The organism is Shewanella sp. 10N.261.52.F9 (assembly GCF_041471165.1).
GTDB lineage: Bacteria > Pseudomonadota > Gammaproteobacteria > Enterobacterales > Shewanellaceae > Shewanella > Shewanella marinintestina.
Genome location: NZ_JBFRNX010000013.1, coordinates 433430 through 478143 on the forward strand (window position 1 = coordinate 433430; position 44714 = coordinate 478143).

Genomic DNA, 44714 nt, shown 5'->3' on the forward strand with positions numbered 1-44714 from the left:
CCAAGGCCAATTTGGCGAACTCATTCTTGACGGAAAAACGGGGCAGTGGCACTACAGTCTCAACAATGCCTTAAACTCAACAAACTCGTTATCTGCAGGAGAGCAACAGACTGAACAGTTTGTTGTTACCGCGACAGATACTGAAGGCCACCAAGTTAACAGTGTTATTGCTGTTGCTATCGAAGGAAGTAATGATCTGCCCGCTATTTCAGGTATTCATCATGCGTCGTTAAATGAAATGGGCAGCATCGATAGCGCTTCTGGTCAGTTACTTGCTACCGATCCTGATCACAATGACACAGCAGCTTGGAGTGTAACCCAGAGCCAAGGCCAATTTGGCCAACTCGTTATCGACGCACAAACAGGCCAATGGAATTATCAACTTGATAATCAATCAGCTAATACCCAAGCACTAAATGAAGGTGATAAAGCCTCAGAGCAATTTATTGTCAAGGTTACCGACAGCTCAGGGCAAAGCGTGAGTCAGCTTGTCACTATCGATATTACAGGCAGTAACCAAACTGCACAGCTCCAAGGCGTTAACAGCTCAACTGTCACTGAGGACAAGAACTTAGATAATTTGGGTTCATTGCATGCTAGCGGGCAGCTAAGCATCACCGATCCTGATGCAGGCCAAGCCCAGTTCAATGCGGAGTCATTGCAAGGCCTGTTCGGCACGTTATCAATCAACAATCTTGGTCACTGGACTTATACTGCCAATAACTCGCAGGGCAGTATTCAAGGGCTAAAAACGGGTGAGTCACTCACTGATACAGTATTGGTGCACTCCGTCGATGGTACTGAGCAAAAGATTACCGTAACCATCAATGGCACTGATGATAAAGCAGTGATCGCAGGGACCTCGACGGCAAATATTACCGAAGATAAAGACGTTCATTCAGGGCAACTTCGTGTTGATGGCGCACTCAGCGTCACCGATTTAGACAATGGCCAAGCGCAGTTCAGTGCGGAATCATTGCAAGGCCAGTTCGGCACGCTATCAATCAACAATCTTGGTCACTGGACTTATACTGCCGATAACTCGCAGGCTAGTATTCAAGGGCTAAAAACGGGTGAGTCACTCACTGATACCCTACTGGTACACTCTATCGATGGTAGCGAACAGAAGATTAGTGTAACCATTAACGGCACTGACGATAAGGCTGTGATTTCTGGCACCAGTACTGCAACCCTCACCGAAGATAAAGATGTTCATTCAGGACAACTTCGTGTCGATGGCGCACTCAACGTCATCGATGCCGATAACGGCCAAGCGCAATTCACTGCGGAGTCACTGCAAGGTCAATTCGGCACGCTATCAATCAACAATCTTGGTCACTGGACTTATACTGCCGATAACTCACAGGCTAGTATTCAAGGCCTTAAAACGGGTGAGTCACTCACTGATACAGTATTGGTGCAATCCGTCGATGGTACTGAGCAAAAGATTACCGTAACCATCAATGGCACTGATGATAAAGCACATATCTCGTCCACAAGCAGTGCAGGCACATCAACCGCCTCTCTGACAGAAGATAAAGATGTTCATTCAGGGCAACTTCGTGTTGATGGCGCACTCAGCGTCACCGATTTAGACAATGGCCAAGCCCAGTTCAGTGCTGAGTCATTGCAAGGCCAGTTCGGCACGTTATCAATCAACAATCTTGGTCACTGGACTTATACAGCAGATAACTCGCAGGCCAGTATTCAAGGGCTAAAAACGGGTGAGTCACTCACTGACACCCTGCTGGTTCACTCAGTTGACGGTACCGAGCAGAAAATCACGGTGAACATTAACGGCAGTGACGACAAGGCTGTGATTTCTGGCACCAGTACTGCAACCCTCACCGAAGATAAAGATGTTCATTCAGGGCAACTTCGTGTCGATGGCGCACTCAGCGCCACTGATTTAGACAATGGCCAAGCGCAGTTCAGTGCGGAATCATTGCAAGGCCAGTTCGGCACGCTATCAATCAACAATCTTGGTCACTGGACTTATACTGCAGATAACTCACAGGCCATCATTCAAGGGCTAAAAACGAGTGAGTCACTCACTGATACAGTATTGGTGCACTCAGTCGATGGTACTGAGCAAAAGATTACCGTAACCATCAATGGCACTGATGACAAAGCACATATCTCGTCCACAAGCAGTGCAGGCACATCAACCGCCTCTCTGACAGAAGATAAAGGTGTTCATTCAGGACAACTTCGTGTCGATGGCGCACTCAACGTCATCGATGCCGATAACGGCCAAGCGCAATTCACAGCTGAGTCACTGCTAGGTCAATTCGGCACGCTATCAATCAACAATCTTGGTCACTGGACTTATACTGCAGATAACTCACAGGCCAACATTCAAGGCCTTAAAACGGGTGAGTCACTCACTGATACAGTATTGGTGCATTCTATTGATGGTACCGAGCAGAAGATTAGCGTTACTATCAATGGCACTGATGATAAAGCAGTGATCGCGGGGACCTCGACGACAAATCTAACCGAAGATAAAGACGTTCATAGCGGACAACTGCGAGTCGGTGGAGCGCTTACTGTTACCGATCTCGATAACGGTCAGGCGCAGTTCCAAGCGACAAGTTTACAAGGCCAGTTCGGTACTCTGTCTATCAACAATCTTGGTCACTGGATCTATACCGCAGATAATTCCCAAGCAGTTATTCAAGGCTTGAAAACCGGAGAGCAACTCACTGAAACCTTATTGGTTCACTCCGTTGATGGCACCGAGCAGAAGATTAGCGTTACTATCAATGGCACTGATGATAAAGCAGTGATCGCGGGGACCTCGACGGCAAATCTAACCGAAGATAAAGATGTTCATTCAGGGCAACTTCGTGTTGATGGCGCACTTAACCTCCTTGATACCGATAACGGCCAAGCTCAGTTCCAAGCCGAGTCACTGCAAGGACTATTTGGTACGCTATCAATCAACAATCTTGGCCACTGGACTTACACCGCCGAGAACTCACAGGCCAGTATTCAAGGGCTTAAAGCGGGTGAATCACTCACCGATACAGTATTGGTGCATTCCGTTGATGGCACCGAACAGAAGATTAATGTGACCATTAACGGCACTGACGATAAGGCGGTGATTAGCGACGCTCAAGCAAACCTTGACGCTAGAGGTGTCACCGAAGATCGTGGTTATATCGATACCCACTATAATCTGCACTATGACGGCAAGTTAAATATTCAAGATCCTGATAAAGGTGAAGGCTCGTTTGATCCCAATATCGGGTCGCAAACATACCAAGGCATAGGTTACGACACCAAGCTAGGTGGGCATATACTGCTAATGCGAGATGGCCACTACACTTACACCTTAGATAATCGCAATATTCAGAATCTCGCCGCAGGAGAGACCACTCACGATTCGGCGGTTATTCGCTCTGCCGATGGTACAACCCACACCATAGAGCTCACGGTACACGGAACCAATGATAAGCCAACGATTGCAGCACAATCGCATACAGTTGTTGAAGGCGGCACTCTATTACAGGGCCAGATGGTCGGCCAAGATATTGATACTGGTGCGCAACTTCATTACTCAGCCCCAAAAATCGATGGGCTTATATTTAACTCTGATGGAAGCTATAGCTTTGACCCTAGCCATGCAAGTTATCAATCACTGGCCTCAGGGGCGACAAAAACACTCACTATTCCAGTCACCGTGACAGATGAGCATAATGCCAGCGCGACTCAACCCCTGTCGTTCACCATAACAGGGGTAAACAACGCTGCAATAATAAGTGGCGTTGATACAGGTAATGTCGATGAAGGTCACGGCAGCTATGGTGATATGTCACCAGATTACGCACAACCTGGCATGGCGAAACTAGGGCAATCTGCATTAACTGCTGATGGTAAATTGGATATTGTTGACCCAGATACTGGTGAATCTCAATTTGACTCTAAAGGTGGTGCTTGGAATAACTCTTATCATGGTCAATATGGTCACTTACTATTAAACCCAGATGGTACTTGGCATTACCATGTCACCGTTGGGAGTGTTGATTGGGTTGGTAATCGTAAAACAACTATCGGTACTACCATTGATGAGTTAGGTGACAATCAAACCCTAACCGACACCATTACCGTATACTCTAAAGATGGTACTGCTCACGACATAGTCATTACCATTCATGGCGATAATGATAGACCTTATATCAGCTCTGAAGTAACACTTGCCACAAGCACAGAAGATACAACGCTGACTTTCAGCAAAGCCGATTTACTTGCCAATACTATCGACGTTGATGCTAATGACGCGGGCAAGCTTTCCATTGCAAATCTGTTAGTCGATCACGGCTCTGTTGTTGATAATAAGGACGGCACATACACCTTTACCCCAACCAAAGACTATAACGGCAAAGTTCATTTTAGCTATGACGTGACAGATGCTCATGGTGGTATTACGCATACTGGCGCTTCCACCACACTCACAGCCACACCTGACGGCGCCATCATTTCAGAAGTAACAACTGGGCATGTCATTGAAGATGGGCCACATAGCAGACACAATGCAGGCGTTACAACTGAACTCGCAAATGGGCAACTACAAGTTATTGATCCAGACAGCGGAGAGGATAAATTCCAATACAGCCAGTTTGGTGAATCCGCTATACACGATCCGTTCGGCGGCATGCTACGAATAGACAGTGCCGGCAATTGGGGTTATAGCGTTAATAATGCAGCTCTGCAGCATCTTGCCCAAGGACAAACGGAAACTGTTGTCTACCGTGTTCATAGCTATGATGGAACGGCATACGAGTTACACATTGACGTTGTAGGTAGCAACGATAGGCCAACAGTTACTCAAGTTGTGCTCAGTAACGGTACTGAAGACACGCATTACCAAATGCAAGCTAGTCAGTTTGGATTCACAGATATCGATACTGGCGACACGTTACATTCCATAGCAATCACAGACCTACCACCTTCATCACAAGGTAAGTTTGCCTTAGATGGCCACGATATTACCGCAGGCCAAAGTATTACCACTGCAGATATAAGTAAACTGCAGTTTGTTCCGGCCAAAGACTTTAATGGTAATGTGCAATTTAAATACACAGTAAATGATGGCCATGCCGATTCAGCCAAAGCGACTAATACTCTGCATATAACTCCTGTCAATGATGCAGCTACCATTGATGGACAGACAAAGTCCAGTGGCAGTGCTTCAATTACTGAAGATTCAGCCACCAGCAAAATATCGGGTCAATTAACCTTAATCGATCCCGATACTGGCGAAGACAAGTTCGCAGCCAATACTCAAATACTAGGCCAATACGGTCAACTCACATTAGATGATAACGGTAGTTGGCATTATGCACTCAATAACGCTGCCACAGCGGTCAATGCCTTAAATGCAGGGGAGCAACTCACCGACACAATAGTCGTAACCTCACCCGATGGCACAGCTAGCAAGACCATTGCGATTACCATCCATGGCCATACCGACACCCCGACTCTACAACTACAAGAAGCGGGCACAACCCAAGGATTAGATCTTTATGCTGGCATTCAAGGTAATCAAGTTAGCCAGCTACAATACTCTACTGACGGGATCAATTTTAGTAGTCAGGTCCCGGCAGGGTTTAGTTTGGCAGCCGATGGACATACGTTAGAGGTCGATCCGGCTCACTCTGCCTACGATCACTTAGCTAATGGTGTTCAACACAAGATCTGGATCAACTACCAACTACAAGAGGGCAGCGGCAGTAACTCTCACCAATCGAGCCAACAAGCACAAGTCGTTATCAACGGGACAAGTGACCAGCCTATTATTCATAGTTTCAAAGCAAATTCAGATCAATATAGTGGCCCAGTAACCGGGAACTTACTGCAAGGTGCAACCGATATAGACGATGGTGCACAACTCATTTTACAAGATCTGCAATTTCAAGATCCGACAACCCATCATTACGTCAGTGTACATTCTGGGCAGGACGTGTCGATTGCAGGTGTTGGCCAAATACACATTGCTACAAACGGTGACTATCGCTTCACTCCAGAAGCAGGCTTTAGTGGTGATGTACCTGGATTTATTTATCGTGTGGTAGATACACATGGTGACTATAAAGATGACAGTCAAAATACGCTAAATATCCATATAACCCCCAATCATCAACCCACAGTGCAAACCATTAGCGCCAGTACAGCGGAAGACACTGATTATAACTTTAGTGCTGCAAGTTTTGGTTACCAGGACAGCGACAATGATGCTTTAGCAGGGCTAACAATCACTCAACTACCCGATCCTACTAACGGTCATTTATTTGTTAATGGCCATGCTATAAGCCAAGGGCAAACCATTAATGCCAATAATATTGATCATCTGCTGTTTAGGCCTGCTGCTAATTTTAATGGTGACGCTCACTTTAGCTATGTCGCCAATGACGGCCATCAAGATTCAGCCGCCCATACCGCAGTACTCACCGTTAGCGCCGTTAATGATTTGCCTGTGTTAACCATTAACCAGACCAGTCACACCCAAGGAAACTTAGTCGCAACCGATGTTGATATCGGCGATACCCATACATTTTCAGCACCAATTCTGACTGGCAGCTTTGGCAATTTATCTGTTGACCCTGATAGCGGCGCTTATATCTATACCCAAAATAATTCTGTGGCGCATATGAGCTATAACCCAGCCACAGCAACCTATAGCGGTGTCGATGTTTTTGAGGTGAAGGTCAGTGATAATCACGGCGGCACAGCAAGTCAATTTATCAGCTTTAATGCTCAAGCAACTATCAGCAGCACGACTGGCACAATAGTGATAACAAGCAGTGTACCAACTCAACCTGTGGTAACTGACAGCTTGCCAAGCGGCCATATTGTTGCAACATCACCCACCAATCATGTGAGTATCGATCTCAGTACAACGAGTGACACAGGCCAAAGTCATAGCGATAATTTAACCTCAGACACCACACCTAACATTATTGGTCACACTGATATTCCCTTTTCTAGGGTCATAATTTACGACGGTAATAACCCTGTTGCTCATGCACTGTCTGATGCAAATGGTAATTACACTGCAACCTTATCAAGCTTAACTGATGGGCTTCATAACCTTTCAGCCAAAGCGCTAGCACCATCATCCATAATGCCAGCCGTATCCTCGGTACTCGATGTTGAGATTGATGCCCATGCCAGCGCAACTATCCAGCTTGATCCGATTACCGCCGACAATGTTATCAATGCACAAGAGAGCCATACTGCAGTGAATGTAACCGGACAAGTCGGTGGTGATGCCCAGCAAGGAGACGTAGTCACGTTAACCCTTAATCAACAGCAACACACAGGTACGGTTGATAGCCATGGTCAGTTTAGTATTGTTGTTACAGGCAGCGAATTAGCGTCGCAGTCATCAATATCAGCCAGTGTGACGAGTACTGATAATGCAGGCAACTCAACTCAAGCGAGCCAGACTCTGCAGTATGAAACCGATCTTCAAGTTGGCCAACCTAGCATCACCTTTGAAAATCCCGGCAGTGATAACTTATACAGTAAAGCAGAAATCGCCCATGGTAATGCTGGTACGATTACAGCCACAGTGCATGCTGCAACCGATGCCAAGGTAGGAGAACACCTAAACATTAATGGCATTGACCACATTCTCGACGCAAATAGCTTAGCCCACGGAATTCAACTCGAAGTCGCTCCAAGTAGCATAATCAAAGCCATCATGACTGATGAGCGCGGCAACGTGAACTCCGCCTTAAACATGGCAGCAGGCGCTAAACCTGAACCCATAGTTGTCACTGCACCACCTGGCAGTCACCATATTGGCGCCTCACTAGGCGTACCAACAATTATACCCGGCCAAACTCCGGTACCTATCGCTGAACAAGGCTGGAAAATTTTAGTCAACGGCCATTATCAAACCTCCTATACCAGTCAATGGGGCACCCTATCTATTAATCCAAAAACTGGCCAGCTAAGCTATCAAGAACATGGAAATACCCATACAGGACCTCATGGTAGTGCTCAGAATGTTGGCGTGCATGAAGACAGATTTGAAGTCGCCTTGCAGGGCTCACATCACGACGATGTGGTCATGCATGTTCAGGTCAGCATCTTGAGCCATGGTCCTGGTCACAGTGGCAAGCTCACTTTAGGCTCTGAAGTGCTTGATATGACGGTCACTCCCGTCATTGGTCATCAAGCACCTCCTCCTCCACCGGCCCCAGTCATGCATGATGAACCAATAGACTCTGCGCTAACAGTCAGTGTCGATGATTTGATTGTTGTAGATGATACAGCTTCATATCGAGAGGATACGCCTGATAGCTCCAGCCAGCTTGATCAAGAAAATACTCTGCAAGACAATGAGCTCAATACAACCCCACAAGCAGACAGCAGCGCATACACCGAGGCGCATAATGATACAGACCAACAGAGTCTTGACGAGTTACTGCCTATAGCCAGTAATCAAGCATGCGCGCCAATAGACCACTATCTCAATATGGTGGGCGTTGCTCACCAAGATATCGAGCCCTTTATTGACAAACCTGCAACCGAAGAGCTTGCGCTCGAAGTGCTAAACAGCAGTGATATCAATGTAGATATGTTAGATGTGACTCAGGCAGATGCTTTTGAAAACCCACTTCTCGATGACGAACATAAACACCAAACGCTCGACTTAACAACACTCGATGACAACATAGATAATACTCACCACGATCAGGTTAGTGATGATGACTTGTTGCATCAGGCACTAAACGATATGCATAACCAACTTTAAAAAAGCAGGGAAATGATAGCTAGATCATTGTAAAGTATAAAGTTTGCTCTATTTATACTTTACAATCTACTAGCAAAATAGATCTCGTAAAATTCAGTTATTACGAATATTAGACCAATTGACCACTTAAAATAAAAGCGGGAGCCAACTTGTCTCAACTCGGTTGGACTATTGCCGTCTTAACAGCATTTTGCTCCCAATTTTCGGCATTAATACTGGCATCATTCTTGCGATGGTTAAAGCGTTCTTTTCCCACGGCAAGCTATATGAGATGTAAGACCAATAAATTTGATAGTGTTAACCAGTATTCAGGAGAGTTTAGCGGCGCTTTTGCCGATCTAGGTACCTTTCTTCCCCTCGCGCTAGGCTTAATCGCCCTTAACCATTTCTCCCCACAAGGGATTTTTATGGGCTTTGGTCTATTCGCCCTATTTACCGCATTCTATTATCGTCGCCCTATTCCTGTGCAACCGATGAAGGTGATCACCGCTTTAGTGATTGCGCAAGGGTTAACCCCAGGCATGTTACAAGCCAGTGGCATGTTAATGGGGCTAATTTTACTTGTGCTGGCCTACAGCGGCGCCATTACTTGGATGGCCAAGCAGTTATCCCCCGCCATCAGCATCGGTATTCAATTAGCCATTGGTTTGCAGCTTATTTGGATGGGCGGTCAGATGATGAGTCAAACTTGGCTTGTGGGTCTTATTGCTTTCATTGCGTTATTTGCCAGTAAGTTCTTGCCGATGCGTTATTTAGCGATGCCATTAGTCATTGCGTTGGGTATAGTTTGGCAACTTAATAGCGGCACAGCACCTAGCTTTGATCTATCAGTATCAACCCCTTGGCAATTTATTTGGCCAAGCCTTGATGAATGGACCTCAGCGGCAGGCTTATTAGTGCTACCGCAACTCGCGCTAACACTAACCAATGCCGTTATTGCCACCTCAGCCATGGCAAAACAGAAGTTCCCAGAAGATGGTGATGCGGCCTTTGCCCCTAAGCGCTTTGCCACCAGCTCAGGCTGGGCTAATTTATTGCTAGCACCTTTTGGCGCTACCGCTATGTGTCATGGTGCAGGCGGCCTTGCGGTGCAACATCACTTTGGCGCGCGAACTTGGCTAGCGCCAACGATTTTCGGTAGCAGTTGCTTACTGATAGCTGCGTTCTGGGGGCAAGGTATCGCAGGCGTGCTATCACTTATTCCGCTGGCCGTTTTAGGTAGTTTACTGGCCATTGCGGGTACGCAATTAGCATGGTCACAGCGATTTATCGATGGTAAACCTTTCTGTATTTTTGTGATTTTATCAACGGCAGCGATTTGCTTACTGGTTAATACCGCTGCTGGTTTAGCAACAGGCATAGTGCTTGAAATGGGCCGACGCCAATGGCTAACTTACTCTGATCTTAAGTCATAACAGCTAGTTAAAATGATAATGGTGTAAGACTAGTACATACGTAATTTATTGACGTTTATACTAGTCTTACCTACTCACTTCCCGTCATACCTTTAACACCAAATTCGCCACTAACCCGGTGCAGCAATAGATTAAGCTTTAAATTTCTAAACTAATATTTATCGCCTGTTATCTACTGACGAATAAAACTAATCTAGATAGTTGGAGTAATCCGTGTATCCCGCAGCCCCACCACCAAAAAGTGGCCCTTTATCAAATTCAGCCAACGGTAGCTGTTGTTGCAATCGACTAGGCAAATCTGGATTCGCAATAAATGCGCGCCCAAAGGCAACTAAATCAGCATATCCATTAGCCATCACTTCTTCTGCCCGGATAACATCATAACGCCCAGCGACAATAATCGTACCGCTATAAGCTTTACGTAAGGCTATACGAAACGACTCGGGAATTTGCGGTGCATCGTCCCAATCAGCTTCTGAAAGGTGAATATAGCCGACACCGAGCTTTTCTAGCTCCTGAGATGCTAGTAAAATAGTTTCTACAATTTCAGGACAAGCCATATCTTTAAAAGTAACAAAAGGCGCTAAACGCACTCCGACTCTATCTGCGCCTATTTTGGCACTTACTGCCCGGACTATTTCGATTAAAAATCGCACTCTTTTAGCGGGAGCTCCCCCATAAGCATCAACTCTGTGGTTTGAATTTGTTCGTAAAAACTGATCGATTAAATAGCCATTTCCACCATGGATCTCAACCCCGTCAAAACCAGCATCTACTGAATTTTTTGCGGCATTAGCAAAATCATTAACAACTCTGTCGATATCTGCTTGAGTCATTTCCCTAGGTATAGAGCATTCAACCATTTGTCCGTCGGGATGCTGCTCATCCACCAACCAAACTCGCGTATCTGTAGGCTTAATCGCTGACGGTGCCATAGGTGCTTGCCCTTGTTGAAATACCGGATGTGATACTCGGCCTACATGCCAAAGCTGATTAAAGATTGTTCCACCAGCCTGATGCACTGCATCAGTCACTAATCGCCAGCCAGCCTGTTGCTCCGATGTATAAACACCAGGAGTAAAAGAGTAGCCTTGGCTATCGTCAGAAATCTGTGTTGCCTCAGTGATGATTAGTCCTGCTGACGCTCTTTGAGCGTAATATGTTGCCATCATAGCATTTGGGATATTACCCGGTTGCGTAGTTCGAGAACGGGTCATTGGTGCCATTACCATACGATTTTTTAGGTGTAAGGCGTGTTTTTGATACGGGGAAAAAAGGCTCATACTAACTCCTGTAGCTGACTAAAAATGGGAAAGGCGTATTGTTGGGATTGATCTATTGTTTGCAGCTCCAACACCCATCCCCCCATACGCAAGAAAACTTGCACAACATCGCTATCCGGGACTTGGTGAATTCTATATGGCAGCAACTTTTGCTGCAGTTTATCGGTTAACTCTTTCAAGTTCATATCAACACCAAAGGCGATGTGGCCTATGGCTTCCGCTTCGATATCGTTTTCTTCAATAACATGGATAAGCGCTTGCTCGCTCTGATAGAGCCAGTGCCCATTAAAAGGGAAATTAGGACGTTCGCCGACATTAAGCCCTAAAACATCAATGAATAATGACGTACATTGGTTACCTGCTGGTGCCAATATATTGAGATGATTAAACGTAATAGCCATCGCCTCTATTGCTCCAATTGAAAACATAAACCTAGCTTACGCCTATTAACAAGTTTTGATAATTAGGCTAATATTAAAATCATTTTCAAAAAATATTTGATATGTATCATCTCAACGACCTACAGCTAGCTATTCGTATCGCTGACCTAAAAAGCGTTTCAGCCGCAGGACGCGAACAAGGCATGACTCCCGCTGCTGCCAGCGCAGCATTGCAAAGGCTAGAAAAGAAAATAGATTGCTTGTTATTTGCGAGATCAACGCGGCAAATGACTCTAACTGAAGAGGGGCAACTATTTATAGATTCAGGTCGCCAAGCATTAACTCTGCTAAACAATGCCAGCAATGCACTTGCGGATAATCGCGGCGAACTACAAGGAGAACTAAGAATAGCGCTGCCGTCAGATCTTGGGCGTAATATCATACGCCCTTGGCTAGATGAATTTTCACTGCGTGCACCGGAGTTAAACATCAGCCTCTATTTCGGCGACCAGATCACAGATTTGATTAGCCAAAACGTCCATTTGGCTGTGAGATATGGTCAACTAGAAGACTCAGGCCTTATGCGCAGGCAATTAGCGATGATGCCAAGAGTCGCCGTTGCTGCGCCTAGCTATATTCAGCAGTATGGACAACCACAGCAGCCCAAAGAGCTGGTTAACCATAAGACTTTAATCTTAAATAGAGGCGGCCAACCTTGGAGTAAATGGCCGTTTTCGAGCCAAGATACAGATTATCATGTCGAGCTTATTGGATGTAAAAGCAGTAATGATGGCGCTGTCATAAAAGATTGGGCGCTAGCAGGGAAAGGAATTGCTTTTAAAAGTTGGTTTGATGTGGCTAAAGAGATACATCAAGGCAAACTCAAACGACTCTTTACTGAGCAAGCCTCAACTAAAATACCTTTACAAATATTGTACTTACAAACAGATTACCCAAGCCATAAAGTCAGGGCTGTGATCGATTTTCTTAAGGAAAAATGTCAGCAATTTACCCAGCAATATCCACCAATCTAGTAACTTGTACAAATGCGCTAGGCTGTTACCAACCGATAGAGCAAGGTTGTTTAGCGCAAGCCGTTATCCAGCTAGACGTTGCTTTCGCTTAAGCATGTCTTGATCAGCTCTATCTAGTAAATTGGTTATGTCGATATTGCTATCAACAATCGTGGCACCGATTGAAACAGAAAAATCCGGTAAAGATAACGCCTCACGCTGAACCGAAAAAGCAGCGCTAAGCTCCTGTTTTACCAACAGCAATGCTTGCTCATCTTCAATTGCGATCAAAGCGACGAACTCATCACCACCTAAACGCCCAATGACATCGGCCTCGCGAGTATGGTCTGTTAATACTTTAGCAACCGTCTTTAACACTGCATCACCAATGCCATGTCCATATTGATCATTTATATGTTTAAACTGATCAACATCCAAATAAAGCATCCCTAATAAGCTTGATGTGCGAGTCGCAAACTCAATTCTTTGCTGCGCTAATACATCAAAACCCCGACGGTTATAGACCTCACATAAAGGATCAGTTATTGCCAATTGCTGCAATTGAACATAACTACCAAGCAAAGCTAAATCAGATTCTAGCAAGTCCTTTAACTGAGTAATTAATTCAAGATAAGTGGCTTCATAATTCGTAGCCTGGTAATCCATCACGCAAAACGTGCCGAAAGGGGTACCACATGGCCAAAAAACAGGAACCCCAAGATACGAGCGAAAACCATCATTATGCACTTCAGGGTTAGTATCCCAGCAAGGATCTAAAGGGGCATTTCCAACATAAAGGGGCTTACCTGTATCGACTATTTTGCGGCAAAAAATATTAACTTCAGGCTCAATGATTACCCCCGCCGGATAAGGATTCGAGACTTGCTGACTTGCAAGGGTCACCTGGAACCCTGCCGTAGTGTACTGCACAAGAAAACCTGCTGGCGCATTAAAAATCTTAGCCAATAGGTTTACTGTTTTCTGCCACTTATCAACCGAAATAAGATCATTAGGGTTATCGAGCAAAAAAGAGTCGGTAGCAAATACAGTTTTATTTTCCATAGTCAAACGGCCATCCCAATATTGGTGCCAATGTACACAGTATAACTTTAGTTCATTAGGTTTCAGCAGCCAAACACTGTTTAAGCCTATACTCTCCTTAAAAAGCTACACTATATTTTCTGCGACATTAGATTCATCTTAACTTACTAGACACTCGGTTCTCGATGATCAGCAGTAGGCTTTTTCAATAATTTACGTTGTAAAGTACGTCTGTGCATTCCTAGCTGCCTTGCGGTAGCAGACACATTGCCGTTATTAGCGGTAAGAACTTGTTGTATATGCTCCCATTCTAACCGCTTAGGCGATAACGGTTCCTCTGTTAATGTTTCTATCTCATAGTCAAACTGCGTCACTGACAACGCACTGAGCAAGGTCTGGGTATCAACAGGTTTAGCCAAGTAATTATCAGCTCCAAGACGAATAGCTTCTACTGCAGTGGCAATGCTCGCATACCCAGTTAACAGCACCATTGTGACATCGGGCAATAACTGCCTTAGCGGCGAGATTAATTTCAAACCATTCTCTTGCTCTAATTTCATATCAAGCAGCACATGCGTCGGCCTAAACTGCCTAGCGATTAATAAACCTTGAGTCGCATCATGGCACTGCTGGCATTCAAAGCCTTGCTTGGTCATCCGCCGAGTCAAAACGCTCGCTAAAGCGATATCATCTTCGATGATTAATAACTTCTTTGCTGTGGTAGTCGTCATTATGCAGCTCCAACTTGGGAGGCTGATATAGACTCACAGACCGGGAAACAGACTTTAGCAATCGTCCCACCTTCGTTAGCACTGCTCAGTAATAACTGGCCACCTAAACGTTCGAAGCTGGCATTACTTAACAGGAGTGCCATCCCCATGCCACGCTCACTTTCAATCAATTTATGACCTAACTGCAACTGCATCTCTTTTGGGATCCCTGCGCCAAAATCTTTTACCGAAATACACAAGCGGTGACTGCCAGCATCAACCTTTACCGACACCAATACTCGCGACTCGCCACTGTGAGCCAAACTGGCACTGCCGGCATTTTCAATTAAGGCTAATAAGGCAGGCAATAAACTTGCATCGGTTTGGATCATTCGTTCATTTTCAGACTCATCAATCTCATGGGCTAAACTCAACTCTAAATTGATTTCAGGCATGAGCAGCAACACTTGCTGCTTAATCGTCGCCGCGAGTTGTTCGGCACTCATTAAGGCTTTTCTTTGTTGGCGAATAGATTCCGTTGCCATGCGCAAAGAGTTAAGCGTTTGCTCACAGCGCACCAATGCAGTATCCATCTCTTGCAGCACTTGCGGCTCACTTACCGCATCCTCAACGGCTTCATCGACCAATAAACGCAAGCTAGCTAATGGTGTTGCGAGTTGATGTGCCATTTGCGCCGATGCAGTTCCTAGCGCAATTAACCGCTCTTGGCGTAATTGTGCCTCTCGCATATAACCCAGCTCGACTTCTTGCTTGCGCATACGCTGCGCGATATAGGCCACACTGGTAGTCAATACTAATGACGAGATTAAGAAGTTAAACCACATGCCTAGATAGTGAGAACTCATGTCCATGCCATGGTGTTTCATCTGGCTTTCAGGAACGGAGAAAATCATCAGGCTATAAGCTAATGTCGATATCAATGCTAAGACCCAAGGCGCCCATGTTGGCAAAACAACCGCGGCGATTGCCGTTGGCAACAACAACAGCGAGATAAAAGCGTTCGTTGCCCCGCCGGTGAAATATAGCCAAGAGATCCAAAATAGGGTGTCGAGCAAGAGTACGATAAATAAACCTGAGCCTAACCGTGCGATAGCGCTACGATGCCAAAAGGTAAAACCTAAATACAAGGCTTCTAAGCTCATGCCCCAATACAACACAGGGCTCGTTAATGACAAACCAAAGGTGTCTGCCGCAAAAAATGTCAGACCAATTTTTAATAACAGCCCAGCAAATCTTAATAGGGCCAACTGATCGACCGCACCAAGATTGCGGATGAGTAAATTTTTAACGCGCAGGTTTAGCATGAGAAGGTTTTCTTAATCTATTGTTATTGATTTTAAACATTAATATTTAGCATTAACCTTGGCGTTCATCGATTTACTTTAGCCATTGTTGAACAACGACCGACTGCTGTAATGCTTTGGTTATGCCGCTTGCAAAAGGTAGCGTGCTTTTAATCCCTAAACTCATAAGTCGCTCACAGCTTAAGGTGCAGTCTTTAGGGCGTTTAGCGCTATCTGTGGGGGAAGTCACAGGCTGTAGGTGCTCAGTCGATACATTCAGCACTTTAGCCATCTGCAATAACATCTGGTATTTAGTCATGGTTTGCGCTGCACTAAAGTGGTAATACCCTGTAATCGGCTCGTCAGCCAGTTGCAGATTGAGTAATTTCTCTATCGCTAATGCAATGTCTTCAGTCGAAGTCGGGCTTCTTACTGCCCAGTCATCCACAGGTAAAGTCGCTGGTTTGACGACGTTCGACTTGAAGCCATCCTGCAGACTTCGCAGCAATACCGTTACAGCAGACTCATCTAGGGTTTGCACCTCACCGTAAAGAATAGGTAAGCGGAGTACTGCAAATTGCGCAGCGACTTCGCCAATGATCTTTTCACCCAGTAACTTAGATTCACCGTAAAAATTAACCGGATTAGTGGCTGCTTTCTCAGTGTATTTAGGCTGCGTGCCGTCAAACACATAGTCGGTAGAGATATACAGTAACCAAGCGCCATTATCGCGCGCGGCTTGGGCTAAAGTACGAGTGGCATCCGCGTTAAGCGCCAATGCAGCTTGTGGATCTTGCTCTGAAATATCAGGTCTGCGTTCGGCAGCGCAATGCACAATCACTTCAGGTTGATGCAGAGCAATAAAATCTGTTACTTGCTGATTCTGGGTTAAATCAAGTTGAAACTCCCCCTCGCCAACACGACTATAACCACACGCAATAACTTGGTGTACATTAACTTGTTGCAATTGCTTTACCAGCGCACGCCCTAATAAGCCTGTCGCGCCAGTAACCATGATTTTCGCCATAACAGCTGCTCCCTTGTGCAAAACTTTGCCATCTAGCTTAAGGGCTTTTCATCTTCTAAGCACTGGTTTACTCTTGATAAAGATAACTTTTTGCTAAAGAACTGATTTATGCCAGCAGCTAAACCTATTCCACGCATCATTGCAGGGCCCGCTTTACGTCATTGCGATGAGCAACACTTTACCCTGTGGTTTGTTTGTCGCGAGCGCTTATCTTGTTTACGTTTGGCGATATTAGGTGCTGATTTTGACCGAGAGTTAAATGCTAGCGAAATCCATTGTATCCCCCTTGGCCTGCATGCATATCAGTATTTAATTCGCGTCTCAGAAGCGGCGCTGTTAACTAAAGATATCCCACTCACTTATGAGCTGTTCGAGTCCAATTCTGAGCGTTCGCTGTTCGCCGATGTAGATGAACTCAGTTATCCACAACGGTCTTCAGGCGAATTTATCGTCAAACCGCACATCGACAAGTTATTACATGGCTCATGCCGTAACGCCCACCATCACAGTAGCGATGCCTTAGTGGCTGCCGATACACAGCTAGCAAGCTGTACCGATATAAACCAACGTCCAGCATTACTAATGATGAGTGGCGACCAAGTTTATGTCGATGATATTGCGGGGCCTATGCTGTATGCCATTGGCGAAGTGATTAAGTTACTTGGTCTACAGCAAGAGCAGTTTGTGGATGCGCCAATTACAGATTCAACTCAGATAAATTATCAACCTGAGGCCATGTATAAGCGCCACCTCCATCTGCTGCCAAAGACCCAATATAAAGCTAAGACAGCGATTACGCGTTGGTATATCAACCATCCTATTTTTACCTCGTCATTGGCTGAGAATCATTTAATTAGCCTCAATGAATTAATGGCGCTATATCTGCTTTATTGGTCACCAGAGCTATGGGAGTTAATCGACATACCTAAAGAGGTCCCCGGGCTTAGCGCGGCGCATAACCAAAGGTGGCAACGCGAATGGACCCATCTGTTAGCATTTAAAGCAGGGCTCAAGCAAGTACGCCGCTTAATGGCGCATGTACCGACTTATATGATTTTTGATGATCATGACGTCACCGATGATTGGAATCTCACCGCAAGGTGGGAGTTAGCAGCGTATCAGCATGCGTTTTCAAAACGCATCATAGGTAATGCTTTAATTGCCTATACGGTATTTCAAGGTTTGGGCAACGCCCCTGCTCGCTTTGATAGCGAAATTACCCCAGATTTGGATGCATTCTTTGCAACCCCAAACCCAGCAGCGCAAGATGCCTTGATAGAAAAATTATTGGCGTTTGAACATTGGCATTACAGCTTGCAAACCACGCCAAAACTGCTGGTGCTAGATACTCGTACCCGTCGCTGGCGTAGCGAGTCTAACTTAGGTAAGCCGTCTGGATTAATGGACTGGGAAGCGCTGATGGAGTTTCAGGCAGAGCTCGTTAACCAACCCAATGTGATTATTGTGTCTGCAGCGCCAATGTATGGCGTCAAACTGATTGAAACCGTACAACGAATGGCAACCTTATGCGGCGGCTCGTTATTAGTGGACGCCGAGAACTGGATGGCACACCCTGGCACGGCAAATACGCTACTGAGTATTTTCCAGCATAGAAAAACACCTGAGCAATTTATTATTTTGTCCGGCGATGTGCACTATTCATTTAGCTACGATGTCAGTATTCGTTTTCGTCATGGCGGGCCGCAGATCTATCAAATTACTTGTAGTGGCTTTAAAAACCAGTTCCCAGAAAAGCTATTACCAGTTTTTGATAAGCTAAACGGTTGGCTTTACGGCCATTTTTCACCGCTTAACTTCTTCACCAAGCGTAAACGCATGTCGATCAGAGGTCGCCGCCCTAATGGCGAACGCAGTAAACGCCTAGTCAATAAAAGCGGAATTGGCATTGTAGAAATTGCCCCAAGCGGCGCGCCGACTAAAGTTGCGGTACTGCATGGTGATATGACTGAAACTGAGTTTTTACCGCCAAGACATTAGATCATAAACCTAGGCCTAGGAAAAGCAGGTTTGAGCTCCTAGGACCTAGCAAGAATAAAGCTATCAAAGAGTCAGTAATAATATTTATAGGTTTTTTACTTCATCTTGTAGGTTAAAGCCATCACAGCTCACATTGATTTGCTTACGACTTATGGGGTCGATAAAGCATAGACGTCTTGCCATTAGTTTTAACGGCTTATCAAAATCATCATCAGCTTTATCGAGTAACTCTGGGTACAGCCTGTCGTTAACAATCGACATCCCCAGACTCATCATATGTACTCGCAATTGATGAGTTCTGCCTGTTACAGGCTCTAGTTCAAATAACCCATATCCATCGAATACTTCAATCAAACGAATTTCTGAATGGCTGTTTGCCTCGCCCTCAGCGACACACATTCTAAAACTAGGAATGGTTTTGGCTATGCGGTTTTTCACTGTCCATTGCAACGGCAATTCAGTTTGCTCTAGCAGTTGCTTTACTTCGGCCGATAAAGACGCAATGGCTTGATAAGTCTTACTAATATTTCCAGACTTAAAAAGCTCATGATACTCATGACGTGTTTGCGCATTAACACTAAGCAACATAACACCGGCTGTAGCTCGGTCTAGACGGTGAGCAGCAACTATTTGCTGATTATTGGTTTTTAGACGTAAACGATTCACTAAGCACTCATTGACGAAGTTGCCACTAGGATTGACCGCTAGAAAGTGTGGCTTAAACACCAACATAAATTCATCAGTTTGTTGCAGTAATTGCTCTTTAAAAGGAATGAGGCTTTCTTGGGCGACTTCTCGGTAATAGTAAACACGTTCGCGAGGAATAAATTGCGACTCTAGAGTAACCAAGCTACCGTCACGCCAATGTACTTTGCCATCAACAATACGCTGTTGCCAAACAGCAGCTGTAATGGCTGGAAATTGGCTCACTAAAAAGCTCAACACTGTCGGTTTATCAGTGACGGTTTCAGATAGTACAACGTAAGAAGCCTGGGCGGCGCGTACAGAAGAGCTCATAGGACTCGATTATCAGATAAGGTCAAAACAAAAGTGGCGCTACTGTAGCAAACACCTGTCTATTGTCAAAATAGGCTTATCATAAATTGCCAGGATCGAGAAAACGGCCTAATTAGGTAGTCTCAAGAGTATTGATTATCTCTAGCGTGCGATTTAATCAGTTCAAGCACAAAGTTCATGGTTTTATGGCAGTTAGGCTGGTTCATCAAGCGCAGCTTATCTTGGTTATAAAGCGGTAACACTTCAAGCCAACGCTGACTAACCCACGATGCATCTTCAAGATGAACATCATTTTCATATAGGCCGAATAGGTCTGGGTTAACCTCATAAAACTGCTCTAACGCAGCGCTAATTAACTCAAACTCACCATAGATAGGTTCTTGCTGCCAATTATGACTGCGAAGTACTCGGCTGATCCACACTCCATCACGGCGCTGCGCCGCTGAAAGCACCCTTACTCGCTGCTTACCTTCGAGTACTATACCTAATGACTCATCATCAAGTTGATTAAAGTCGATGATTTCACATTGAGTTGCCATCTCATAGCAAGGTAGCTCACTGTTAGCCTTGCTCATACCAAATACCAACGAGTAATGCCCTTTAAGGATCTCTGCAATCATGCTTAAGTAACGCGGATCGATCACCCGGATCTCTACCCGACCTTCAGGTAACAACAAGGTGTCGTGTGTTAATAACGCCATTTCTTGTGTTTGCATAATCACCTCCCCCCTTAACTAGGTAGGCTGTATCATTTTGGCTATGCTCAAGTAGTAACTTAAGTAAAGCTAAAGTGTAGCAGCTGAACCAATTTCAGCCAGCAAGCCAAACACCTGAGCAGTTCAATTATTAGACAGGGTTTAAGGGGGATTTATTACAATAGTAAGCAGTTAAATTATAAATGTTCCAACCTATCAAGCAGACTCCCCTTTGCAATAACATTGGCAAAATCATCAGCTAACACTTGGCTCATCACTGCTGATTGGCGCCAATATTTAATTCGGCTATCACTATCTAATTGGGTAAAATCTTCTCTATCTGGCAATTTGTTATAAGGCAAACTCTGCAGGTAAGCATCGGTCGGCGCTAAGATAAGTGCATTGTCATAATTGTGCTTAGCAAAGCGCCACGACAAAGATTTATCAAACCAGCCCGGTGACATTCTAGGGTAAAAATGTGGGTACAAGGTCAGCCCTTTACTGTGAGCAAGTGGCAAATCAAAGTGGTAATCGGTAATACCGCCATCATAATAATGCCCTTTCGGTGCGCCGTTAATCTCAGTAACAGGCGCCAGTACTAAAGGGATTGAACCGGTAGCTAATAACACTTGATGAATGTTTGCTTGCGTTAAAGAGTAATACTGACTCGGCAGATCGGTAAGCTTTGCAAAAGGCGATAGTTGCTGCTCAACACCAAATACACAGCGCGTAAAATGCAAAGATAAACTCTTGCGATTAACAAGGTTGGTCATCGCAGCCGCAGTGAGCCCCACACCGAGACCAGCGCGGGTGCCCATGCGATTAAAGTGGCGCCCCTTACATGCAATGTAATGGCTATTTATGTGTTGGTGCCCAATCACCTCTTCGGCTCCAGTGCTACCTAATAGCCCAGTGATAATACCGCTGACCTGAGCAGAGATTTGCACACTCGTTGGCTTAGTATCATAGCGTTGACCTATATACAGCTCTTCTAATCGGTCATAAGCCGCATTTGGATTACTTTGCGCTAAACAAGCTAAGCGCCATGCACCTGACGAAGCACCTAACGTATGTAGAGGTTGGTTCAAGTCTTTAAAAAACTCAGTAAACAAATACCGATCTAACGCCGCAATGCCTATCCACTTAGGACCACCAGATGCTGCGAGTAGCTGAGTAAATAGCTCAGGTTTAAAGGCATTTTCGCTCAGGGTTTTATAGGCTTTAGCGCCTGCAATAAATCGTAATGAAGACACATATATCCTTATTTTTTATTATTGTGACTTTAAATCGACCTTGGTATTAGGTTATTCTTTAAGCTAAATGGACACAACTTAAGAAAGTATTATGGATAATACTGTTATTTCGACTCCTACCGTAATAAACACCTTTCCCAAACTGGGCTACTGGGCGATTTTTTTTACCATTGGCTTAATATGCTCGCGGTCAGCCTATTTAGATAGCTTTTGGGATTACGCTTCGTTAGCTACCCCCTGTATAGTAAGCGTCATCATTGTGCGCTTATGTTGGCAACAACGAGTCATTTTTACTGATTCAGAAGTCAGTTTTATCAAAATGCAGCAAAACTCAGATTTCAGCTTACCAACAACGTTAATTCTAAACTATCAAGATATTGATTCAGTGCGTCTACTTGGCGATCACCTCTTTATCCATTCTGCTAAAGGTAAGATTAACTTTCCTTTACGGTTCAAATCAACATTCGCCAAAAAATTAAAACACGCTTTTGAAGCAAAAGGTATCGCATTTGAAGTCAACTCTAGTATCCTCTAAAGCAAGTTAGCGCTACACTTCGCCCTCTAAATGGCACTTTTTAGGTGCTCTTATTAAATGAATTTTAGGTCAAGTTCGGCCAAGGGTGAGTAAAAATCATGATTGTTGATACTTTAGCTAACCGCGACATCTACGCAGCCATTAATCCACGCATTGCTAGAGCACTAGAGCACCTTGCTACCACTGATTTTAGCCAATTAGAAACCGGTAAATATGAGCTAGAAGGCAAAGATCTATTTGTGATTGTTAACGACTACCAAACACAGCCTAAAGAACAACAACCCTTTGAAGTCCACCAGCAATACATTGATGTGCAATATGTTGTAAGTGGTGAAGAAGAATTTGGTTACCTGCCACTGGCTAACCAAACACCGTCTAAAGCCTATTATGCAGAGCATGATTACGCTAACTATGACTATGAATCCAACAAAGATGATGCGACATTTATTCCTCTAAAAGCCGGCATGTTTGCCTTGTTTTTCCCGGATGATATTCATATGCCTGGTACGGGCGATAATGCCAGCCAAGTGCGTAAAGTCGTGATAAAAGTCAAAGTCTAACGATTAAGTCTAAGTATTAAGACTAACTATCTGTTCTGCATCTGAACTTATGCATTAAGTCTTACTCTTATACCCGTTGATATTGATTACATAAAAGGAAACCAAGATGCGCTTTATTTTATTGCTAACAAGCTTGCTTAGCCCTTTGGCATTTGCAGCGATAACACCGGATGCGTTACAGCAAGTTAAAGATGTTCAGTTTAATAGCGATAGAGTCATCACTGCTGGCTTACCTACGCAATCTCAATTCAAAGCACTTCAAGAGTCTGGTGTAGAGCTAGTGGTTAACTTAATCCCGCAAGATAATCCTACGGGTTATGCCAATGAAGCAGAGCTGGTTAAACAAGCGGGCATGGACTATGCCCAAATTGATGTAGATTGGCAGCAGCCTACTGTTGCAAATGTTCAGCAGTTTTTTACCATCATGGACGCTAACCAAGACAAACAAATTTTAGTGCACTGCGCTGCCAATTATCGAGCGTCAGCCTTTTATTATTTGTATCAGTTAGCGCGTGGACAGAGTGATTCTAAGGCTTACCAGCAACAAGTCATGGCGCCATGGGGAGAGCTTTCAAAAAGTCTACAAGAATACCCTCAATGGCAGGTTCTTATTGAGCAAGTAAAGGCTGATATTGCCCAATAGAACTTGGTTTAACAAGCTAACAACCTCTTCTCAAAAAGCGCCTAGATAGGCGCTTTTTTATTTTGGTTGGTATTCACCTTCCCCTCATTTTCCTTCATGGCAACCACTGAACTTAGCTCTAGTGAACCTATTGTTCAAAACTAAAAATAGAACTCCCTTCGTGCATAAAATGTGATCTTGATCATTATTACCAAACTGCTAATATAGCCAACTAGAATTAGTTATACCCAAAAAGAATATAAAGTTTTCATTGTAAATAAAATAACAATAAAGAGCCTTACGCCATGCCAAACCACAATGAACTAACCCAAGTTTATCTCGATGCCAATGCAACAACTCCTGTGCTACCTCAAGCTGCAGATGCAGCCTTATCCGCAATGCAAACACTGTTTGGCAATCCAAGTAGTAGCCATATTACCGGTTTACAAGCTAAACACTTAATGGAGCAGACTCGTGCTAGAGCTAAAACCTTATTGGGCACAGGAGAAGGAAAGTTAATCTTTACCAGTGGCGCAACAGAAGGGATCCAAACCTCAATTTTATCAGCTCTTATTGCAGCGAAAGAACTTATCCACCAAGGAAAAACCTATAGCGTACTCTACGGTTCGACAGAACATAAAGCGGTACCAGAATCACTAAAACATTGGCTTAAAGTGCTAAATATTCCAGCACAAGTTCTGGCGATCCCTGTAAATGAGTTTGGTATTTTGGATGATGAATTTATTCGTCAGCACGTACCTGATGCATTGATGATTTGTACTATGGCAGTTAATAATGAAACAGGTGTTTATCAAAATCTAAACCACTTAGAAAAAACAATACGCGATGCAAACCCACATATTTTTTGGATGGTCGATTGTGTACAAGCTTTAGGTAAAACCTCATTAGATCTGCAACACACGAGTATCGACTATGCGCCATTTAGCGGCCATAAACTGTATGCTCCAAAAGGCATTGGCTTTGTGTATATTCGTGATAACGCACCTTTTACACCTTTTATTGCCGGTGGAGGTCAGGAAGCGGGTTTACGCTCAGGCACAGAAAACCTGCCTGGAATGGCTGCACTTAATGTTATTTTCGAGATGCTATTACGCACAGAAGATTCAGCTTTTAGCGACACTCAAACGCTGCACAGCTTTCGACAGCAAATTGCCGATACACTGACAGATTGCTTCCCGCGCATTATTTTCAATAACAGCTTCGAGCACAGTGTACCAACCACCATTAACTTTGCGGTTCCAAGCTTTAGCAGCAAAGAGATTATGGACCTATTTGATGCCGCCAACATTCGTGTGAGCTCAGGTTCAGCTTGCAGCTCCAAAGTTACAGGTAGCTTTGTTCTCGACGCGATGGGATTACCCACGTGGCAAAGTGAATCAGCAATTCGTATGTCATTTGGTCCTGCAATGACTCAAGCCGATGTTGATACAGCTTGCGCACGCATAAAAACAGCTTCTCTGGCGCTAACACATAGCTGCATGGTGCTCGAAAATTCTAAAATAGGTGCAGATATTAACGACAAAGCCCAATTAGAGGGCCTATTGCAACTGCGTTCAGGGGCAAGCTGTACTTGGGTCTATGCCGATACAAGCACTAAGCAAGCTTTGATTATCGACCCATTGCCAGAGTTACAACACAGGCTTGATACCCTGCTGCAGTGCCAACAGCTTACCCCCATTGCCATTATAGATACCCATGGTCATGCGGATCATGTTTCGGGTCGAGAAGTACTCGCTAACCGCTACTTAGCAGACCAAGATAGCGATATGTTAGGTTGGCCGTATAATAGCAAGACTGTTAGCTATGCTGGCACAAAATGTGAGGCTATCAACGTCGGTGATTTACAACTGCTTAAAGTGCCGACTCCTGGGCATACAAGCGACAGTATCAGCTTAGTTTTATGCTCAGCACAACAAGCTAAATATGCCTTTTGTGGTGACACCATTTTAATGGGCAGCTTGGGTAGAACAAACTTTGAATCTAGCTCAAGTGCAGCACTATTGAGCAGCCTTAAACTGCTCAATAATACCCTTGCGGAAGATACACTTATTTGTGCAAGCCATGATTATAATAACGAATTTACAACGACCTTATCGGCTGAGAGTAAACGTAACTCTTTATTAAACTCAGCATTGCTTGATCTGATCTCTGAGGCTGACTTTATTAAGCGTAAAGCCGAACTAGATAGCCATTTGAACGACCAAGTGGGTAGTGAGATTATGTGTGGCGCTTATGTCGGAAGTTGCAATAAATCAGCAATTCGTGAGTACGATGCGTCAAGCCTCGCCGACGCAATCGCAAGTAATACAGGCGTCAAAGTCATTGATATTAGAGAACCTCACGAATATGCACTAACGCACTCACAAGACTCTAGCCAAAATGTGCCATTAACCCGCTTAGTGCAATTTATTCAAGAACATCAACATCAAAAAGACCAGCCTTGGGTATTAGTTTGTCGCAGTGGTAGCCGCTCCATGGTTGCAGCTCAAGCGATGCATAGGCTAGGTTTTGCTAAAATATCTCACCTAAAAGGTGGCTACGCCTTGAGTTACTAAATATTAAGGCAAGCCATTCAATTAGAAACTCGAAGGCTTGTTTTAGAAAAATAAAAGCCACCAGATATGTATTGTCTGCTGGCTTTTTGTTTTAACAACAACGCAAAATACCGAATAGCTATCTTAAGGTGCAGCCATCACTACAGAACATTGCTTGGGCTTCACTTTTTTAGCTTTAGGTTTGGGCTTAGGTTGAGGTTTTTTAGGAACTTTTGGCTTTGAAGGCTGAGTCTGAGTAAATTGCTGCTTCCACCAGCCCAATTCATGGCAACCATTGCCACTCGGAATAGCCGCCTGATCTCGACATGACTTATCGCCATTTGGGCAGTTCAATCGCACATGCATATGGTAGGTATGTCCCCACCATGGCCGAACTTTATTCAGCCAAGCATCGTCCTTTAACTTTAAATCACACAAGTACTGCTTAATTACCGGGCTGACAAATATACGTGCCACACGCTCATCTTCTGCAGCTAACTTAACCATATTGGTTTGCGCGTCAGACCATAACTGAGTATCGAGGGAAAATTGCTTTTTATTGACTAGTTTTAAAGGCGTAGGTTGCTCACGCTCTACATTAGTTAGCTGTTTATCGGTTTGTTTAAACCACACATCAACATCTAAACCAATTTGATGACTGCTATGACCATGACTAAAGTTACCGCCTCTAGGCATAGACATATCGGCTATTAAAATATCGTCTAAACCTTGTTGTTTTAACTCAACCGCATATTGAGTAATAAATTCGATTAGCTCTGGGTGACCATAATAGCGTGACCGTTGAGTACGGATCACTTGATATCCCTCACCAATGACGGGTAAGGCTTCAGCCCCTTTTAAGCAGCCATTCGCGTAACTACCTATCGCACTAGGCCGAGAATGATAAGGTGTTTTAATGGACTCCCATGGGTTAGCTATCGCTCCCCCCATAAAAGCACAAAGACATATTAATATTGTAGTTAGAGTCAGCAAGCAGCGAGTATGATTTAACATTTATTGACCTCAACCACCACCAAGTTCGTTCTGACTTGCATCAGCTTTACTCTCTTAAGTTTAAATTGTCTTAATCAATTGGATTTGAGCTTAAGCTACCAACTTAAGATTAGACACAATAGATTAGTCTTATTAAGTTTAGCTGGCTTGTTCATCAGCAGAGCCAATATTTAACCCTTGAACAAACCTCTGATTTTGATGGATGTTCACTTCTAATAAGTTAATTAACTGCTGCAAACGTTCTAATTCAGGTTTCTCAGCCTTTACTGAATCAGTGTTGAGTAAACGGCTCGCAACTTCTTTTGCCAATACCTGCATTCGAGTCGAGAAAAGTACACTCGCTTTATCCTCTACTCGCTTAGCTAAATGGCAGATCTTTGCGACATCATCTTGATCATAAGCAGTTATTAGCTGGGTAATTGTTAACTCAGCAAATTCATTAAACTCACTAATACTGCGCGTAAACTCTGCCAAGTCATTGTTAAACAACTCTCGCAATTGCTGATAATTAATATCAGCCTCAGTGGTGTTAAGCTCTTTAGTTTGATGCCGCGCTAAACACACAACTTTATGCTGATTTTCAGCAGGTTGAGCTTGGCAAATTAAATGACAGTATTGACTCAATGCATCTCTAAAACTCTGCTCTTGCAAAGGCTTGGTAAGTACATGGTTAGCCCCTGCTTTTATCATATTGTCATGTGCTTCTTTAAACACATCCGCTGTACAAGCAAAAATTGGCACAGACAAACCTAAAGTCTTCCTAATGTATTCCGTTGCCTCTATTCCGTCCATTTCAGGCATATGGTTATCCATTATGACTAAGTCATAATGCTCATGCTGTAACGCACGAACAGCCTCGAGACCATTAAAGGCGATTTCGACACTATGACCTAAGCGCTGACAAAATGTCTTGGCAACTAACGCATTCACCTTATTATCTTCAGCTATCAAGATATGGATATTCTCGGGCAGCGCCTCGGTTTGTGGCCCCCCGACTTCAGCTTCCTTAGGCTCTGCTTCGCCTCGCTCTAATGCAAGAAAAACCTCAAACTGAGTACCTGTGCCAGCTTGACTTGAAATAGTGATGTTGCCATCCATCAGCTCCACGAGCTGCTTAACAATAGATAGCCCTAGTCCAGTCCCGCCATATTGTCGAGTCGTTGATGATTCGGCTTGAACAAATGGCTCAAAAATCGAGTCAACCCGCTCTTTTCTTATACCTATGCCAGAGTCCTCAACCGTCATAGCAATGCCAGACTGCCCAGACAAACCTATTGATTGCTTAAACTTAAGCGTCACTTGTCCCGATTCGGTAAACTTTACAGCGTTACTCAGTAAGTTATAAATAATCTGTCTGACTCTGGCTTTATCTCCCTTAAAAGCCTGCTGTTCTTCAATCAAGTTCTCTACGATGAAACCAATATTTTTCTCATTACAAATAGGCTGATAGGTATTAATTATCGGCTCGATCACCGTTTTAAATTCAAATAACTCATGCTCTAAAGATAACTTTCCCTCTTCGACTTTTGAGAAATCTAAAATATCATTCAGTAAAGAGGTGAGATGGTTACCAGACTCCAATAGTATTTGAATTTGTTGCCTATGCTCAGGGTTTTCCAAGTTGGGTTCGATGATCTGCGCCATGCCTAAAATACCATTGAGCGGCGTTCTTAATTCATGGCTCATGGTTGCCAAAAATGTCGACTTGGCTTTATTGGAAACATCGGCCTTAACCACGGCTTGCGCCAGTTCAGTTTCCATTTTCTTACGCGCAGTGGAGTCCCTTTCTACTGCGATAAAATTAGTCAGCTCGCCATTAACATCAATGATCGGGTTGATGGCAATATCAATCCAATATTCACTGCCATCTTTATGGTAATTAATCAGTTCAGCTGTTACTGGTTGCTGTGCAGTCACCCCTTTACGTATTTTATCGACCTCATCACAGCAGGTGTTTTCTCCTTGCAGTAGTTGTCCGGGTTTTTTGCCTTTTATCTCGTCAGCTTGATACCCCGATAAAGTAACAAACCCCTTATTAACCCAAGTTACATGCCCGCTATCGTCGGTAATAATAATCGCATCCTGAGCATGCTCGGCAACTAAGGATAATTGAGCTTTCTCGGCTTCAACCTCATAAAGGCTTGCGAGTATTTTGGCTTCTTTACGATATTGCTCTGCTTGCTGCACCCGATAGTTAACACTGTAAATACCAATTAAAACTAGAATATTGAGTAACAGATAAACCTTACTATCATCAACCTGACTCAGCCAAAACATGGCTTGCTGCGCCATTCCTTCGCTCACACTGCTATGAAATACTTGCTGACTTTTAAATCGAATTTGTTCATCTAGCTCAGTCCCAAGCCTGCTATGTATAGCTAAACTTTGGTATTGATTTGTGTTAAAAAGAGAGTTTGTTGTCGCTACCTGTAAGGGGTGACCTGCTACTAGTGCAAATATATGCATTCGACTTTCAGCATCAATAAAGTTTGTCAGTAACTCTTGCTGTAATAACTCTTCAGTGTGCAGGGAGTATTGCTGTGAAATTTTTAATCGCAGCAGTGTTTCTAAATTGGCAACTAACTCAACGACTATGGTTGAAATCTCATCTGCATGATTTCGCATTTCACTATCGACAATTAACGATGCTAGCGATAATGCAGACCTATCGTTCTGCAAACTTGCCTGCAAGGCTTGTACTTGGCGCTCGACCTCCACTAATGATTGCGAAATATCGTCATAACTGTAGCTATCACTGATTTTTATTTTAAAAACTTCATCCCTAATCGATAACACCTGATGACTTAAGTCGGTAAAAGCATATTGATACTTTTGTACCAAACTAATTTTGACCAATAGCATCAACAACACCATCAATGCCGTAATACAAACCACAACTAAAGCGTAACTTTTTGCCTTATAACTTATCGTTTTATAGATTAGCGTTTTCACTGTTCAAGCTCCTCCAGTACAGCAGGTGTAGGAGCTGAAAGTGAATCAAGAAAAGCGACCAATTCAACAAGTGTTGCTGGCTCAAGCTCTTTACCCAATTGTGTCCTTGCCATCACCACTACAGCTTCTTCTAGACTGGCCGCTCGTCCATCATGAAAATACGGTGGTGTAGTCGCTACATTTCTTAAACTAGGTACCCTAAAAACATGTTTATCGCTACGATTACCTGTAATCGTAAATCGGCCAAGATCACTACCTTGCTCTGTTAACGCTTGTACATTGCCAAATTTTTGAAATAGATTGCCACCGAGGTTTTGACCTTGATGGCAATAGATACAACCTAATGAACGAAACTTATGCCAACCATTTACTGCTGCAGTTGATATGGCCTGTTCGTCTCCCATTAAATATCGGTCAAAGGGGGCTCCTGGTGTATTTAGCTGTAACATAAAGCTGACTAGAGCATGCTTAATCGTCTCTTCGGTAATAGCCTCATCATAAAGCTCATCAAAAGCTTGCTTATAATAAGGGTCTGTCGTTAGCTGCTGAATGACCTCATGCCAGCTACTGTCCATTTCTAGCGGATTATGAATAGGGCCATCAATTTGTTCCTGCAAACTATTCGCTCTACCGTCCCAAAAGAAACGCGTGTTAAAAGCAACATTAAATACAGTAGGAGAATTACGTTCGCCTGTACCATTGACCCCTGTAGACACAGCAATTAGCTCAGCACCGTTATCATTCAAGTGATGGCATGACTCACAACTCACCTTACCGTTTGAAGAAAGCCGAGGATCGAGAAATAGCTGCATTCCCAGCTTAATTAAAGGTTTATCTTGGCTTGAAAAACTTGTAATTGGGATTGGGGAAACAGAAAGAGATTGGACTTTAGGGGATCTGGTGCTGACGACAAGGTTTTGCTCATCGATTTTCAATGCAGCTACTGGTGCATCTATTACGCTGAAATAAAGGTATAAGCTAAAGCAAGTAACGAAAAGAGCCGCTAGTAACCAGCGTAATTTAAATAACATATTGACCTCCCTGTATCGATCGCAGCATTAAACAACAATCCTTTGTCGTTTCTTTAGTGTAGTTAGAGTCGCACAAATAGCTAGCTCACGAACCCAGTGTGCTGTGTTTCCGCCCAAGCACTGACAAAAAAGCGGAGCAAGCCTGCTCCGCGTACTAAATATACTCGCCACATCAGTGTGATTAATCAAACAGGTTAGGCATAACCGCAAGTACCACTAATGGTCACTCACTTTAATCAATAACACACTGCACTTTGGCAAGAAAACCGTAGCAAAAAAACCAGAGGTAACGCCGAGGGCAGACTAATGCATCGACGCCTTACTCAAGTCCTTTCCATTGTCCCTAATGGAAATATAATCGTTAAAAATCAATATTTGGCGCCCTAAGAGCACTGAGCCCCTGTTAAGACTTACCGCCTTGGTAAATCCAGCGGTAAAGTGTCGGTAACACTAATAGCGTCAGTGCGGTTGAACTAAATAAACCGCCAATGATCACCACAGCAAGAGGCTGCTGGATCTCACTACCTACGCCCGAAGACAGTAGAATCGGGATCAAACCTAGTGCCGAGGTTAACGCCGTCATCAGTACTGGACGTAAACGCCCTACCGTGCCCTCATAAACTGCGTCATAAAGCGAAGCATCTGTTTCTTCAGTCACGCTGGCGCGTCTTTGATTTATCGAATCCACCAGCACCACACCATTGAGCACTGCCACGCCAAATAGGGTGATAAAGCCAATCGAACTTGGTACCGACAAATAAGTGCCGCTGGCGTACAAAGCCACAACACCACCAATTAATGCCAATGGTACGTTAGCCATAATCAGACCCACCTGCTTTACCGAGCCGAATGAAAAGAACAGTAACAAGGCAATCAACACGATAGAGATAGGTACCACCAACATTAGCTTTTGCTGTGCACGTTGCTGGTTCTCGTATTGGCCACCGACAACGACTGTGTATCCCGGTGGTAATTCAGCCTTTGGCACAATGGCGTAAATATCATTTACCACTGAACCCATGTCGCGGTCAGCAACGTTAGCTTGCACCACCACACGGCGCTGCACATCATCGCGACGAATGTTAGGCGGCGCCATTTCAATCGCCACATCAGCCACTTCACCAAGACGTACCGTTGCTCCGCTGACACCTGTCAGTAGCAAGTTTTCCAACGCATCAGGTGAACTGCGGTATTGCTTAGCTAGACGTACATAAATATCGTAACGCGCATTACCATCAATCACTTGGCCTGCGCTGCCGCCACCAATACCTTGACTAACCAAGGCCATCACTTCATCAACGCTAATACCATAGCGCGCCAGTTGATCACGCTTAGGGCGCACCACTAACTGCGCTTCGCCGCTCACCTGCTCAAGCGATACATCCACAGCCCCCGGAATTTGCGCCACGAGATCTGTTAATACTTGGCCACGCTCAGACAGTACATCTAGGTCTGGACCAAAGATCTTAATCGCTAGCTGGGCTTTTACACCGGATAATAGTTCGTCAACGCGAGTGGCAATTGGCTGAGAGAAGGTGAACAACAAGCCCGGATAGACATTGAGTTTCTCTTCCATTTTACGCTGTAGCTCAAAACGATTGCTCGCGCTAACCCACTCTTCAACTGGCTTAAGACCGATGTAGATCTCGATGTTATTCACCGGCTCTGGGTCACCACCTAACTCTGCAGCGCCAATACGGCTGAGTGCGTAGTTAACTTCTGGGAACTCAAGTATTAACGCCTCAAGCTTTGGCGCGACATCAAGAGATGTCCCTAAACTTGCCGTTGGAGCTAGCGTGACGCGTAAGTTAATCGTGCCCTCTTCAAGCTCAGGCACAAACTCAGTACCCAGTCTTGGGAGCAACAACATACTCAAGACGAACATCACCACAGAGGCACTCAATAGTACCTTTGGATGTGCCATCGTCGTGCTCAGCAATTTACGATATAGCGCTTCAATCGGTTTAAGCACTGGGCTTTTACGTAATACAACGCCGCGCTTAAACAGATAAACCGCCAACGCAGGTACAGCAATTAACGCCACTAATAGTGCCGATAGCATCGCTAAGATAATACTCACAGCCATTGGCTGGAATAATTTACCTTCTACGCCTTCAAGGGCAAACAAGGGCGCAAACACCACGATAATAATCGCGGTCGCAAAGAAGATTGGGCTACACACTTCTTTGGCGGCCAGCATCACTTGATTGATCATGCTGCTTGAACCAACGTCTGACTCTTTGTTTTTACTCGACTGCGTGAGGTGTTTAAAGATATTTTCTACCATCACCACAGAGCCATCAACTAGCATACCAATCGCTACAGCTAAGCCACCAAGCGACATCAAGTTAGCCGACATTCCGAAGTAAGACATGACTAGCAATGCTAGACCGATTGAAACTGGAATAGATAGCAGCACTAACAAGGTCGCGCGAATGTTGACGAGGAACAGCGCTAAAATCACCACAATAAACACGAACGCCATTAATAACGCGTCACGTACCGTGCTTACCGCTTGGTTAACTAAGTCTGATTGATCGTAGAACACTTCAAACGAGACACCGTCTGGTAGTGCTTGCTCAATCATGGCCGTACGCGCACTAATGTCGTCGATAGTTTCCTTGGTATTAGCGCCCATACGTTTAAGTACAACACCGGCAACCACTTCACCAAGATCTTGCGCATTGCCCGCTTCATCACGGCGAGTCATGGTCACTGCGCCCACGCGGATCTCACTGCCGTAATCGACTTTAGCAATATCGCCAATACGCACCGGTGTACCCGCGACTTCAGTTAGCGGAATTTGTGCAATCGCTTTAAGACCCGCATCACCAGAAGGCAACATGCCATAGCCACGCACGACTAATTGCTCTTGCCCTTGGTCCATAAACCAGCCGCCAGCATTGCGGTTATTACTCTCTAATGCGCTAGTCACTTGCGCCATAGATAAGCCGTAACTCATCAGTTTATTAGGCTCAATTTGCACTTGGTATTGACGAACTTCGCCACCAAATGACAAGACTTCGGTGACACCGCCAACAGGCATCATCAGTAACTTAACCATGTAGTCGTTAATACTACGTAGCTCTGACGCATCTACACCCGATTCAGGAGTCGCACGTAAGATGTATTGATAGATTTGCCCAAGACCAGAAGTGTTAGGACCAATTTCAGGTACCCCAACACCATCAGGGATCACTTCACGAGCCGCTTGTAACTGCTCAAACACCTGCTGACGCGCGAAATAAATGTCCGTGCCTTCGGCAAATACGACCGTCACAATCGACAAACCAGTACGTGAAAGTGAACGTACTTCAGTTACCGCAGGTAAAGCGTACATGGCCGATTCGACCGGATAACTAATCAGCTTTTCTACTTCTTCAGCCGCCAAGCCCTCAGCCGCTGTGTTAACGGTAACTTGTACGTTGGTCACATCAGGAAAAGCATCTAAATTCAATTTTGGTAACATGGCGATACTGGCAACAACTAAGGCCAGCAGCGCAAGCACCACCATCAGACGATTGCGTATGGCAACGTCTATCAGTTTTTGTAACATAGCTGTCGCCTCTTAGTGGTTGTGGATATCGAAGCCAGATTTGGCTTGCTCTGATGCCAGGAAGAACGCTCCAGAGATCACCACCTGCGCATCTTTAGCTAAACCGCGCACTAAGTTCATACCGCGCTGACGCTCAACCACTTCAATCTCAACCCCTTCAAAGCCTTCTGCGCCTTGAATAAATACCTGCCAATGACCATCGCTGCTGCGAGTTAATGCCGAATCCGGCAAAATAACTCCGCCTTCTGACGCATCAGGTAGGTATAACTCCGCAAATTGACCGGCATGCAATACATGACCTGCGTTTTCAAATGCCACTAAGATCTGCTCAGTACGGGTGACACTATCAAGCTCATGAGAACGGCCAATAATGGTACCCTCTAGGCTCTTATCGCCGACCTTAACCACAGTCTTGCTGCCGATGCTGACTTTTTCAGCCTGTACAGGCGTTAACTCAGCTTCAACCCATAAGTGAGACTCATCAGTTAACTGCATCAAGGCTGTGCCTGCAGGCACAATTTGCCCTAACATAGCGATGTCTTTTTGCACACGACCACTGATTGGCGCGATTAGCTGATAGCTACCTATGGTTTCAGGTGCATCAGCAAGCGCGGTAATTTGAGCAGACGTCATCTTCATCGCTTCTAGCGTGGCACGCTTAAGTTCTGCATCCACTTGCGCTTGTAAGCGGCGGCTCGCACTGACAGCGCTAGCGCTCATGCGTTTAACTCTGCTCCATTCAGCAGCGGCATTAATATAGTCAGCTTGTGCCTGTGCAACGGCAACACCGCCCAATGTCAGTAACACATCGCCCTTATTCACTTCTTGCCCCGGTACTACACTGCGCTTAAGTACGCGTACATCAACCTGTGGTGCAATAGTCACGGTTCTGTCGCGATCAACGACTAGAGTTGCTGTTGCAACGGCTTCTAAACTAAAGCTTTGCTCACTAAGTTGCGCCACTTCAATCTTTGCCAACGCTAATTGCTCAGCCGTTAACTCAATACCGTGAACGTCTTCTACTGCTTCCTCAGCGCTATGACCATGGCCATCATCTTTAACTAACACCGCTTCTTCAGCGCTGTGATCATGCCCATCACCTGCGGTTGCCAAAGTCGGGATCAGCAATGCCGTTGTCAAGGTCATTAATAAACCAAAGCTCATTGCGCGGGTAATGGCGTTAAGTCCGAATGCGCTAGATTTTGCAGTGCTATTAGTCAGCATCATTGTTGGTACCACTTTTTTATTGTTCGTTTTCATAATCAAAGCCTTTAGTGAGCACGTTCAGGTGCTGCCGCATTGGCACCCTGAGTTGATAACTGGCTATTGAGGTAGCCTTCCAATTGTCCACTTGTTCCCATCCAGGAAAGCCATCTCTCGTAAAGGGCTGACTCGAGCGCTAGCCCAGCTAAATAGCTGCCACTCATCTGTCTTTGGCTTTGTAAGTAGTCACTGGTATTGATATCGCCCGCTTGCCATTGTTGAGACAAAGACCGCGCAGCTTGGGTGCCAGAGGTCAAAACCAACTCGCTCCAATCTTGATATCGCTGGGTGAGCCTTGGAAGGCTTAATGAAAACTGCTTTTGCTGCTGTAGTAATACACGCTCTTGGGCTAAATAAGTTTGCTCAGCTATGGCTACCCCCTGGCTCGCAACAGCAATCGCTTCGCTGTAGTTATTGCGGATCTGCAGCGGAATAGATACACCGACGCCAAACTTGTTTTCGTCGCCTTCGCGTTCAGCACTTAAGCTAATACTCGGATCGGCGCTGCCATCAGCCTTGGCTTGTTCAGCCGTCACCTTAGCAACAAGTACTTGCTGATAAGCACTTTTAAGCGCAGGTAATTCAGGCGAGATGTCTAAATGCGCCGCTTGCACCGTTAAGGCATTAACAAAGTCTGCAAACGGCAAGTCAAACTCACCAAACAAAGCTAATACTTGGCCGTCCGCCGCAATAGAAACTTGCTCAGCTAATGCATAATCGGCTGCATTACTAGCAACATCAAGCTGCATAAGTTGCAATTCAACGCTCGACAAGTCACCCACTTCAGTACGTTGACGGGCGATATCAAGCTGGCCTTTAGCTAAGTTAAATTGCTGCCTTTGAAACTCTAATGCTTTACGAGCCTGACTTTGATTGGTCAAGGCTTGCAGCCTTTCGGCTAACATTTGGTTACGTTCAAGCGTAATGCTAGATAAAAGGATTTCACTTTCTAACTGGGCAATACGTGTCGCTACGCCACGTTTATCACCCCAGTCAATTGTCTGGCTAATATCTAAGCTGTAAGTATCTTCACTCGCATTTTGGTAGCCTAAACCTAACTCTGGGTTATACACCGCTTTGTCGGCGGCCTCTACGCTCAATAAAGCTTGCTGACGGCGTGCGGCTTGCGCTTGCACTTCTGGCAGACTATTAAAACGTTGCATTACTTGGGGTAGCCAGTGACTAAATTGGTCAAGACTATTTGCTGTCGCAGCAAGCCCAGTTTGGCTCATTGCACCACTGAGAGTTGACTCAGCAGCGGTTACAGTCGTTACAGGTACCATTAAGAGGCCCATTAATAGACTGGCGATTATGGTTTTGTTCATCGCGGATCCTATCGACCCGGCAATCACGAACTCATGGTTATTAGCCTAACCTTGCACTAAATATAAGGCGGACTTTTACGTGATATTGCCTAGGTACAAATCAATATAACAGTCGCGTAAACATTGCTGGTGCAGCCAGTTAATACTCAAGCTAAATTGAGCTAAAAACAGCGATGCAATAAATACACGGTGATTAAATAAAGATTTAGCGAAGCGGAAGTTAAGGCAGCAATGCCATTCAAGCAAAGATGTAAAATCTTGCTAACTTCAACCTCTTAAGGATTAAACGATTGGAGGGCGATAGTCTGGAAGTTGCTCTGGAGGTAAATACTGTCCATCAATACTGGTAAGTGCGTCACTCACAGGCACTGAAGGCACAATTGACACTGTAGACATGGCGGTGACATGACCACCATGGCAAGGACAATCTAAACAAAGATCAAAGCTTTTTGATTCGGTTTTAGCAACGGTGTGGCTATGTGGCTCGCTATCAGCTGCTGCACTGTCAATAATCGAGTCAAAGGCACAAGCGCAATCTACACACTGCGATAAGGTGGTAACGTCAGCAGTAAATTGAATATGTGGGTGGGGTGCGCTCTCTTCTTCATGATCTCCTAAATGTAACTGATGCATGCCTAGGTTGCCGCCTGCAAATTGCAGTACAACAACAGCAATTAATACAGCTGCCATTTTATACAGAGATTGAGGAGTAAATAGACGCAAAATTCACCTATCGATTAATGTAAAAGCGTAAACATTGATACTTTCGTAGCAAATCAGACCCGCATCATAAACAAAAGTTCACTGCAAACAAGATTTTATAGAGCCCTTAGTGAACTTGGTCTCATTTTAAATTTAGGTCTGATAAAGAAATGATTATTTAAAAACGCAGTGCTTAGCGTAATCAGTCGCTTCGTTAGCAGACCAGTCACCAGATGGCTTTTCTTTCATCTGCTTACACCAAGCTTCGCTGCCAACTTCTGGGGCACAGGCACTCAAGCCAAACACTAATGCACACACTAACGACAATCCAGACAGCTTAGATAACGACATTGGTAAATCCTTCTATTACGATGACTAAAAATATATTTTACGGGATTATAACAAGATTCAAATTAAGTTCTTGCTGCAATCCACTCTATTGCAGACTCTTTTTGCTCTAGTGGGTACCAAGCGACCTCACCTTGCATAAATGGGCCCATTAACCTTACAGCATTACCGAACCAGTCAGGCCCACCTACAAGTACAAGGGCGTCAAAATTGGGTAATTGCACCTCACCACTGCCCGCTAATGACTCTTGTTGCCAGCCTTCGAGCAAGACATCGGCTTCAACGTAGATACAAATCTTAGCGTTATCGTCACGACAACGCTCAATTAGCGGCTGCATGATCTGCCCATAATCTTCTGTAGATAAACGGCCGCTGGCAAATAAGCTAATCACATCAGCCGTTATATCAGGGATCTTACACAGCATACTCTGTCTCCATAATGCTCAATTTAGAGAGAAACATTGCTTGATAATAGCAAACCCGCCATGAAGGAAAAGTGGACCGCGCCCTTATTTCGGCTAAAAGTCTGTTAATATTGAGCAAAGGATTAAAAGCCTACGCCTAGTTTTGCGTTAGGTAAACCACCAATTATTAAGGTACTGCTTTGGCAACCATAAAAATATCAAACTCAGTATCAATTCAAGACAGCGAACTTGAGTGGCAATTTATCCGCTCTAGTGGCGCAGGAGGTCAGCATCTCAATAAAGTCTCTACTGCTGCCCAGTTGATATTCGATATCAAAAACTCTTCTTTGCCAGAGTACTATCAACAGCGCTTACTCGCTAAAGCGGATCACCGTATCACCAAAAGTGGCAAAATCATCATTAAATGTCAGCAAAGCCGAAGCCAAGATTTTAATCGCCAAACAGCATTAGAGCAGTTTATCGCCTTAGTCGTAAGCGTAAATGCGGTGCAGAAAAAACGCATCGCAACCAAGCCGACTAAAGGTAGCCAACGCCGCCGAGTCGATGCAAAAAAGCAAAAAGGTGCCACCAAGGCACTAAGACAGAACAAAAGCAGTTTTTAGCACTAAGTCCAAATGCCTTAGTCATTTTATCTTTCTCGCTACAGCAATCGACAAATGACTGATTATTTGTTGAAATCAAAACGATATTAGCGCGATTGCGTGCACTTAAGTACACCAAGGGAATAGTCATGAGCAGCCAAACAAAAATCTTACTCGTTAATGGTCCTAATTTAAATTTACTCGGCCGTCGTGAGCCTGGTCATTACGGCCACCATACCCTTGAGCAAATTGTCGATGACCTTAAGCAAAGTGCAGCCCAATCCAATGTGGAGCTTGAGCATATTCAATCCAATGCAGAACATTTATTGATTGAGGCGATTCACAACAGTGATGCCGACATGGTGATTATCAACCCAGCGGCTTTTACCCATACCAGTGTGGCACTGCGAGATGCATTACTTGGTGTAGCGATCCCCTTTATTGAAGTGCACCTTTCTAACGTGCATAGTCGCGAACCGTTCCGCCATCATTCTTACTTTTCAGATAAAGCCATCGGCGTGATTTGTGGATTAGGCGCCCAAGGCTACCAATTTGCTCTGCAAGCAGCCATTGCCCGTTTACATTCCACAGACAAACATTAAGGTCAGCTTACCCAATGGATATTCGTAAAATAAAAAAGCTTATTGAGCTGGTACAAGAGTCAGATATTGCAGAGCTTGAAATAAAAGAAGGCGAAGAGTCTGTGCGTATTTGCCGGCATAGCCCAGTACCTATGCATAGCAACTCGCAGACCTTTTTAGCGCCCGCCAGCAGTGTTGCCGCAGCAGTTCCTAGCCAACAAATCAAACAAAATAGTGATTCTGACAATAACGACGATGAGCCACACCAGTTAATCTCGCCTATGGTCGGTACAGTTTATTTAATCGATAAGCAAAGCCAAGCTCCACTTTGCCATGTGGGCCAAACCGTGAAGGCTGGCGATATCGTTTGTATCATTGACGCTATGACTATGAGTAACCGTATTGCAGCTGATAAAGACGGTGTGATTAGTGCCATTTTAGTTGATGACGGACAAGCTATTGATTTTGAACAGCCGCTAATCGAAATCGAATAATAACGAAAACGATAAGTCCAGTGGTTAGCTTATATCAATCTAAATATTCGGCTGAACAAGCTTCAATAAAGGACTCTAATGCAATGATATTAATTACCGGCGCTAGCAGTGGTTTAGGAGCTTCTTTAGCTCAACTTTATGTCGAACAAGATGATATTGCGATTACAGGGCGTAATGCTGAACGCTTAGAACAAGTTGCGGAATCAATTAAATGTCCGATTAATTCCTATGTTTGCGATTTAAGCGACGGGCAAGCGGTTACGCACCTATTTGACGCCTTACCCAGCACACCAAACATGATCATTCATTGTGCTGGCAGTGGTTACTTTGGCCCAATCGAGAATCAGTCTCCTGACGCTATCAAGACGTTAATTGATAACAACCTCACCTCAGCAATTTTAGTGCTACGTGAAGCCGTTAAACGCTACAAGGCTCAAGCTGTGACAGTGGTAATGGTTATGTCTACCGCAGCATTGGCAGCTAAAGCTGAAGAATCGACATATTGCGCAGTAAAATGGGCGATAAAAGGCTTGATAGAATCCGTGCGTTTGGAGCTAAAGTCCAGCCCAATGAAGCTAATTGCAGTATACCCCGGCGGTATGGATACTGATTTCTGGCCAACCAGTGGTAAACAAACAGATACCAATAGTTTTATGGCTGCAGATGAAGCGGCTGGTATGTTAAAGCAAGCCTTACAAAGCACAGCTCATGGTTATATTTCAGATCTCACGATCACTCGCGGTTGATTACAGATAAAAACAGCGAGTAAATAACAGGAAGTTTTCGAGCTTTTTTCTATACTTAGCAAACATCGATTAAAATTCGCTTGGCAGTTAGTCATAAATAAGGACAAGGAATGCGCACGAGCCTAATCATTTTTATCGTCACAAGCTTACTCTTATTTATTGGCTATCATATTTACCTATTTATGATGCCAAGCGTTAAGATTGTGAACCAATCAGGACAAATCTTAACTCGTGTCGAAGTCAACTTACCTAGTAATCGCTTAGTGTTTGATAATATCGCGCCAACAGAAACTATGCGAATTCACTACAAGACAGACCAAGCTGACGGCGAGTATGCCTATCAAATTCGTTTATCCTCAGGTGCCTATTTAAACGGCCAGTGTGGCAGCGTGACTCACGATCAATACATGAAAGTACTAGAGCTAATTGTCGATAGTGAAAACAAGGTTAATTGTATTGAGTAAATTGCGGATACATCCAACCCTGTGATATGACTAATTGGAAACTAAATGACTGATTTGTTCAAAGCTCTTACTCGCGTCAGTATAATCAATATCAATTAAATAGAGCTCACCGTTAACTAATAACACCAGTGAAGGAAAGCCTTGCAAAGGCAGATGACGCGTGCGATTAATTTCTTCTAGCAAATTAGCCTCTACGACTTCACTTGTTAACGCTTTAGCAAAAAGCTCGGCACTTATTCCTAGATTACTTGCAAGCTCTATTAAGGTTCTATCATCAGAAGGGTTCTTAGCCTCAAGATAATATGCCTGCTGGATAGCCAGCAGCATCTCTTTCTCTAAACCTTGTTCCCGTGCAATCAAGGTTGCACGGCAAGCAGGGTAAGTTGAGCGTCTAGGCTCATTTTGCTGCCAAAAATCAAAATTAAACTCTGTACCTAGTTGCTGAGAAATCTTGCTCCAGGTTTGCTTTAACAACTCCTGCATATCGTTAGCCATAGGTTCATCAGTATCCGGCGCCAAACCACCTAATCGATATTCAACTTTAAGCTCAGGGTAAACTTGTGCTAACTGAGTTTGTAATGCGGACCAAGCAGGTCTATAGCCCCAACACCAACTACACATAGGGTCGTAAACATAATAAAGAATTGCCAAGTTCATGAAATGATTTCTTTAACTACAATATATTCCTTAGACTACCTAGGCAGACAAAAAAGTCTAGCCATTGGCACCACAAAAATGATAACAATTGAAACCATCAACTTTACACTGATATAGGTAAAGCATGAAAAGCTAAGCAAGTTTAAGTATTCTACCAATATAGCCATTAGCAAAAAGACAAGCAGTGTCCAAACTCAAACCTAATATAAGTATTATCCGCAGCGGAATATTCACCCAGTGGGATGATGCAAGTGATGACTTGCCACGGCAATTAAAAGCCACGGTGCATGTTCCAGCTGAAATCGATATCGAATTCGGTTTTATCGCTCACATCAAAAAAGCTAAAAACCAAAAGCTAAGATATTGCATTTATCACCCTAATATCCCCGACGATAAGGGTAATGTTCGCCCACCTTTTGAAGGCGAAGTATTCGTTCAATCAAACGATTGGAAGTTCTATTTAGGCGACACCATCTGGGCTCCTGAACATAACAAAGTCGGTAACTGGCGAATGACGTTAGAACTCAAAGGCAAGGTGGTTGCCGAAAAGACCTTTAAAGTGCATATGAATGATGAGCAAGACAAGATTGATGCTTTTTGGAAGCATAGAGGTTTCTAGCTAGGGCAACAAAGCCCCCAAAAGCTCTGGAGGCGTCATAAACGGTTATCTGTTTACACTCACCTCTTGAAAGCTAAACTGGTCACTGTCTAACTTTTGTTTAACTTCACTCTTAGCCGTAAAATCTAATTGATTAAGATCCACTCTTTTAATTGTACTGTTATGCATTGTTTTATAAAACAAGAGTCCATTACTTTGATCTATCACTGACGTCCACTGAGTGGCACTCGGTAAATCAGGGATATGAGACTTATTGTTAAATTCGCTCCCTATTGGAATATCGAAGTTGTTCAAAATATGGAATGCTTGCGAAACAGCTTGTTGAGCATTTTCCATTACCGGAGCAGTATTGACATAGAAAGCCGCGCGAACAAAACGAGATGGTGGTGAAATATCACCAGGAAGGCCGACAAAGTTAGAGCCTACCCCGAAGGATTGTGTCTCAACGCCATTTATCTTTTGTGGCGGACTGATACCGGGATGGAGGTTGATATAATTGTTAAGGTTTGTGACCTGCCAACTATAGTCGGGCGAGTTAGTTAGTACCTTAGCCGTATTTTTATGGATATTGATTTTGCCGTGCTCCATTATCTCAATCACAATACTGTGACCCTGCTTATCAGATACTCGCCAATGTGCTGTCGGTGATGGATTACCTTGCTGATCAAAGTAAACAGTGACAATCTTAATTTTACCTAATGCTGCCTCGACTTCTGCAACCGTTTCAAATTGCGTTAGCATCCAACGAACAAAATCCATATCGGTAATGTTATCCGCAGTTTGTTTAGGATCATACTTAGCAAGTGAGCCGTAATTGCGGAAATAAAATAAGCCTGCGCTTAGTCCCTTTTCATTCAAACCTTCAGCAATAAAACGATCATCGCTGACAGAGATCCCTGCAAAGCCATATTTGCTGTTCCAGCTTAGTCCTTGCTGTTGATCAGGCATAGTTGCTGTGTATTGATGATTACGGGGGGAAACGATAAGTTTGCTGTTTAGATCGCTATGACCCCATTCAATCGTTCTAGCCTGGATCTGTTCATTCGCTGTGGTTGATAAAGTTATACCGGTACAAGCACTAGCTGCATAACTAAAAGTAGAAGCGAGTATTAAGGTGAGTAATGTCTTTTTCATGATATCAGCTTAACCCTTTGAAGAATTGTCGACCAATGAGCTCTTACAATGCTCTTCATTAGCCATTGGTAGCTACAAACTTACACCCAAATATCAAGAATACAAAATACTTCTACTTATCAGCATAAGAAGTTGACTAAGCGAAATATTTTAAAAGTTTGTCATAAATGGCGGTATGAAAATAGTCTGCTTGATTCGTCTTACTTCATATGAATATTGAACCACACTAGGTTCAGACTTTTTACTTACCCATGTTCGAGTGGTCAATTCTCGTAATTAAAGAGTCTAGACAAACGAAAAAAGCCCGTTGCGTTAGCAACGGGCTTTCTCGCTTCTCTTTCGAGAATAAATTAGCGCCTGGAAATGACCTACTCTCACATGGGGAGACCCCACACTACCATCGGCGATATTGCGTTTCACTTCTGAGTTCGGAATGGATTCAGGTGGTGCCACAACTCTATGGTTTCCAGACAAATTCTTTTAAATCATGGTGCTGATACCCAGAATCGAACTGGGGACCTCATCCTTACCAAGGATGCGCTCTACCGACTGAGCCATATCAGCAAAATCTCTTTTATTAAATCGTCTTACGTTTTGTCTGCGATTCAACATTACTCTTTCGAGTAAAATTTAGCGCCTGGAAATGA

At 44.2% G+C, this 44714-nt stretch carries 34 protein-coding genes, 1 tRNA gene and 1 rRNA gene (1 of these 36 cut by a window edge); 14 read left to right on the forward strand and 22 right to left on the reverse strand.

The genetic code is table 11. The annotated features are described in order from the left end of the window. Positions 1-8767, forward strand: the 3' portion of a protein-coding gene (locus AB4298_RS10870) for a VCBS domain-containing protein (protein WP_371986718.1). 974 nt of this gene lie to the left of the window's left edge; only the last 8767 of its 9741 coding nucleotides appear in the window; its start codon lies beyond the left edge, outside the window; the stop codon is at positions 8765-8767. A 266-nt stretch (positions 8768-9033) separates the two neighbouring features. Continuing rightward, positions 9034-10182 carry a putative sulfate/molybdate transporter gene (locus AB4298_RS10875; protein WP_371986719.1) on the forward strand — a complete coding sequence of 383 codons (1149 nt, stop codon included), beginning with the start codon at positions 9034-9036 and terminating at the stop codon, positions 10180-10182. Between the two features lie 188 nt (positions 10183-10370). Here AB4298_RS10875 and AB4298_RS10880 read toward each other — a convergent pair whose 3' ends face one another. Together AB4298_RS10880 and AB4298_RS10885 are read right to left on the reverse strand one after the other, a co-directional pair. Further along, positions 10371-11465, reverse strand: a complete 1095-nt coding sequence (locus AB4298_RS10880) for an alkene reductase (protein ID WP_371986720.1) — start codon at positions 11463-11465, stop codon at positions 10371-10373. Continuing rightward, positions 11462-11893 carry a VOC family protein gene (locus AB4298_RS10885; RefSeq protein WP_371986721.1) on the reverse strand — a complete coding sequence of 144 codons (432 nt, stop codon included), beginning with the start codon at positions 11891-11893 and terminating at the stop codon, positions 11462-11464. Before AB4298_RS10885 ends, AB4298_RS10880 begins: the two co-directional genes overlap by 4 nt. Before the next feature lie 74 nt (positions 11894-11967). Between AB4298_RS10885 and AB4298_RS10890 the strand changes: the two genes are divergently transcribed. Further along, a complete protein-coding gene (locus AB4298_RS10890; RefSeq protein ID WP_371986722.1) occupies positions 11968-12879 on the forward strand; it encodes a LysR family transcriptional regulator in 912 nt (303 codons plus the stop codon). Between the two features lie 63 nt (positions 12880-12942). Here the strand turns inward: AB4298_RS10890 and AB4298_RS10895 are convergent, their stop codons facing one another. From AB4298_RS10895 to AB4298_RS10910, 4 genes are all read right to left on the reverse strand, one after another. Beyond that, the gene (locus tag AB4298_RS10895; RefSeq protein ID WP_248998102.1) at positions 12943-13920 is read right to left on the reverse strand and encodes a sensor domain-containing diguanylate cyclase; all 978 of its coding nucleotides are present in this window, start codon (positions 13918-13920) and stop codon (positions 12943-12945) included. Between the two features lie 146 nt (positions 13921-14066). Beyond that, positions 14067-14630, reverse strand: a complete 564-nt coding sequence (locus AB4298_RS10900; protein ID WP_371986724.1) for a response regulator transcription factor — start codon at positions 14628-14630, stop codon at positions 14067-14069. Continuing rightward, positions 14630-15934 (reverse strand): sensor histidine kinase, encoded by a 1305-nt coding sequence (locus AB4298_RS10905; protein WP_371986725.1) that lies wholly within the window; start codon positions 15932-15934, stop codon positions 14630-14632. Before AB4298_RS10905 ends, AB4298_RS10900 begins: the two co-directional genes overlap by 1 nt. 73 nt (positions 15935-16007) lie before the next feature. Beyond that, positions 16008-16940 carry a dTDP-4-dehydrorhamnose reductase family protein gene (locus AB4298_RS10910; RefSeq protein ID WP_371986726.1) on the reverse strand — a complete coding sequence of 311 codons (933 nt, stop codon included), beginning with the start codon at positions 16938-16940 and terminating at the stop codon, positions 16008-16010. A gap of 108 nt (positions 16941-17048) precedes the next feature. Between AB4298_RS10910 and AB4298_RS10915 the strand changes: the two genes are divergently transcribed. Next, on the forward strand, positions 17049-18938 hold the full coding sequence (locus tag AB4298_RS10915; protein WP_371986727.1) for an alkaline phosphatase D family protein: 1890 nt from the start codon (positions 17049-17051) through the stop codon (positions 18936-18938). A gap of 84 nt (positions 18939-19022) precedes the next feature. Here the strand turns inward: AB4298_RS10915 and AB4298_RS10920 are convergent, their stop codons facing one another. The 3 genes from AB4298_RS10920 to AB4298_RS10930 all read right to left on the reverse strand — a co-directional run bounded on the left by AB4298_RS10920 (position 19023) and on the right by AB4298_RS10930 (position 21903). Beyond that, entirely contained in the window at positions 19023-19955 is a 933-nt protein-coding gene (locus tag AB4298_RS10920) for a pseudouridine synthase (RefSeq protein ID WP_371986729.1), read from the reverse strand. Between the two features lie 122 nt (positions 19956-20077). After that, positions 20078-20671 (reverse strand): LON peptidase substrate-binding domain-containing protein, encoded by a 594-nt coding sequence (locus AB4298_RS10925; protein WP_248998096.1) that lies wholly within the window; start codon positions 20669-20671, stop codon positions 20078-20080. Between the two features lie 176 nt (positions 20672-20847). Further along, positions 20848-21903, reverse strand: a complete 1056-nt coding sequence (locus AB4298_RS10930; RefSeq protein WP_371986730.1) for a patatin-like phospholipase family protein — start codon at positions 21901-21903, stop codon at positions 20848-20850. A gap of 91 nt (positions 21904-21994) precedes the next feature. Here AB4298_RS10930 and AB4298_RS10935 point away from each other — a divergent pair, with 91 nt between their 5' ends. From AB4298_RS10935 to AB4298_RS10950, 4 genes are all read left to right on the forward strand, one after another. Next, on the forward strand, positions 21995-22438 hold the full coding sequence (locus AB4298_RS10935; protein ID WP_371986732.1) for a hypothetical protein: 444 nt from the start codon (positions 21995-21997) through the stop codon (positions 22436-22438). Positions 22439-22536: 98 nt separating this feature from the next. Next, on the forward strand, positions 22537-22998 hold the full coding sequence (locus tag AB4298_RS10940; RefSeq protein WP_371986734.1) for a NanQ anomerase/TabA/YiaL family protein: 462 nt from the start codon (positions 22537-22539) through the stop codon (positions 22996-22998). Between the two features lie 106 nt (positions 22999-23104). Further along, positions 23105-23641 carry a protein tyrosine phosphatase family protein gene (locus AB4298_RS10945; RefSeq protein WP_371986735.1) on the forward strand — a complete coding sequence of 179 codons (537 nt, stop codon included), beginning with the start codon at positions 23105-23107 and terminating at the stop codon, positions 23639-23641. A gap of 284 nt (positions 23642-23925) precedes the next feature. Beyond that, entirely contained in the window at positions 23926-26196 is a 2271-nt protein-coding gene (locus AB4298_RS10950) for an aminotransferase class V-fold PLP-dependent enzyme (RefSeq protein ID WP_371986736.1), read from the forward strand. Positions 26197-26319: 123 nt separating this feature from the next. On the opposite strand, the gene mepA is transcribed toward AB4298_RS10950, so the two are convergent. From mepA to AB4298_RS10995, 9 genes are all read right to left on the reverse strand, one after another. Then, positions 26320-27126, reverse strand: a complete 807-nt coding sequence (gene mepA, locus AB4298_RS10955; protein ID WP_248998091.1) for a penicillin-insensitive murein endopeptidase — start codon at positions 27124-27126, stop codon at positions 26320-26322. 201 nt (positions 27127-27327) lie between these two features. Beyond that, positions 27328-30141 carry a hybrid sensor histidine kinase/response regulator gene (locus tag AB4298_RS10960; protein WP_371986737.1) on the reverse strand — a complete coding sequence of 938 codons (2814 nt, stop codon included), beginning with the start codon at positions 30139-30141 and terminating at the stop codon, positions 27328-27330. Beyond that, positions 30138-31172, reverse strand: coding sequence for a cytochrome-c peroxidase (locus AB4298_RS10965; protein WP_371986738.1), 1035 nt, complete (start codon positions 31170-31172; stop codon positions 30138-30140). Before AB4298_RS10965 ends, AB4298_RS10960 begins: the two co-directional genes overlap by 4 nt. Positions 31173-31575: 403 nt before the next feature. Then, entirely contained in the window at positions 31576-34728 is a 3153-nt protein-coding gene (locus AB4298_RS10970) for an efflux RND transporter permease subunit (RefSeq protein ID WP_371986739.1), read from the reverse strand. A gap of 12 nt (positions 34729-34740) precedes the next feature. After that, positions 34741-35988 carry an efflux RND transporter periplasmic adaptor subunit gene (locus AB4298_RS10975; protein WP_371986740.1) on the reverse strand — a complete coding sequence of 416 codons (1248 nt, stop codon included), beginning with the start codon at positions 35986-35988 and terminating at the stop codon, positions 34741-34743. A gap of 11 nt (positions 35989-35999) precedes the next feature. Further along, the gene (locus AB4298_RS10980; protein ID WP_371986741.1) at positions 36000-37316 is read right to left on the reverse strand and encodes a TolC family protein; all 1317 of its coding nucleotides are present in this window, start codon (positions 37314-37316) and stop codon (positions 36000-36002) included. A gap of 282 nt (positions 37317-37598) precedes the next feature. Beyond that, the gene (locus tag AB4298_RS10985; protein WP_371986748.1) at positions 37599-38006 is read right to left on the reverse strand and encodes a hypothetical protein; all 408 of its coding nucleotides are present in this window, start codon (positions 38004-38006) and stop codon (positions 37599-37601) included. 186 nt (positions 38007-38192) lie between these two features. Beyond that, a complete protein-coding gene (locus AB4298_RS10990; RefSeq protein ID WP_012153803.1) occupies positions 38193-38369 on the reverse strand; it encodes a DUF3012 domain-containing protein in 177 nt (58 codons plus the stop codon). A 62-nt stretch (positions 38370-38431) separates the two neighbouring features. Next, complete coding sequence (locus tag AB4298_RS10995) at positions 38432-38791, reverse strand: SpoIIAA family protein (RefSeq protein ID WP_220780642.1); 360 nt, start codon at positions 38789-38791, stop codon at positions 38432-38434. A gap of 179 nt (positions 38792-38970) precedes the next feature. On the opposite strand from AB4298_RS10995, the gene arfB reads away from it, so the two are divergent. The 5 genes from arfB to AB4298_RS11020 all read left to right on the forward strand — a co-directional run bounded on the left by arfB (position 38971) and on the right by AB4298_RS11020 (position 41657). Then, a complete protein-coding gene (gene arfB, locus AB4298_RS11000) occupies positions 38971-39393 on the forward strand; it encodes an alternative ribosome rescue aminoacyl-tRNA hydrolase ArfB (protein WP_248998084.1) in 423 nt (140 codons plus the stop codon). Between the two features lie 128 nt (positions 39394-39521). Next, on the forward strand, positions 39522-39974 hold the full coding sequence (gene aroQ / locus AB4298_RS11005) for a type II 3-dehydroquinate dehydratase (protein ID WP_248998083.1): 453 nt from the start codon (positions 39522-39524) through the stop codon (positions 39972-39974). Positions 39975-39988: 14 nt separating this feature from the next. Beyond that, the gene (gene accB, locus AB4298_RS11010) at positions 39989-40447 is read left to right on the forward strand and encodes an acetyl-CoA carboxylase biotin carboxyl carrier protein (RefSeq protein ID WP_371986743.1); all 459 of its coding nucleotides are present in this window, start codon (positions 39989-39991) and stop codon (positions 40445-40447) included. A gap of 83 nt (positions 40448-40530) precedes the next feature. Further along, positions 40531-41193, forward strand: coding sequence for an SDR family NAD(P)-dependent oxidoreductase (locus AB4298_RS11015; protein ID WP_371986744.1), 663 nt, complete (start codon positions 40531-40533; stop codon positions 41191-41193). Between the two features lie 110 nt (positions 41194-41303). Further along, entirely contained in the window at positions 41304-41657 is a 354-nt protein-coding gene (locus tag AB4298_RS11020) for a hypothetical protein (protein ID WP_248998080.1), read from the forward strand. Between the two features lie 30 nt (positions 41658-41687). On the opposite strand, the gene AB4298_RS11025 is transcribed toward AB4298_RS11020, so the two are convergent. Then, positions 41688-42314: a DsbA family protein gene (locus AB4298_RS11025; protein ID WP_248998079.1), complete on the reverse strand. Its 627-nt coding sequence runs from the start codon at positions 42312-42314 to the stop codon at positions 41688-41690. A 184-nt stretch (positions 42315-42498) separates the two neighbouring features. On the opposite strand from AB4298_RS11025, the gene AB4298_RS11030 reads away from it, so the two are divergent. Further along, positions 42499-42933, forward strand: a complete 435-nt coding sequence (locus AB4298_RS11030) for a DUF3859 domain-containing protein (RefSeq protein ID WP_248998078.1) — start codon at positions 42499-42501, stop codon at positions 42931-42933. A gap of 45 nt (positions 42934-42978) precedes the next feature. On the opposite strand, the gene bsh is transcribed toward AB4298_RS11030, so the two are convergent. From bsh to AB4298_RS11045, 3 genes are all read right to left on the reverse strand, one after another. Further along, complete coding sequence (bsh, locus tag AB4298_RS11035; protein WP_248998077.1) at positions 42979-44067, reverse strand: bile salt hydrolase; 1089 nt, start codon at positions 44065-44067, stop codon at positions 42979-42981. A 355-nt stretch (positions 44068-44422) separates the two neighbouring features. After that, a 5S ribosomal RNA gene (rrf, locus tag AB4298_RS11040) occupies positions 44423-44538 on the reverse strand. Between the two features lie 17 nt (positions 44539-44555). Beyond that, positions 44556-44631 (reverse strand) — tRNA-Thr (locus AB4298_RS11045). Between the last annotated feature and the right edge of the window lie 83 nt (positions 44632-44714).

Coding starts and splice junctions, on each gene's coding strand:
- bsh (WP_248998077.1), bottom strand. CDS start 44,067: ATGAAAAAGACATTACTCACCTTAATACTCGCTTCTACTTTTAGTTAT.
- AB4298_RS10965 (WP_371986738.1), bottom strand. CDS start 31,172: ATGTTATTTAAATTACGCTGGTTACTAGCGGCTCTTTTCGTTACTTGC.
- AB4298_RS10920 (WP_371986729.1), bottom strand. CDS start 19,955: ATGAGCTCTTCTGTACGCGCCGCCCAGGCTTCTTACGTTGTACTATCT.
- accB (WP_371986743.1), top strand. CDS start 39,989: ATGGATATTCGTAAAATAAAAAAGCTTATTGAGCTGGTACAAGAGTCA.
- mepA (WP_248998091.1), bottom strand. CDS start 27,126: ATGGGGGGAGCGATAGCTAACCCATGGGAGTCCATTAAAACACCTTAT.
- AB4298_RS10895 (WP_248998102.1), bottom strand. CDS start 13,920: ATGGAAAATAAAACTGTATTTGCTACCGACTCTTTTTTGCTCGATAAC.
- AB4298_RS10915 (WP_371986727.1), top strand. CDS start 17,049: ATGCCAGCAGCTAAACCTATTCCACGCATCATTGCAGGGCCCGCTTTA.
- aroQ (WP_248998083.1), top strand. CDS start 39,522: ATGAGCAGCCAAACAAAAATCTTACTCGTTAATGGTCCTAATTTAAAT.
- AB4298_RS10925 (WP_248998096.1), bottom strand. CDS start 20,671: ATGCAAACACAAGAAATGGCGTTATTAACACACGACACCTTGTTGTTA.
- AB4298_RS10905 (WP_371986725.1), bottom strand. CDS start 15,934: ATGCTAAACCTGCGCGTTAAAAATTTACTCATCCGCAATCTTGGTGCG.
- AB4298_RS10940 (WP_371986734.1), top strand. CDS start 22,537: ATGATTGTTGATACTTTAGCTAACCGCGACATCTACGCAGCCATTAAT.
- AB4298_RS10950 (WP_371986736.1), top strand. CDS start 23,926: ATGCCAAACCACAATGAACTAACCCAAGTTTATCTCGATGCCAATGCA.
- AB4298_RS10875 (WP_371986719.1), top strand. CDS start 9,034: ATGAGATGTAAGACCAATAAATTTGATAGTGTTAACCAGTATTCAGGA.
- AB4298_RS10945 (WP_371986735.1), top strand. CDS start 23,105: ATGCGCTTTATTTTATTGCTAACAAGCTTGCTTAGCCCTTTGGCATTT.
- AB4298_RS10910 (WP_371986726.1), bottom strand. CDS start 16,940: ATGGCGAAAATCATGGTTACTGGCGCGACAGGCTTATTAGGGCGTGCG.
- AB4298_RS10970 (WP_371986739.1), bottom strand. CDS start 34,728: ATGTTACAAAAACTGATAGACGTTGCCATACGCAATCGTCTGATGGTG.
- AB4298_RS11025 (WP_248998079.1), bottom strand. CDS start 42,314: ATGAACTTGGCAATTCTTTATTATGTTTACGACCCTATGTGTAGTTGG.
- AB4298_RS10935 (WP_371986732.1), top strand. CDS start 21,995: ATGGATAATACTGTTATTTCGACTCCTACCGTAATAAACACCTTTCCC.
- AB4298_RS10880 (WP_371986720.1), bottom strand. CDS start 11,465: ATGAGCCTTTTTTCCCCGTATCAAAAACACGCCTTACACCTAAAAAAT.
- AB4298_RS10975 (WP_371986740.1), bottom strand. CDS start 35,988: ATGAAAACGAACAATAAAAAAGTGGTACCAACAATGATGCTGACTAAT.
- AB4298_RS10980 (WP_371986741.1), bottom strand. CDS start 37,316: ATGAACAAAACCATAATCGCCAGTCTATTAATGGGCCTCTTAATGGTA.
- AB4298_RS10885 (WP_371986721.1), bottom strand. CDS start 11,893: ATGTTTTCAATTGGAGCAATAGAGGCGATGGCTATTACGTTTAATCAT.
- AB4298_RS11015 (WP_371986744.1), top strand. CDS start 40,531: ATGATATTAATTACCGGCGCTAGCAGTGGTTTAGGAGCTTCTTTAGCT.
- AB4298_RS10990 (WP_012153803.1), bottom strand. CDS start 38,369: ATGTCGTTATCTAAGCTGTCTGGATTGTCGTTAGTGTGTGCATTAGTG.
- AB4298_RS10985 (WP_371986748.1), bottom strand. CDS start 38,006: ATGGCAGCTGTATTAATTGCTGTTGTTGTACTGCAATTTGCAGGCGGC.
- AB4298_RS10900 (WP_371986724.1), bottom strand. CDS start 14,630: ATGACGACTACCACAGCAAAGAAGTTATTAATCATCGAAGATGATATC.
- AB4298_RS10995 (WP_220780642.1), bottom strand. CDS start 38,791: ATGCTGTGTAAGATCCCTGATATAACGGCTGATGTGATTAGCTTATTT.
- AB4298_RS11020 (WP_248998080.1), top strand. CDS start 41,304: ATGCGCACGAGCCTAATCATTTTTATCGTCACAAGCTTACTCTTATTT.
- AB4298_RS10890 (WP_371986722.1), top strand. CDS start 11,968: ATGTATCATCTCAACGACCTACAGCTAGCTATTCGTATCGCTGACCTA.